The sequence below is a fragment of the Lacticaseibacillus camelliae DSM 22697 = JCM 13995 genome, assembly GCF_001311195.1.
Lineage (GTDB): Bacteria > Bacillota > Bacilli > Lactobacillales > Lactobacillaceae > Lacticaseibacillus > Lacticaseibacillus camelliae.
The window spans coordinates 1-57,671 of sequence record NZ_BBAJ01000005.1; the positions used below are offsets into that span (position 1 = coordinate 1).

Annotated in this window: 47 protein-coding genes, 17 pseudogenes and 1 riboswitch; of the genes and pseudogenes, 52 read left to right on the forward strand and 12 right to left on the reverse strand. The window is 57.4% G+C overall.

What is annotated here, in order from left to right:
• Positions 1 to 479, reverse strand: a 479-nt coding sequence (locus tag JCM13995_RS16585) for an FGGY family carbohydrate kinase (protein ID WP_263849534.1), incomplete at its 3' end; no start/stop codon positions are given.
• Positions 386 to 892, reverse strand: coding sequence for an FGGY family carbohydrate kinase (locus JCM13995_RS16590; RefSeq protein ID WP_263849530.1), 507 nt, complete (start codon positions 890 to 892; stop codon positions 386 to 388). The genes JCM13995_RS16590 and JCM13995_RS16585, both read right to left, overlap by 94 nt.
• Before the next feature lie 281 nt (positions 893 to 1,173).
• Here JCM13995_RS16590 and clpB point away from each other — a divergent pair.
• The 7 genes and pseudogenes from clpB to JCM13995_RS01545 all read left to right on the forward strand — a co-directional run bounded on the left by clpB (position 1,174) and on the right by JCM13995_RS01545 (position 7,449).
• Positions 1,174 to 3,783 (forward strand): annotated as a pseudogene (gene clpB / locus JCM13995_RS01520) (ATP-dependent chaperone ClpB).
• A 154-nt stretch (positions 3,784 to 3,937) separates the two neighbouring features.
• Entirely contained in the window at positions 3,938 to 4,126 is a 189-nt protein-coding gene (rpmF, locus tag JCM13995_RS01525; RefSeq protein ID WP_054661766.1) for a 50S ribosomal protein L32, read from the forward strand.
• A gap of 284 nt (positions 4,127 to 4,410) precedes the next feature.
• On the forward strand, positions 4,411 to 4,695 hold the full coding sequence (locus JCM13995_RS16595; protein WP_263849531.1) for a DUF1836 domain-containing protein: 285 nt from the start codon (positions 4,411 to 4,413) through the stop codon (positions 4,693 to 4,695).
• A complete protein-coding gene (locus tag JCM13995_RS01530; RefSeq protein WP_263849532.1) occupies positions 4,601 to 4,963 on the forward strand; it encodes a DUF1836 domain-containing protein in 363 nt (120 codons plus the stop codon). The genes JCM13995_RS16595 and JCM13995_RS01530 overlap by 95 nt, the downstream gene beginning before the upstream one ends.
• A gap of 3 nt (positions 4,964 to 4,966) precedes the next feature.
• The gene (locus JCM13995_RS01535; RefSeq protein WP_054661769.1) at positions 4,967 to 6,517 is read left to right on the forward strand and encodes a bifunctional metallophosphatase/5'-nucleotidase; all 1,551 of its coding nucleotides are present in this window, start codon (positions 4,967 to 4,969) and stop codon (positions 6,515 to 6,517) included.
• Between the two features lie 120 nt (positions 6,518 to 6,637).
• Positions 6,638 to 7,084 carry a hypothetical protein gene (locus JCM13995_RS01540; RefSeq protein WP_156314277.1) on the forward strand — a complete coding sequence of 149 codons (447 nt, stop codon included), beginning with the start codon at positions 6,638 to 6,640 and terminating at the stop codon, positions 7,082 to 7,084.
• Complete coding sequence (locus tag JCM13995_RS01545; RefSeq protein ID WP_054661775.1) at positions 7,024 to 7,449, forward strand: hypothetical protein; 426 nt, start codon at positions 7,024 to 7,026, stop codon at positions 7,447 to 7,449. Before JCM13995_RS01540 ends, JCM13995_RS01545 begins: the two co-directional genes overlap by 61 nt.
• A 97-nt stretch (positions 7,450 to 7,546) precedes the next feature.
• Here JCM13995_RS01545 and JCM13995_RS01550 read toward each other — a convergent pair whose 3' ends face one another.
• A complete protein-coding gene (locus tag JCM13995_RS01550; RefSeq protein ID WP_054661778.1) occupies positions 7,547 to 7,744 on the reverse strand; it encodes a YjzD family protein in 198 nt (65 codons plus the stop codon).
• 99 nt (positions 7,745 to 7,843) lie between these two features.
• Here JCM13995_RS01550 and dnaE point away from each other — a divergent pair.
• The 15 genes and pseudogenes from dnaE (at position 7,844) to JCM13995_RS01620 (ending at position 22,265) form a co-directional block, all read left to right on the forward strand.
• A pseudogene (dnaE, locus tag JCM13995_RS01555) lies at positions 7,844 to 11,137 on the forward strand (DNA polymerase III subunit alpha).
• A gap of 107 nt (positions 11,138 to 11,244) precedes the next feature.
• A complete protein-coding gene (pfkA, locus tag JCM13995_RS01560; protein WP_054661781.1) occupies positions 11,245 to 12,204 on the forward strand; it encodes a 6-phosphofructokinase in 960 nt (319 codons plus the stop codon).
• Between the two features lie 91 nt (positions 12,205 to 12,295).
• Positions 12,296 to 14,061, forward strand: a pseudogene (pyk, locus tag JCM13995_RS01565) (pyruvate kinase).
• 589 nt (positions 14,062 to 14,650) lie between these two features.
• On the forward strand, positions 14,651 to 14,845 hold the full coding sequence (locus tag JCM13995_RS01570) for a helix-turn-helix transcriptional regulator (RefSeq protein ID WP_054661874.1): 195 nt from the start codon (positions 14,651 to 14,653) through the stop codon (positions 14,843 to 14,845).
• 24 nt (positions 14,846 to 14,869) lie between these two features.
• Positions 14,870 to 15,085 (forward strand): hypothetical protein, encoded by a 216-nt coding sequence (locus JCM13995_RS01575; RefSeq protein WP_054661784.1) that lies wholly within the window; start codon positions 14,870 to 14,872, stop codon positions 15,083 to 15,085.
• 87 nt (positions 15,086 to 15,172) lie between these two features.
• A complete protein-coding gene (locus JCM13995_RS14230) occupies positions 15,173 to 15,313 on the forward strand; it encodes a hypothetical protein (RefSeq protein WP_156314278.1) in 141 nt (46 codons plus the stop codon).
• Positions 15,314 to 15,477: 164 nt separating this feature from the next.
• On the forward strand, positions 15,478 to 15,939 hold the full coding sequence (locus tag JCM13995_RS01580) for a DUF441 domain-containing protein (RefSeq protein WP_054661787.1): 462 nt from the start codon (positions 15,478 to 15,480) through the stop codon (positions 15,937 to 15,939).
• 12 nt (positions 15,940 to 15,951) lie between these two features.
• Positions 15,952 to 16,814: pseudogene (locus JCM13995_RS01585) on the forward strand (CvfB family protein).
• Entirely contained in the window at positions 16,798 to 17,703 is a 906-nt protein-coding gene (gene xerD / locus JCM13995_RS01590; RefSeq protein ID WP_054661790.1) for a site-specific tyrosine recombinase XerD, read from the forward strand. The pseudogene JCM13995_RS01585 and the gene xerD overlap by 17 nt, the downstream one beginning before the upstream one ends.
• A gap of 87 nt (positions 17,704 to 17,790) precedes the next feature.
• Entirely contained in the window at positions 17,791 to 18,183 is a 393-nt protein-coding gene (locus tag JCM13995_RS01595; RefSeq protein WP_054661793.1) for a hypothetical protein, read from the forward strand.
• Positions 18,158 to 18,886 (forward strand): segregation and condensation protein A, encoded by a 729-nt coding sequence (locus tag JCM13995_RS01600; RefSeq protein WP_054661796.1) that lies wholly within the window; start codon positions 18,158 to 18,160, stop codon positions 18,884 to 18,886. Before JCM13995_RS01595 ends, JCM13995_RS01600 begins: the two co-directional genes overlap by 26 nt.
• A complete protein-coding gene (scpB, locus tag JCM13995_RS01605; RefSeq protein ID WP_082397663.1) occupies positions 18,886 to 19,545 on the forward strand; it encodes an SMC-Scp complex subunit ScpB in 660 nt (219 codons plus the stop codon). Before JCM13995_RS01600 ends, scpB begins: the two co-directional genes overlap by 1 nt.
• A pseudogene (locus tag JCM13995_RS01610) lies at positions 19,535 to 20,279 on the forward strand (pseudouridine synthase). Before scpB ends, JCM13995_RS01610 begins: the two are co-directional and overlap by 11 nt.
• 52 nt (positions 20,280 to 20,331) lie before the next feature.
• A riboswitch (FMN riboswitch) is annotated at positions 20,332 to 20,455 on the forward strand.
• A gap of 113 nt (positions 20,456 to 20,568) precedes the next feature.
• Positions 20,569 to 21,162 (forward strand): ECF transporter S component, encoded by a 594-nt coding sequence (locus JCM13995_RS01615; RefSeq protein WP_054661799.1) that lies wholly within the window; start codon positions 20,569 to 20,571, stop codon positions 21,160 to 21,162.
• 356 nt (positions 21,163 to 21,518) lie between these two features.
• The gene (locus tag JCM13995_RS01620; RefSeq protein WP_225350641.1) at positions 21,519 to 22,265 is read left to right on the forward strand and encodes an alpha/beta fold hydrolase; all 747 of its coding nucleotides are present in this window, start codon (positions 21,519 to 21,521) and stop codon (positions 22,263 to 22,265) included.
• A 156-nt stretch (positions 22,266 to 22,421) separates the two neighbouring features.
• Here JCM13995_RS01620 and JCM13995_RS01625 read toward each other — a convergent pair whose 3' ends face one another.
• From JCM13995_RS01625 to JCM13995_RS01630, 3 genes are all read right to left on the reverse strand, one after another.
• Positions 22,422 to 23,273 (reverse strand): amidohydrolase family protein, encoded by an 852-nt coding sequence (locus JCM13995_RS01625; protein WP_225350630.1) that lies wholly within the window; start codon positions 23,271 to 23,273, stop codon positions 22,422 to 22,424.
• Entirely contained in the window at positions 23,246 to 23,425 is a 180-nt protein-coding gene (locus JCM13995_RS15390; protein WP_225350631.1) for a hypothetical protein, read from the reverse strand. The genes JCM13995_RS01625 and JCM13995_RS15390 overlap by 28 nt, the downstream gene beginning before the upstream one ends.
• 138 nt (positions 23,426 to 23,563) lie before the next feature.
• Positions 23,564 to 23,806, reverse strand: coding sequence for a ferredoxin (locus JCM13995_RS01630; protein ID WP_056989888.1), 243 nt, complete (start codon positions 23,804 to 23,806; stop codon positions 23,564 to 23,566).
• A 24-nt stretch (positions 23,807 to 23,830) separates the two neighbouring features.
• Between JCM13995_RS01630 and JCM13995_RS01635 the strand changes: the two genes are divergently transcribed.
• From JCM13995_RS01635 to JCM13995_RS17425, 10 genes and pseudogenes are all read left to right on the forward strand, one after another.
• Positions 23,831 to 24,148, forward strand: coding sequence for a YpbB family protein (locus JCM13995_RS01635; RefSeq protein ID WP_054661807.1), 318 nt, complete (start codon positions 23,831 to 23,833; stop codon positions 24,146 to 24,148).
• A complete protein-coding gene (locus JCM13995_RS14235; RefSeq protein WP_156314279.1) occupies positions 24,135 to 24,812 on the forward strand; it encodes a YpbB family protein in 678 nt (225 codons plus the stop codon). The genes JCM13995_RS01635 and JCM13995_RS14235 overlap by 14 nt, the downstream gene beginning before the upstream one ends.
• Complete coding sequence (locus tag JCM13995_RS15395) at positions 24,800 to 25,375, forward strand: DEAD/DEAH box helicase (protein ID WP_225350632.1); 576 nt, start codon at positions 24,800 to 24,802, stop codon at positions 25,373 to 25,375. The genes JCM13995_RS14235 and JCM13995_RS15395 overlap by 13 nt, the downstream gene beginning before the upstream one ends.
• Positions 25,302 to 26,216: a helicase-related protein gene (locus tag JCM13995_RS15400; RefSeq protein WP_225350633.1), complete on the forward strand. Its 915-nt coding sequence runs from the start codon at positions 25,302 to 25,304 to the stop codon at positions 26,214 to 26,216. The genes JCM13995_RS15395 and JCM13995_RS15400 overlap by 74 nt, the downstream gene beginning before the upstream one ends.
• 110 nt (positions 26,217 to 26,326) lie before the next feature.
• The gene (locus tag JCM13995_RS01655) at positions 26,327 to 26,872 is read left to right on the forward strand and encodes a LysM peptidoglycan-binding domain-containing protein (protein ID WP_054661816.1); all 546 of its coding nucleotides are present in this window, start codon (positions 26,327 to 26,329) and stop codon (positions 26,870 to 26,872) included.
• Between the two features lie 102 nt (positions 26,873 to 26,974).
• Positions 26,975 to 27,625: pseudogene (cmk, locus tag JCM13995_RS01660) on the forward strand ((d)CMP kinase); the annotation flags it as partial.
• A gap of 96 nt (positions 27,626 to 27,721) precedes the next feature.
• A pseudogene (gene rpsA, locus JCM13995_RS01665) lies at positions 27,722 to 28,827 on the forward strand (30S ribosomal protein S1); the annotation flags it as partial.
• Positions 28,828 to 29,357: 530 nt separating this feature from the next.
• Positions 29,358 to 30,667 (forward strand): annotated as a pseudogene (gene der, locus JCM13995_RS01670) (ribosome biogenesis GTPase Der).
• A gap of 229 nt (positions 30,668 to 30,896) precedes the next feature.
• Entirely contained in the window at positions 30,897 to 31,172 is a 276-nt protein-coding gene (gene hbs / locus JCM13995_RS01675) for a non-specific DNA-binding protein Hbs (protein WP_054661819.1), read from the forward strand.
• A gap of 78 nt (positions 31,173 to 31,250) precedes the next feature.
• Positions 31,251 to 32,525, forward strand: a pseudogene (locus tag JCM13995_RS17425) (tetratricopeptide repeat protein).
• Between the two features lie 119 nt (positions 32,526 to 32,644).
• Here the strand turns inward: JCM13995_RS17425 and JCM13995_RS01685 are convergent.
• On the reverse strand, positions 32,645 to 33,523 hold the full coding sequence (locus tag JCM13995_RS01685; RefSeq protein WP_054661822.1) for a YitT family protein: 879 nt from the start codon (positions 33,521 to 33,523) through the stop codon (positions 32,645 to 32,647).
• Between the two features lie 100 nt (positions 33,524 to 33,623).
• Here JCM13995_RS01685 and JCM13995_RS01690 point away from each other — a divergent pair.
• The 4 genes and pseudogenes from JCM13995_RS01690 to JCM13995_RS17330 all read left to right on the forward strand — a co-directional run bounded on the left by JCM13995_RS01690 (position 33,624) and on the right by JCM13995_RS17330 (position 38,309).
• Positions 33,624 to 34,801 (forward strand): annotated as a pseudogene (locus JCM13995_RS01690) (CCA tRNA nucleotidyltransferase).
• 131 nt (positions 34,802 to 34,932) lie between these two features.
• Positions 34,933 to 36,837 (forward strand): ABC-F family ATP-binding cassette domain-containing protein, encoded by a 1,905-nt coding sequence (locus JCM13995_RS01695; RefSeq protein ID WP_054661877.1) that lies wholly within the window; start codon positions 34,933 to 34,935, stop codon positions 36,835 to 36,837.
• An 11-nt stretch (positions 36,838 to 36,848) separates the two neighbouring features.
• Positions 36,849 to 37,804, forward strand: a pseudogene (locus tag JCM13995_RS01700) (thymidylate synthase).
• 18 nt (positions 37,805 to 37,822) lie between these two features.
• Positions 37,823 to 38,309: pseudogene (locus tag JCM13995_RS17330) on the forward strand (dihydrofolate reductase).
• A gap of 59 nt (positions 38,310 to 38,368) precedes the next feature.
• Here the strand turns inward: JCM13995_RS17330 and trhA are convergent.
• Positions 38,369 to 39,008, reverse strand: a pseudogene (gene trhA, locus JCM13995_RS01710) (PAQR family membrane homeostasis protein TrhA).
• A 159-nt stretch (positions 39,009 to 39,167) separates the two neighbouring features.
• Between trhA and JCM13995_RS01715 the strand changes: the two are divergent.
• The 10 genes and pseudogenes from JCM13995_RS01715 to JCM13995_RS01755 all read left to right on the forward strand — a co-directional run bounded on the left by JCM13995_RS01715 (position 39,168) and on the right by JCM13995_RS01755 (position 48,283).
• A pseudogene (locus JCM13995_RS01715) lies at positions 39,168 to 40,009 on the forward strand (DegV family protein).
• Positions 40,010 to 40,082: 73 nt separating this feature from the next.
• A pseudogene (locus tag JCM13995_RS01720) lies at positions 40,083 to 40,927 on the forward strand (SGNH/GDSL hydrolase family protein).
• An 85-nt stretch (positions 40,928 to 41,012) separates the two neighbouring features.
• Positions 41,013 to 41,561: a YpmS family protein gene (locus tag JCM13995_RS01725; protein WP_225350638.1), complete on the forward strand. Its 549-nt coding sequence runs from the start codon at positions 41,013 to 41,015 to the stop codon at positions 41,559 to 41,561.
• A 38-nt stretch (positions 41,562 to 41,599) separates the two neighbouring features.
• Entirely contained in the window at positions 41,600 to 42,118 is a 519-nt protein-coding gene (gene msrA / locus JCM13995_RS01730) for a peptide-methionine (S)-S-oxide reductase MsrA (protein WP_054661828.1), read from the forward strand.
• A pseudogene (locus JCM13995_RS01735) lies at positions 42,118 to 42,352 on the forward strand (YozE family protein). Before msrA ends, JCM13995_RS01735 begins: the two are co-directional and overlap by 1 nt.
• A gap of 3 nt (positions 42,353 to 42,355) precedes the next feature.
• Positions 42,356 to 42,559 (forward strand): hypothetical protein, encoded by a 204-nt coding sequence (locus JCM13995_RS17975; RefSeq protein WP_225350639.1) that lies wholly within the window; start codon positions 42,356 to 42,358, stop codon positions 42,557 to 42,559.
• Positions 42,556 to 43,872 (forward strand): S41 family peptidase, encoded by a 1,317-nt coding sequence (locus JCM13995_RS01740; protein ID WP_225350640.1) that lies wholly within the window; start codon positions 42,556 to 42,558, stop codon positions 43,870 to 43,872. Before JCM13995_RS17975 ends, JCM13995_RS01740 begins: the two co-directional genes overlap by 4 nt.
• A 233-nt stretch (positions 43,873 to 44,105) precedes the next feature.
• A pseudogene (locus JCM13995_RS01745) lies at positions 44,106 to 46,823 on the forward strand (glycoside hydrolase family 65 protein).
• A 10-nt stretch (positions 46,824 to 46,833) separates the two neighbouring features.
• On the forward strand, positions 46,834 to 47,523 hold the full coding sequence (gene pgmB, locus JCM13995_RS01750) for a beta-phosphoglucomutase (protein ID WP_054661831.1): 690 nt from the start codon (positions 46,834 to 46,836) through the stop codon (positions 47,521 to 47,523).
• Positions 47,516 to 48,283 (forward strand): Cof-type HAD-IIB family hydrolase, encoded by a 768-nt coding sequence (locus JCM13995_RS01755; RefSeq protein ID WP_054661833.1) that lies wholly within the window; start codon positions 47,516 to 47,518, stop codon positions 48,281 to 48,283. The genes pgmB and JCM13995_RS01755 overlap by 8 nt, the downstream gene beginning before the upstream one ends.
• An 81-nt stretch (positions 48,284 to 48,364) precedes the next feature.
• On the opposite strand, the gene JCM13995_RS01760 is transcribed toward JCM13995_RS01755, so the two are convergent.
• The gene (locus JCM13995_RS01760) at positions 48,365 to 49,342 is read right to left on the reverse strand and encodes an amidohydrolase family protein (RefSeq protein WP_054661836.1); all 978 of its coding nucleotides are present in this window, start codon (positions 49,340 to 49,342) and stop codon (positions 48,365 to 48,367) included.
• Positions 49,343 to 49,354: 12 nt separating this feature from the next.
• On the reverse strand, positions 49,355 to 49,978 hold the full coding sequence (locus JCM13995_RS01765; RefSeq protein ID WP_054661839.1) for a nuclear transport factor 2 family protein: 624 nt from the start codon (positions 49,976 to 49,978) through the stop codon (positions 49,355 to 49,357).
• Between the two features lie 193 nt (positions 49,979 to 50,171).
• Here JCM13995_RS01765 and JCM13995_RS01770 point away from each other — a divergent pair, with 193 nt between their 5' ends.
• The gene (locus JCM13995_RS01770; protein WP_054661845.1) at positions 50,172 to 50,597 is read left to right on the forward strand and encodes a MarR family transcriptional regulator; all 426 of its coding nucleotides are present in this window, start codon (positions 50,172 to 50,174) and stop codon (positions 50,595 to 50,597) included.
• A gap of 56 nt (positions 50,598 to 50,653) precedes the next feature.
• Positions 50,654 to 51,607: an alcohol dehydrogenase catalytic domain-containing protein gene (locus JCM13995_RS01775; RefSeq protein WP_054661848.1), complete on the forward strand. Its 954-nt coding sequence runs from the start codon at positions 50,654 to 50,656 to the stop codon at positions 51,605 to 51,607.
• 73 nt (positions 51,608 to 51,680) lie between these two features.
• Here JCM13995_RS01775 and JCM13995_RS01780 read toward each other — a convergent pair whose 3' ends face one another.
• Positions 51,681 to 52,013: a MerR family transcriptional regulator gene (locus JCM13995_RS01780; RefSeq protein ID WP_082397666.1), complete on the reverse strand. Its 333-nt coding sequence runs from the start codon at positions 52,011 to 52,013 to the stop codon at positions 51,681 to 51,683.
• Positions 52,014 to 52,288: 275 nt separating this feature from the next.
• Between JCM13995_RS01780 and JCM13995_RS01785 the strand changes: the two genes are divergently transcribed.
• Both JCM13995_RS01785 and JCM13995_RS01790 read left to right on the forward strand, forming a co-directional pair.
• A complete protein-coding gene (locus JCM13995_RS01785; protein ID WP_054661851.1) occupies positions 52,289 to 53,734 on the forward strand; it encodes an MDR family MFS transporter in 1,446 nt (481 codons plus the stop codon).
• Entirely contained in the window at positions 53,731 to 54,459 is a 729-nt protein-coding gene (locus JCM13995_RS01790) for a DUF4811 domain-containing protein (protein WP_054661854.1), read from the forward strand. The genes JCM13995_RS01785 and JCM13995_RS01790 overlap by 4 nt, the downstream gene beginning before the upstream one ends.
• A 320-nt stretch (positions 54,460 to 54,779) precedes the next feature.
• Here JCM13995_RS01790 and JCM13995_RS01795 read toward each other — a convergent pair whose 3' ends face one another.
• Positions 54,780 to 55,706, reverse strand: coding sequence for an ADP-ribosylglycohydrolase family protein (locus JCM13995_RS01795; protein WP_054661857.1), 927 nt, complete (start codon positions 55,704 to 55,706; stop codon positions 54,780 to 54,782).
• A 292-nt stretch (positions 55,707 to 55,998) separates the two neighbouring features.
• On the opposite strand from JCM13995_RS01795, the gene JCM13995_RS01800 reads away from it, so the two are divergent.
• Together JCM13995_RS01800 and JCM13995_RS01805 are read left to right on the forward strand one after the other, a co-directional pair.
• Positions 55,999 to 56,970 carry an alcohol dehydrogenase catalytic domain-containing protein gene (locus tag JCM13995_RS01800; RefSeq protein ID WP_054661860.1) on the forward strand — a complete coding sequence of 324 codons (972 nt, stop codon included), beginning with the start codon at positions 55,999 to 56,001 and terminating at the stop codon, positions 56,968 to 56,970.
• Positions 56,971 to 57,021: 51 nt separating this feature from the next.
• Positions 57,022 to 57,483, forward strand: a complete 462-nt coding sequence (locus JCM13995_RS01805; protein ID WP_054661863.1) for a hypothetical protein — start codon at positions 57,022 to 57,024, stop codon at positions 57,481 to 57,483.
• The last annotated feature ends 188 nt before the right edge of the window (positions 57,484 to 57,671 follow it).

Genomic DNA, 57,671 nt, shown 5'->3' on the forward strand with positions numbered 1-57,671 from the left:
CGCGTCGCGCAGCCACTGGATCGCGCTGCCGGCGACAAACACCGAGCTTCAAGCGCGTAGGTGACCGAACCGTTCAGCCCGTAGCCGATGGTCGTCAGCAGGTTATGGGCGGACATTTTCGGCGTCTTACCGGTGTTCATCACAATGAAGGAGCCGGTGCCGTAGGTGTTTTTGACCATGCCTGGGCGCAGCGCCAGCTGACCGAACAGCGCGGCCTGCTGGTCGCCGGCCATGCCGGCGATCGGGACCCGACTGCCGTAAAAGTGAAACGGCGCGGTTTCGCCGTAAACTTCGGAATTGCTGCGGACCTCGGGCAACAACGCTTTGGGGATGTGCAGCAGGTTCAGGATCTCGTCGTCCCACTGCAGTTGGTGGATGTTGAACATCATCGTGCGGCTGGCGTTGGTGTAGTCGGTGACGTGGATCGCGCCGCCGGACAGCTTCCAGGCCAGCCAGGTGTCGATGGTGCCAAACAGCAGCTCACCGCGCTCGGCGCGAGCTGGGCGCCAGGCACCGCGTCCAGCAGCCAGCGGACCTTGGTCGCGGAAAAGTAGGGGTCGATCAGCAGCCCGGTTTTCTCGTGAATGGTGTCCCCATAGCCCCCTTGCCGCAGTTTTTCTGCCAGCGCCGTGGTTTGCCGCGACTGCCAGACAATGGCGTTGTGGATCGGCAGCCCGGTTTGCTTGTCCCAGATCACGCTGGTTTCGCGCTGGTTGGTGATACCGATGCCGGCGATCTGCCGCGGCTGGATGCCGCTTTTGGAAAAGGCGTCGGCGATCGTGGTCAGCACTGCGTTCCAGATCTCGTTGGCGTTGTGCTCGACCAGCCGGGCTTGGGGAAGTACTGCGGAAACTCCTGTTGCGCATCGGCGATGATCTGCCTGCGTGATCAATGATGAGGCGCGGGTCGAGGTCGTGCCTTCGTCCAGCGCATGATGTACTGTTTGTCCATGTCTGCCATGCTCCTTGTCAGTCTGATAGAATAAGTGTAAGCGCTTCGGCCGGGATTGAAAAGGCCGGCCTCGGCCCTAAGCCCGATTTTGGGCTTGGAAGCGATTTATTTTTAATTTGACCTGTTTTGACCAATGGCAATTTGTTAAACTATAGGCGTAGTGATAATCATCACGAACACACGCCGTCTGGTTAAGCCGGACCGGCGAAGGAGGGGATTTTTTTGAATCCTGATAGTTTTACGCAAGCAGTCACGGAAGCCGTTGCCGCCGCGCAGCAAATCGCGCAGGTGCGGCACCATCAAGAAATCGATATTCCCGAGGTCATTAAAAGCATGGTCCAAAAGGGCGACCTCGGCGCCCAGCTGTTTCAAGATGCCGGCATTAATCTAAACGGCCTGAACGCCGCCATTGATCAGGCCATCGACCAGGAGTCTGTGGTCGAAGGGGCCAGCAGCTACGGCCAGAACATGAGTCAGAACCTGTACCAGCTGTTCCAGGACGCGGATAAGGTCAAGACTTCCTTAGGCGACGAGTTCATCGCCACCGAGGACGTCCTGCTGGCCCTGTTCGATCAGCCGTACAACGTCATCACCAAGTACCTGACGGACAACGGCCTGACGGAAAAGAAGTTCCGCAAGGTCGTCGACAAGGCCCGCGGCGGCAGAAGGTCACCTCGAAGACGGCCGAAAACACCTACAAGGCGCTGGAAAAGTACGGCACCGACCTGGTCAAAGAGGCGCGCTCCGGCAAGATGGACCCAATCATCGGCCGCGATGAAGAGATCCGCAACGTGATCCGCATCCTGTCGCGCAAGACTAAGAACAACCCGGTCCTGATCGGCGAACCCGGCGTCGGCAAAACGGCGATCGTCGAGGGCTTGGCCCAGCGCATCGTGCGCAACGACGTGCCAGATAACCTGAAGAACAAGACCATCATTTCGCTGGACATGGGCAGCCTGCTGGCCGGGGCCAAGTACCGCGGCGACTTTGAGGAACGCCTGAAGTCCGTTTTGAACGAGGTCAAGAAGAGCGAAGGCCAGATTCTGCTGTTCATCGACGAGATCCACACCATCGTCGGCGCCGGCAAGACGGAAGGTTCGATGGACGCCGGCAACCTGCTCAAGCCGATGCTGGCCCGCGGCGAGCTGCACCTGATCGGCGCGACCACGTTGGACGAGTACCGCGAGAACATTGAAAAGGACAAGGCCCTGGAGCGGCGGTTCCAGCGCGTGCTGATCCAAGAGCCCTCAGTTGAGGACACCATTTCCATTCTGCGCGGGCTGAAGGAGCGTTTCGAGATTTTCCACGGTGTGCGCATTCACGACTCCGCTTTGGTGGCCGCGGCGACGCTGTCGAACCGTTACATCACCGACCGCTACCTGCCTGACAAGGCCATCGACCTGATCGACGAGGCTAGTGCCGAGATCAACGTCGAAATGAATTCGCGGCCGACCTCGCTGGACGTGGCTGAACGCAAGCAAATGCAGCTGGAGATTGAGGAGCAGGCCCTGAAGAAGGAAACCGATCCCGCCAGCGAAAAGCGCCTGAAGCAGGCCGAACAGGAACTGGCCAACACCAAGGAGCAAACCGCCAAGCTTAAGGCGCAGTGGGACGCCGAGAAGAAGGACATCAACCAGCTGAACGAGAAGAAGGAAGCCATCGATAAGGCCAAGCACGAGCTGGAAGACGCGCAAAGCCGCTACGACTTGGAAACCGCCGCACGCTTGCAGCACGGCACCATCCCGCAGCTGGAGAAGGAACTGAAGGACCTTGAAGCCACTGACCGGCCGGATTCTTGGCTGGTTGAAGAATCCGTCACCGAAAAAGAAATCGCCGCGGTGATTTCGCGGCAAACCGGGATCCCCGTGGCCAAGCTGGTCGAAGGCGACCGGCAGAAGCTGTTGCACCTGCCTGAGAACCTGCACAAGCGGGTGATCGGCCAAGACGAGGCGGTCGACGCCGTGTCCGATGCCGTGCTGCGGTCACGCGCCGGCCTGCAGGACCGTCGCGGCCGCTGGGCAGCTTCCTGTTCCTGGGCCCCACCGGGGTCGGGAAGACCGAGTTGGCCAAGTCGCTGGCGGACAACCTGTTTGATTCTGAAAAGCATATGGTCCGCATCGACATGTCCGAGTACATGGACAAGATTTCCGTGTCGCGGCTGGTCGGCGCGGCGCCGGGCTACGTCGGCTACGAGGAAGGCGGCCAGCTGACCGAGGCGGTGCGGCGCAATCCGTACACCATCGTGCTGCTGGATGAAATCGAAAAGGCCCACCCAGACGTGTTCAACATTTTGCTGCAGGTGCTGGACGATGGGCGTCTGACTGACAGCCAGGGCCGCACCGTCGACTTCAAGAACACCATCATCATCATGACGTCCAACCTGGGCTCCGAAGCGCTGCTGGACGGCGTGGAGGATGACGGCAAGATCACGCAAGACGCGAAGGATCAGGTCATGGCGCAGGTCCGCAGCCACTTCAAGCCGGAGTTCTTGAACCGAATCGACGACATTATCATGTTCAACCGCTGCGGCTGGCAGACGTGGAAAAAATCGCGGTCAAAGATCTGAAGCAGCTCGGCGGTCGTCTGGCGGACCAGAACATTACGCTCGACGTAACGCCGGCCGCGCAGGAGTGGCTGGCCAACAAGGGTTACGAGCCGGCTTACGGCGCACGGCCGCTGCAGCGCCTGATCACCACGGCGGTCGAGACACCGCTGGCCAAGCAGCTGATCGCCGGTGACATCGTGCCGGAATCCACGGTGACGATCGGCGTGAAGGACGGGGCGCTCGACTTTACCAGCAAGGAAAACACGCCGGCCCCGGCGGAAGCGTAAATTTTACCTGTAAAGGTCTTGCCTTGACGCGTATATTTTAGTATGATTAGTCATGCTGTGATAGCAACAGGCTATCAATGCCGCTTGGCCTTGCAATTTTGGCCGGGTCCGGTATAGTAGTAAAGAAATCTAAAACAAAAGGGGTTTTCCGCTCATGGCAGTTCCAGCACGCAGGACTTCAAAAACCAAAAAGCGTATGCGCCGCGGTCACATTAAGTTGAATGTGCCGAACTTGCAGTTCGACGCAGCGACCGGCGAATACCGTGTCTCTCATCACGTTTCACCTAAGGGCTTCTACAAGGGCGCTCAGGTGCTCAAAAAGGATACCAACGCTAAGGCGTAATGGACCTTTTGCCGCAGACCAAATTGGTTTGCGGCTTTTTTTGTAAGGTGCATAGGCTTGGCGCATTTAGCCCGACAGCTAGCCCGACCACGTCATTGTCGGCGTACTAGGCCGACGAGGGCGTGGGCGTAGCTAGATGCTCGGGCGTTGCCAAGTCGTAGCCCGATTATAAGGTGCCAAGCCCGCCGGTTTATGTGGACTCTTTTCACGGCTCCATACCTTTATCTGGTTTCCAGTACCAGCTCTCGTGTTATACTGAAAATAGGAAATGAAGGAGGAACACAATGGCTGAAGATGAAGAGTATTTTGCGTACCTGAAGTCGCTGCAGCAGGTTCAGCTGCCGCGCTGGGCCGACCTGCCGCAGTTCGATCTGTACATGGACCAAGTCGTGCAGTACGTCAACGAGCTGCTGGCGCCGCTGGACCTGGGCGAGTTGACCGCGACCATGGTCAACAACTACGTCAAAAAAAGGCGTGATCACGCCGCCGACCAAGAAAAAGTACAGCCGGGGGCAGGTCGCCAACATTTTGATCATCGCCATCCTGAAGTCTGTCTTCTCGCTGGATGAAATTGCGGCGGGCATCGACTACCAGCTGCAAGGTCGCGAGAAGCAGCAGGCGTTTGACGCCTTTATCCTGAACTTTGCCGGCGCTTTGCAGCAGGCCAACACCAACTTTGCTGGCGGCGTCCTGATCAACAAGGTGACCAAGGAAGACACGATCAAGGTCCAAAGTGCCATGGTGTCTCTGGCCATCAATGCGGTGCTGCAAAAAATGCTGGTCTCTGCCATGGTGACCATGGTGATGCCCAAGCCGACCGGCAAGAAGGAGAAATAACCCGTGAAGTTAACCATTCTTTCCACCAGTGACACGCACGGTTACATTGTCCCGACCAATTACGTGCGCCGCGATCAGGACCTGCCGTTTTCACTGAGCAAGGCCAAGACAGTGATCGATCAGCTGCGAAAGGCCGCGACTGGGCCAGTGCTCACCATCGAAAACGGCGATTACCTGCAGGGTTCGCCGCTGGCTTATTACGCCGCCAGCATCAAGCAGGACCCGCAGCTGGAGACCGCGGCTTACAACCGGGTGGGCTACGATCTTGGCATCGTGGGCAACCACGAGTTCAATTATGGGCGCGAGTACCTGAGCCAGGCCATCGCCACGCTGAACTATCCGGTGCTGTGCGCCAATATTTTGGACCACGGCCAGCCCGCGTTCGGTCAGCCTTACCAGATTTTTGAAAAAAGTGGGGTGAAGGTCGCCGTGCTCGGCTTGACCACCAGCTACATTCCGCACTGGGAAGGGCAGCACCACATTCACGACTTGACGTTTGAAAGTCCTGTTGCGGTGGCGACTCACTGGCTGCCGCGGTTGCACGAGCTGGCGGACGTGGTCGTCATTGCTTACCACGGCGGCTTCGAGCGGGACCTTGAAACCGGTGAACCGACCGAGGCGCTGACCGGCGAAAATGTTGGCTACCAGCTGAGCCAGTTGCCAGGGGTCGACGCCTTGGTCACCGGCCACCAGCACCGCGAGCTTGCGGGCCTTGTCAACGGCGTGCCAACGACCCAGCCAGGTTACCGCGGTGCGAACGTCGGGGTCATCACCCTGAACTTGACGCCCACTGCGACGGGCTGGCAAGTGGCAGACGCCAGCGCCAGGTTGGTGCCGACCGGGGAGGCCAAAGCAGATGGTCACGTGCTGACCGCCGTTGCCGCGACGCAAAATGCGACTGAGGACTGGCTGGACTCGCCGCTCGGCCGCGTGCAAGGCGACATGACCATCCATGACCCACAGGCGGCACGCCTGGTTGAGACGCCGTACATCGAGTTCATTAACAAGGTGCAAATGGCGGCGACTGACACTGACATTGCCGGCACGGCCTTGTTCAACAATGAAGGCACCGGTTTTGGCGCGACCATCACCATGCGCGATGTGGTGACCAACTACATTTACCCCAACACGCTGGCGGTGCTGCGCCTGTCCGGGGCTGACATCAAGGCGGCGCTGGAGCAGTGTGCCGAGTTCTTCACGCTGCAAAACGGCCAGCTGGTGGTGACCGCACGCTTTGCCAAGCCGAAGCCGCAGTACTACAATTACGACATGTACCAAGGCTTGGACTACACGTTCGATATCACCAAACCGGTGGGCCAGCGCGTCATACAGCTGGCATACCACGGGCGCCCAGTGGCCGCCGACCAATTTTACGAGGTAACGACCAATTCCTACCGCGCGGCCGGTGGGGGCAACTTTGCCATGTTTGACCCGAGTAAGATCGTGCGCGAGAACCAGAAGGATATGACCGAGCTGATTGCCGACTACCTCCAGGCCCACCCGGTCGTCCAGGCGACTGCCGACCACAACTTCACGGTCCTGCCTAAAATGTGACACCTAGTCACATTTTCATTGCGTTTTTGGTGGGAACGCGGTAATGTGGGGCACAGACTGAAACAAGGGAAGGTTTATACATGAAAAAAAACAGGATTGCTCTTCGTTGGCCTCGCCGCGGTGCTCACACTCGCCGGTTGTGGCACGAAGCTGAGCACCAGCAAGACCACATACAGTAATTCGGGGATGGTGGCCATCATCAAGGGCGATGCCTCTGGCAAGTCGGTCAGCTACAAGGCCGACACTGAGTCCGGCAAGACCTCTGTCAATGACGGCAAGTTCACCTTCACCGTACCGATGAGCACCAGCAAGCAGAATGTGACAATCAAGGACGGCGATGCCAGCACCAAAGTCACCGTGAAGGCCGCCCAGTCGCTGGGCGCGTATAAGACGGTTGCGACTAAGTACAATCAGGCCATCATTGCCACGGCGCTGCCGGCAAACATTCAAAAGCAGCTCCAGGCGCTGCCACCAAGAAGCAGCCGACAAAGGAAGAAGTCGCCAAGATGCCGATCGCGCAGCAGCAGCAACTGGTTGCGGAGCAAAAGGCCCTGCAGTCAGCCATGAAGACGGCGACTGATAAGACGAAGGACCAGCAGCTGCCAACCAGTGTCTCCGGGCTGAAAGAAGTCTTGGATGTCGCCGGTGGGAAGCTGCGCGTGAATGTGCAGGACGGTCAGCTGATCTCAGCGACGCAGATCGCCCCGATCAAGGCCATGAAGGATAAGAAGAAGCAAGCGGCGTTTGGCCAGATGTTCGGACTGCTCGCCAACTCGGTCGGTGCCGATGCCAAAAAAGTCGGGGCCGATTTCCAAAAAGCGTTGAAGGATCAGGATGGTTCCAACACGACCATCAAGACCATCAAGAGTAACGGCGTGAAATTCAACGTCGGCGCCTCGGCGTCTGATATCTTTATCTACGTCACCAAGTGATCACAAGGTGACCAACCAGGGGTGCAGCGACATGCTGCACCCCTTTGCTATGGGCACGAAAAAAACCCCACCGCAAGCGGCAGGGCAGTTTCAAAAATTAGTTGGTTTTCTTTTCATCAGTCGTCGGATCGAATGCTTTCATGATCGGCGGAAGGACGAAGAGGATGATCGTAAAGATCACAGAGACGATAGCTGAAAGCTTGGGATCATAAGTGCCGCCGGTCAGCGCGCTGGCCAGAAAGCCAACGACTTGACCGAGGATGACGCCCCAGACTAGAGTTGCGATATAGCGCATGGTATCCCTCTTTTCTGAAACTCATCTTATCACGCCGGAGGCAAAATGCAACCGGGAACTGGCTAGCGGTTCGGGTATAATGAGAAGCGAGGTGAAACAATGTTTACCCATATTCAAGTCAAAAGCGCGTATTCACTGCTCCAAAGCCCGCTGACCTTGGACCAGATCATCGGTGCCGCTAAGGAACGCGGCTTTTCTGCCATCGGGCTTAGCGATGTCAACGTGGTCTACGGCATCGTGGACTTTTATTCGCAAGCGCTCAAGGCGGGGATCAAGCCGCTTTTGGGGATGACCGTGCAGCTGCCAGACTGCGAGTTTTTAGTCGTCGCCGAAACCACGGCCGGCTACCACCAGCTGCTGCGGCTGTCCAGCGCGATCATGATGCCGCAAACGCCGCCGACGCTTGCCGATTTGCCCAACCTGGCGGGTCTCGCGGTGATCGTGCCAGGGGCCTATTTGCTGAGCCCGGCGTTTAAAGACCGCAAGCAAAAGGCGGAAGACTACTTTCAGACGCTGAAGGCCAAGCAGCCGGCCAGCCTTTATCTGGGCGTGACCGTGCAAGAGCTGACGACCACGTTGCCGCAGTTCGCGGGCCAAAACGCGCTGCCGCTGCTAGCGCTCAGCCGCGTCAGCTACCTGAACCCCACCGATGCGTTCACCCAAAAGGTGATGGGGGCGATCAAGGACGGCGCCCAGCTGAATTTCCGCGACCCGACGCTGATGGACGCAGGGCCGGACTGGCTGACCAAGGCCGATGACGCGGCCGCGCCGTTCCAGCAGGCGAGCCAGCAGCAAGCGCTGGACAACCTTCAGGCCCTGGTCGACCGCTGCGATGTCACCATTGAGTTCAAACAGCCGCAGCTGCCGCATTTTCCAACGCCCAACGACGTCCCAGCCAAGGACTACCTCCACGAGCTGGCGACCAAGGGCCTGGCCAAGCGGTTCAACGGTCAGCCGGTGCCGGAGGCTTACCAGGACCGTCTGACCTACGAGCTGAAGGTCATCAATGAAATGGCTTTGCCGACTACTTCCTTGTGGTCTGGGACGTCATGAACCACGCCCATGAGGTGGGCATCATGATGGGCCCCGGGCGTGGTTCTGCCGCCGGGTCGCTGGTGGCCTACGCCTTGGCGATCACCGAAGTCGACCCCCTGAAGTACAACCTGCTCTTTGAACGGTTCCTGAATCCGGCGCGCCAGCAGATGCCGGATATTGACATCGACATTCCCGACGACCGGCGCCAGGAGCTGATCGCCTACGTCCACGAGTTTTACGGCCAGGCCCACATGGCCCAGATTATCACGTTTGGCACTTTTGGCGCCAAGCAGGCCCTGCGCGACGTGGCGCGGGTGTTTGGGCTGAGCCAGTTCGACAGTGACAAGTGGAGCAAGGCCATTCCGGCCATGTTTAAAATTGACCTGACGACGGCCTACAAGGATTCGCTGCCGCTGCGCAACCTGATTTCCGACTCGGACCAAAACCGCGCGCTGTACCAAACGGCGCTCGCGCTGGAAGGGCTGCCGCGGCATTACTCGACTCATGCCGCCGGGATCGTGCTGGCGCAGGAGCCGCTGACTGACACGGTCGCGGTGCAGGACGGCGGCGACGGCATCGCGCAAACCCAGGTCACCATGACCAACGTCGAACGGCTCGGCTTACTTAAAATCGACTTTCTGGGTCTGCGCAACCTCAGCATCCTGGCGCGCGCGACCCAGTCCATCACGTACCAGACGAAAAAGCCGTTTGATCCCAAGCAGATTCCGCTGGATGATGCCGAGACCCTCAAGCTGTTTGCGCGCGGTGACACCAATGGCGTGTTTCAGTTTGAATCAGCGGCATTCGCTCGGTGCTGCGGCGGCTGCAGCCCACGGCGTTCGAGGACGTCGTGGCGACCAACGCCTTGTACCGGCCGGGGCCAATGGAGCAGATCGACACCTTCATCAAGCGCAAGCACGGCGAGGAGCCAATCACGTATCCGGCGGCGGCGCTCAAGCCAATCCTGGAGCCGACGTACGGCGTGTTAGTCTACCAGGAGCAGGTCATGCAGGTCGCCAGCACAATGGGCGGCTTCAGCCTGGGCGAAGCGGATCTGTTGCGGCGCGCGATGAGTAAGAAAAAGGCCGCGGTGCTGGCGGCCGAGCAAACCAAGTTCATTGAAGGCGCCAAGGCCAAGGGCTTCGATCAGCAAACCGCCGAAACCGTGTACGACTACATCGATCATTTTGCCAACTACGGGTTCAACCGCAGCCATGCGGTCGCGTACTCGATGATCGCGTTTTGGCTGGCTTACATCAAGGTGCATTACCCGACCGCGTTTTTTTTGCGGCGCTGATGAACGGCAGCCTGAACAACGCCACCAAGTTGCGGCAGTATGTCCAGGAGCTGAAAAGTCGTAAAATCAAGGTGCTTGGGCCGGACATTAACCGGTCAAAGCTGGTGTTCCGGATCGAAGGGGCCGCGCTGAGGTTCGGCCTGCTGTCGATCAAAGGGATGCGCCGCGACTTTGCCGATGCGCTGCTGACGGCGCGGCAAAGCGGCCCCTTCAAGTCGGTGCAGGACGTCTTGCAGCGCATCGACGTCAAGTGGCTGAAACCTGAGAACTTCACCGCGATGATCCAAGCCGGCGCGTTCGACCAGTTCGACGATAACCGGGCGCAGGTCCAGGCCAACCTGGCCGAGCTGATCGAAACGGTCAAGCTGGCCGGCAATGACGTAACCTTGTTTGAGGCGTTTCAGCCGAAAACCATCACGGTGCCGCGCTTGAGCGCCACCGAGCAGCTCGACCAGGAGGCCGCGGTGCTCGGTGTCTACTTATCCGGGCACCCAGTGGACCGTTATGTTGAGGCGCTCAGTCCGTTTATGCCGCTGGTGTCCACGGTTGAGCTGGAAGGGCACACGCAGGTCACGGTGGTGCTGGTGATCCGTCGCATCAAGCGCATCCGGACCAAAAAGGGGCAGGAAATGGCGTTTTTGGACGGTCAGGACGGCGCCGGTCAGCTGAGTGTGACGGTGTTTCCAAGCCTGTATCCGGCGATTGCCGAGTACCAGGAGAATCAGGTGATTGTGGTGCAGGGCAAGGTCGAGGAGCGCGATGGGCTGCAGCTGATCGCCAACCGCATTGAGCTCGGGGATGAGGCGCTGGCGAACCTGCCGCAGGCCAAGCTGTTCATCCGCCTGGCGGACCCGGACAACAAGGCTGGGCAGAGACAGTTGATGCAAGCGCTGGCCCAGCATCACGGTGGCACCCCGGTCATCTTGGTGAACGGCAAGACCCGTGAAAGCATCATTTTGAATCGGCGCTACTGGGTCGATGACAGCGATGAAACCGTCACCATTATTGCCGGCTTAGTGGGCGGAAAAAAACGTTGTGCGCCAACGGCTGAACGGCGCTGATGAAAAATGAGAAAATTCTGCGGCTTCAGGCGACAACTTTTCTGAAAAGTGATATGCTTAACGAGTGTTAGGGGCGTGCCCCGAAAGAAAAATCATGAGGTGAAATGATGAAACGCATTGGGATTATGACCAGCGGTGGCGACGCCCCTGGCATGAATGCTGCTGTTCGTGCGGTTTCCCGCAAAGCCTTGACCGAAGGCCTTGAAGTCTTCGGCATTAATTATGGCTTCGCGGGCTTGGTTGCCGGCGATATTTTCCAAATTGACGCGGCTGCTGTCAACGATGTGATCAAGCGCGGCGGGACCATGCTTTACTCCGCTCGCTACCCTGAGTTTGAAAAGGAAGAAGTTCAACTCAAGGGCATCGCGCAACTGAATAAGTTTGGGATCGACGCGCTGGTCGTCATCGGCGGCGACGGGTCTTACCACGGCGCCTTGAAGCTGACGCAGCACGGTTACAACGCGATCGGCCTGCCAGGCACGATCGATAACGACATTCCGTACACCGACTTCACGATCGGCTTTGACACCGCGGTCAACACCGCGCTGGATGCCATCGACAAGCTGACTGACACGGCGGCTAGCCATGAGCGTACGTTCGTGGTTGAGGTCATGGGCCGCAACTGTGGTGACATTGCGATGTGGTCCGCCGTTGCCGGCGGCGCCGCAGACGTGATCATTCCGGAGCACGACTACGACATCGAAAAGGTCGCTGCCAAGCTTAAGTCTGCCCGTCAGCGCGGCCAGAAGCACGCAATCATTGTGCTGGCCGAAGGCGTGATGCACGCCGACGAATTTGCTGACAAGCTCAGCAAGTACGGCGACTTCCAGCTGCGCGCAACCACGCTGGGTCACGTTCAGCGCGGCGGCAACCCGACAGCGAAGGACCGCGTTTTGGCCTCGCAAATGGGCGCATACGCCGTTGAGCTGTTGATGCAGGGTAAAGGCGGTCTGGCTGTTGGAATTCAGAACAACAAGCTGGTCAGCCACGCCATGACCGATCTGTTCAACTCCAAGCACGAAAGTCACTTGGAGCTGCACCAGTTGGTCGAGGACCTTGCTTACTAAACGGCTGCTCATCTAGTCGGTATTCGAACATCAATTAGTTAATTTCGCCATCAAGGCGGGTTAAAAAAATTCAAAAGGAGCGATTTTATTTATGAAAAAAACCAAGGTCGTTAGCACGCTTGGCCCTGCCAGCAATACGACAGACATTATCGTTAAGTTGATTCAGTCAGGCGCTAATGTATTCCGGTTTAATTTCTCACATGGGGACCACGCAGAACACGCGGCTCGCATGCAGATGGTTCATGACGCTGAAAAGATTACCGGCAAGACGGTCGGAATCATGCTTGACACCAAGGGTGCCGAGATTCGGACTACCGTTGAGGACACTCCGGACGGCAAAATCTCGTTCCATACTGGCGACGTTGTTCGTATTTCCATGGACGCTTCACTCAAAGGGACCAAGGAAAAAGTTGCTGTAACGTATCCTGCCTTTATGACGATACGCACGTTGGCGGCCATGTTCTGTTTGATGATGGGCTGATCGACATGCTGATCACTGAAAAGGACGAAAAGAACCGTGAACTGGTCACCACCGTTCAAAACGATGGCGTCCTCGGCGGCCGTAAGGGTGTTAACGCCCCTGGCGTTGCCATCAACCTGCCTGGGATCACCGAAAAGGATGCCGATGACATTCGCTTCGGCTTGGATCAGGGCATCAACTTCATCTCCGCATCGTTTGTTCGCAAGCCTCAGGATGTCATGGACATTCGTGAACTGCTCGAAGAAAAGAACGCGCTGTACGTTCAGATCTTCCCGAAGATCGAATCCCAGGAAGGTATCGACAACTTCGATGACATTCTCAAGGTTTCCGACGGCTTGATGGTTGCCCGTGGCGATATGGGTGTCGAAATCCCATTCGAACACGTCCCGATCGTTCAGAAGGCTTTGATCCGCAAGTGCAACGATGTCGGCAAGCCAGTGATCACTGCCACCGATATGCTGGATTCCATGCAGGAGCACCCACGTCCGACTCGTGCCGAAGTGAGTGATGTTGCCAACGCCGTCTTTGATGGCACTGATGCAACCATGCTTTCCGGTGAATCCGCTAACGGTAAGTACCCTGTTGAGTCTGTTGCTGCGATGTCTCGGATCGATTCCTACATTGAAGATCAGCTCATCAAGGAAGGCGGCTACCCAGAGCGCAATTACGACAATGAGTCCGTTACTGAGTCTGTCGGCGTTGCGGTTGCCCGCACGGCCAAAAAACTTGGCGTTAAGACCATTGTTGCAACGACCGAATCTGGCTACACTGCCCGTATGATTTCCAAGTACCGCCCAGATGCCAACATCCTGGCGCTGACCTTTAACGAGCACACTCAGCGCGGCTTGACTGTTAACCGCGGGGTCTTCCCGTATATCGTTGACAAGCCTGCCAACACGGATGAGATGTTCGACCTCGCGACGAAGAAGGCGCAAGAGCTCGGCTTCGCTGAAGAAGGCGACTTGATCCTGATCACTGCCGGTGTTCCAGTTGGCGAATCCGGCACGACCAACGTCATGAAGGTCCAAATGATCGGCTCCAAGCTGGTCCAAGGTTCCGGTGTTGGTGACGCAGCTACTGTTGGTAAGGCTGTTCTGGCAACCTCTGCTGACGAAGCTGCAGCTAAGATGCAAAAGGGTGACATTCTGGTTACCAAGACCACTGACAAGGATTACCTGCCAGCCATCGAAAAGGCAGCCGCTCTGGTCGTTGAAGGCGGCGGCTTGACTTCCCATGCTGCCGTTGTCGGCATCGCTATGGGGATCCCAGTGGTTGTTGGCGCCGAGGGTGCCCTCAAGGCAATCACCGATGGTCAGATCATCACCGTTGATTCCCGTCGCGGCATTGTTTACAAGGGTGCTACCAACACGCTGTAAGCTTTCCGCTAATCGAGTTCAAGAAGGTCGTCTCAGAGATGAGGCGGCTTTTTTGCATGGTGCGAAGGACTGGCGGTTTTAGCGGGATGGGTAGCCTAGCCCAAGGCATTGCCGCCGATTTTAGCGGCGAGGCCTTGGGCGTAGCTAACCACTCCCGCGTTGCCAGTCCGTAGCCCGATTTAGTAAGGTGCGAAGGACTGGCGTACTTAGGCCGATGACTAGCCTAGCCCAGTGGATTGCTCGCAGCGCGAGCGAGCCGCTGGGCGTAGCTAGACACTCGGCCGTTGCCAGTCCGTAGCCCGATTAGGTAAGGTGCGAAGACTTGGCGTTCTTAGGGGGACAGCCAGCCGCTACGCATGTCAGACTGTACGCCATAAATGGCTACGGTCTGATCATAGCCAGAGGCATTGCCGCCGTTTTTTTTGGCGGCGAGGCCACTGGCGTAGCTGGATGCTCCCCCGTTACCAAGTCGTAGCCCGATTAAGACCACATGCGAATGGTCTTGGTTTTAAATTTTCCGGCGCACATGAAAGTAAGATATATTTGGCATTTGCTGGTCAGGTCGTATACTGTGATCGAGGAAAAATTGATGAGAAATGAACGCATGCGAGCCGCACGCACTGCTCGCAACCTGACGCAGGCCGAGCTGGCCGAGCGGATCGGGGTGACGCGGCAAACCATTGGCGCTATTGAAAAAGGGGATTACAATCCCACCATTCAGCTTTGTTTGCGAATCTGTAAGGAACTGGGCAAAACGCTGGACGACTTGTTTTGGGAAGACTGACAAATGAGTGGGGAGGACAATTGGATGTTTGATGAAAGGCAACGACTGCTCCGGTTGCGCGGTTTCGCAGGGGGCTTTTGGCTGCTGCTCGGACTGCTTGGCCTGAACTTTGCGGTTTCCGCGGTGGTCGGCCATCCCGTCGTGGCTGATCAGGGCACTTTGACCATGCTGGTCTTTTTTTCCGACCATGGTGGCGGTGATCATCTACGACATCTTCACTGGCGCGTATTTGAAGCCTAGTGATCACAATCGCATTTTGTTGGTGCTGGGCATTATCGGGATCATGGACCTTTGATCAAAGGTCAAGACTACTGGTGGAAGATGACAATGCATTACGGTGCGCCGTTGATCGTTCATTGGCAGGTGACCCGCGACGCCGCGGTCGAGCTTGTCCCTTGGTGCATGATTTTGCTGGGAATGGCATCGTTGATCGCGTGGTGGCGTGGTCGTCGCGAGCGGGTCAACTAAACGCGTGAAAGGCTGCTGAAGCGATTCAGCGGCTTTTTTTTGTCCCAATGATTGTTTTGACTGCGGCGTGCAACAATTATTTTCCAGTTATCGTTATGTAAACTAATGACAATATTGCCCGAAGCGTGTAAAGTGTTATCTAGACTGTACTGACGGAGGTAGACATGGAAAGCTGGTTATTCCTAGGCGCAGTGTTCGGAATCGCTGCGCTGTCGAAGAACAAGGCCCTGATGATCGGTGTCGGTTTCGTGATGGTGCTTAAGCTGGTGCCGCTGTTTCACCCACTGCTGAAGCTGATGCAGGCGCAGGGGATCAACTGGGGCGTCACCATTATTTCAGCGGCCATCATGGTGCCGATCGCCACTGGCGAGATCACGGTGTCGGACCTGCTGAACGTGATGAAAACGCCGGCCGGCTGGATCGCCATTGCAATGGGGGTGCTGGTCGCGGTGCTGTCATCCAAAGGGGTCGGCCTGCTTGCCGGCAATCCCGAAATGACCGTGGCCCTCGTGTTCGGCACGATCCTCGGCGTGGTCTTCCTGAAGGGCATCGCGGCCGGGCCGGTGATCGCCAGCGGCATGACTTACGTAATCCTCAGCGTGTTTAACCTGATGCCAACGCATTAAAGGAGAATAGAAATGAATTTTAACGGACAAATTATCGACGCCACGGTTTCGGACCAAAATGAGACCCAGGTGTTCGTCCAGTACCAAGGCGTGACCATGAGTGTCGACGCGACCGAGTTTGAAACGCAGCCGGCAGTGGGCGACGTCTTGCATGGTTTTGCTTACGAGAATAAAAGCGGTGCGGACCGCTTCACGACCAAGCTGCCGGCAGTTGGCTACGACCGGTACGCCTTTGGCACAGTGGTCGACGTGCGCAAGGACCTCGGGGTCTTTATCGACATCGGGCTGCCCGACAAGGACCTGGTCCTGTCGCTGGATGACCTGCCGGAGCTGACCAAGCTGTGGCCGGCCAAGGGCGACCGGCTCATGGTGTCCATGCACATCGACAAGCAGCACCGCCTGTGGGCCAAGCTCGCCGACATGAACATGTTCCAGGCCGTGGCCAACCAGGCCAAGCCGACCATGATGAACGAAAACGTCACGGCCACGGTGTACGCGCTGCGCCTGTCCGGCACCCATGTCATCACCGACGATTATTACCTGGCTTCATTCACCCCAGCGAGCGCGACCAGGAGCCGCGGCTGGGCGAAGTGGTGCACGGCCGCGTGATCGGCGTGCGCGATGACGGCACGCTGAACCTTTCGCTGCGCCCGCGCGCGTACGAGGAAATCGGCGACGATGCCGCGATGATCCTGGCCTTTATCGACCACGACCCGAGCAAGTCGATCCCGTACACGGATAAAAGTGATCCGGACGCCATCAAAATGACGTTCGGCATCAGCAAAGGGGCGTTCAAGCGCGCCTTGGGGCACCTGCTGAAGGCGCACCTGATTGTCGAAGAAAATGGAGTGACCCGTCGTGCCGACCAAAAGTGAACAAGCCCGCGCTGATCTCATCGGGGATTTTGTGCATTATTTGGACATCGAGCGCGGTTTAGCCAAAACGACGCAGGCCAGTTACCGCCAGGACCTGGTGGAGTTCACCGCGTGGGTCAATCAGCAGCATTTGGACAGTTTTCCGGAGGATCTGGCCTCGATTCAGGCCTTTTTGGCGACTCAGGCCCAGGTGAAGGCGGCGACTTCGCAGAGCCGGATGATTTCGGCGATGCGCAAGTTCTACCGGTACCTGCTGCGCGAAGAGCGCGTCAAGGCCGACCCGATGGCGCTGGTTGACTCGCCCAAGCCCGCCAAGCACCTGCCGGCGACCTTGAACGGCCCGGAGATCGACGCGCTGATGGCGGCGCCAGATGTGAACAAGCCGCTGGGCATGCGCGACCGGGCGATTTTTGAGCTGATGTACGCGACCGGCCTGCGGGTGTCCGAAGTGGTCAACCTGCGTCTCGATCAGCTGCACCTGAGCTTGAACCTGCTGGAAGTGACCGGCAAGGGCGACAAGCAGCGCATCGTGCCGGTGTCGCCGCAGGCCGTGGACTGGGTCAACCAGTACCTGCACGACAGCCGGCCGCGCCTGATCAAAAGCGGCAAGCCGAGCGTTGTGTTCGTCAATTTTCACGGCCACCAACTCACGCGGCAGGGCATCTGGAAGAACCTCAAGGCGTACATTGCCGACATCGGCATCCAAAAGGACGTCACGCCGCACACGCTGCGCCACAGCTTCGCCACGAACCTGCTTGAAAACGGCGCCGACCTGCGCGTGGTCCAGGAGCTGCTCGGCCACGCCGATATCTCCACGACCCAGATCTACACGCACCTGTCCAACAAGAAGATCATGACTGTGTACCACCAGACCCATCCGCGGGGCTGAGTACAAACCTCCAGTGGCTTGGGGTTTGTTCGCTCTCTTAAGATATGGTAAAGTATCTTGGAGTGTAGTTAATCTGTGGAGGCTATCATGCTAACCAAGTATAAGAATGATTATGCCAAGATCGCGATGGGCTTCTTATCGTTCATTCCCGACTTGAAGGACATTGATCATCTCAAAACTGAACTGACGCTGTATACGGCTGACAATTCGCATGTGCTGTACCTGTACCGCGAGGCCCCGGGGGCAGACTTTGAGGGGGTCGTCGGCGCGGAACTCGGCAAGGACTATGTCATGGTGCGGCACCTGTCGCTGTCGCCGGCGGTGCGAAGCGAAACGACGCAGTTTGCCGTTTTGCGGGATTTGTGTGCCGAATATCCGGATAAGAAACTGATGGGCACCATGGACAACGCCAGTCTGATCGCCGCGTACCAGAAGTATAGAAAAGAGGATCACGATGGCGCTGACGTTAGTGCTGAATGACTTTTCCGGGCCGCTGGACCTGCTTTGGCACCTGATTCGGACCAATGAAGTCGATATTTACGACATTCCGATCGCAGAGATCACTAGCCAATACCTGGCTTACCTGCACGACATGCAGACGGCCCGGCTGGATGTGGCTGGTGATTATTTTGTTATGGCCGCCAGTCTGATGGCGATGAAAAGTAAAATGCTGTTGCCGCAGCCTGAGCCGGACCAGGAAGCGGATGAAGACGACTACGAAGACCCGCGGGCAGGGCTGGTTGCCCAGCTGCTGACTTACCAGGTTTACCAAGAGGCGGCCGAGCAGCTGCGGGACCGCGAAAAGGCGCGCTCGCAGTCCTACGCCAAGCCGGAATCGCTGCCTGGTGCAGACGTCCGGGTGCCGATGCGGCCGGGCTCCGTCAAGCTGAACGACATCAGCCGGGCGATGGCGGCCGTGGTGGCGCGCCAGCTCGCGACTAAGACCACCATTGCGCACATCGAGGCCGAACCGATTTCGGTGGAAAAACGCATCAGTGAGGTGCTGCGCCAGATCGACGAAGTGGGCACCTGCCGGTTCGACGCGCTGGTCGCCGTGAACACGGTGGATGGCGTGGTGACCACGTTTTTGGCAATTTTGACGCTGATGAAGGCCGACCAGATCATCTGCGAGCAGGCCGGGCCGTTTGCGCCGATCACCGTCATGAAAAAGGAGGCCGCCTGATGCAACCCGTGATCGAAGCAATCCTATACACCGCCGGGGAAGCGGGGGTTGCGCTGAGCGATTTTGCCCAGCTTCTCAACATTTCGCCCGCCGCCATGCGTCAGCAGCTGGCCACGTTTGGGCAGGGGCTGGCAGACGATGCCAGCCGCGGCCTGATGCTGCAAAGCGCCGACGACCGGTACTACCTGCTGACCAAACCCGAGTACGCAAGCGCGCTGAAGCAGTACTTTGCGGGTCCGCCGCACACTGGGCTGTCCAACGCCGCGCTGGAGGTGCTGGCGATTATCGCCTACCAGCAGCCCATCACGCGCCTGGAAATTGACGATGTGCGCGGCGTGCAAAGTTCCGGCGCCTTGACGACGTTGGCATCGCGGCAGCTGATCAAGGAAGCCGGGCGCAAGGATGCGCCAGGGCGGCCGATTTTGTACGCCACCACGCCGTTTTTCCTGGACTACTTCGGTCTGCATACCCTTGACGACCTGCCGCCGCTGGATGAGACCAAGGCCGACCCGACTGAGGTCGACCTGTTCACCGATTTTCGTAACACCCTGCCGGACAGTGCGGCAGATGACGCCGAACCGGCGGCATCAGAGTCAGAAGATGCACCAACTGAGGCCACTGACGCGAAGTCAGAGGAAGGATCCAACCATGCCAAGTAAATTAACCGAAGAGCGCCTGCAAAAGGCCATCGCCAACGCCGGGGTCGCGTCACGCCGCCACGCCGAGGAGCTGATTGCCGCGGGCCACGTCACCGTCAACGGTAACGTGATCACCGAAATGGGCGTCAAGGTCACCAGTGAGGATGCCATCGAAGTCGACGGCGTGCCGTTGAACCAGGAAGAAAAAAAGCAGTACTTTGTGTTTTACAAGCCGCGGGATGTGATCTCCGCCGTGACCGACAACAAGGGCCGCCGCACCGTCACCGACTTTTTTTGAGGACGTCAAGGAGCGCATTTACCCGGTCGGCCGCCTCGACTGGGACGCCTCTGGGCTTCTGATCATGACCAACGACGGGGATTTTGCGAACATGCTCATGCACCCGAGTTACAAGGTCGAGAAAAAGTATGTGGTCAAGGTGCAGGGCATTCCGACCCGCGACAAACTGATGCCGCTGAAGGACGGGCTGGTCGTGGACCGCAAGAAGCTGGCGCCGGCGAAGTTCAAGCAGATCAGCTCGGACAAGCTGAAAAATACGGCTATCATCCAACTGACCATTCACCAAGGCATCAATCACCAGGTCAAAAAGATGTTCAAGGCGATCGGTTATCCGGTCATGAAGCTGGCGCGTGAGCAGTACGGGCCGCTCACGCTGGAGGGCCTGCAGCCAGGTGAGTACCGGCCGCTCAAGCGCGAGGAAATTCGGGCACTTGAAGCGCTGGCGCAAAAAGGTTGACAAGCGCTTACATATGTGGTTATAATTTGTAAGTACTAAAAATTAAATACTGGTTCGTCTTCAGGGGCAGGGTGAAATTCCCGACCGGCGGTGATAGTCCGTGAACCGTGCATGTGCACGGCCGACTTGGTGGAAATCCGAGACCGATAGTATAGTCTAGATAAACGAAGATGGGGCTTATTTTGAATCGACATTCAAGCTAAGGCCTGTTTACCCCCTGGGTAAATGGGTCTTTTTTTTCGCGCCTTGGCGTAGGCCTCTCTGAAGCAACCACATGGAGGGATATTTCATGTCTGGTTCTAGAGTTCACCGTTTAGTCGGGATCGCGTTGCTTTCGGCGGTCGGGTTTGTCTTAATGATGTACCTGGCGTTTCCGATTCTCCCGATGTTTCCGTTTCTCAAGTTGGATCTGTCCGACTTGCTGGTACTGCTTGGGGGCCTGCTGTACGGCCCGACCGGCGGCATCATGGTCGCGTTTGTGCGCTCGCTGCTGCACTTTGTTCTCACGGGCGGCGGCATTGTCAATTTGATCGGTGACCTGGCGGCGTTCATCGCCTCGGTCGGCTTCATGCTGCCGGTCGTCATGACCATGAAGCCAAAAAGCAGCGTGGGCCGCGAAGTGTCCGGCCTGGCACTGGGCACGCTGAGTCTGACCGTGATCATGAGCCTGCTCAACTGGCTGATCATCATGCCGATGTACCTGGCCGTGATGAGCTTCCCGCTGGGGATGTCCGTGACCCGCTACGTGCTGATCGGCGTGGTGCCGTTCAACCTGATCAAAGGGGTCGTCGTGTCTGCGGTGTTCTTCGTCATCGCCAAGGCCATGATGCCGTGGCTGGAAAAGCAGCGCGCGCAGCAGCAAGGCGCGACTCACTTGCAGTAGGAATTCATGAAGTCGCAAGTCGTTGTTGAGGCGCAGTGACTGGTGAAAGGCAGTTGAAGGGCAAGCCGTTGGACTTTTCCAAGGGCTTGCCCTTTATGCTGTTTTGAATGGATTCAAAAGCTTCATGATTCGCGCGATGCCATTCACGCGGCGGGTGCTCATGTTATTCTTATCATGCAGTATCCATTTGCCGCTGGGGACGACTTTTGGCCTAGCCAGGGATCATCTGACCGGCGACCGCTTGGTGGTGGGTCAAGCCGTGACCACCTGGCGGGCAAGAGAGGAAGCAGAATGCATGTTTTTTTAAAGAACGGTTATTTTACCAAGTTTATGGCCAGGGTCAGCCAATCTATTTTCTGCATGGCATGTCCCTGTCGCAAGTCAGCATGAGCGCGCTTTACGAGCAGTTTCCGGAGACCAAGCAGTTTCGCCGCTACTACGTGGATTTGCCCGGCATGGGGCAGTCTCAAAATGTGACCGGCCTCACCAGCAGTGATCAGGTGGCGGACCTGCTGGCGGCGTTTATCACGGCGACTGCCGGCAACGCCGCAGTCATTTTGGTCGGCCATTCCTATGGCGGCTACCTGTGTGACGAGCTGGCCACCCGGCTGCAACATGTTGGCGGGGTCTTCACGACCTGTCCCGTGGTCATTGCCGACAGTGCTGACCGCCATGTTGCCACGCATCGCAATCAAGTCGTTCAGCCGGTACCAGATGACGGTTCGGCGGCCATGCAGGGCTACCGCTTCATCAACGTGGTGATCAGCCCGCAAACTTGGCAGGCTTATCAGACCCAATCGCTGCCTGGTCAGCGGCAATACAATCGGCAGTTCTGGGATCAAATCAAGCAGTCCGGCAAGTATTCACTTGAGGATGAAGCCCAGCTGTTCGCCAACCTGGCCAAGTTGAACATACCCATTTACACCATACTGGGTCGGCAAGATAACATTGTTGGGTACCAAGACCATCTGCAAAGATTAGGCCATACCCCTAATCAGCACGTGGTCATTGACGATCACGCAGGCCACGCGCTGGGCATCGATGATCCGGGGCTGGTCGCGCGGAATTGGCAGTCTTTTCTTGGTGAATGCAGGCATGCTTGACTGGTCAGCCATCCCGTTGGTTTCAGCAAAGCTGATCGATTGAACCGTGAGTGAACGTGAAGTTGTTTGATAAAGACAAAATGAGCCTCCAGGATCGGCATTTGCGACCCTGGAGGCTCATCTTTTTAACTAGCGGTATTTTTCCCTGACTTGCACCTACTTCAGGTTGAAGACGCGCTCGGCGTTGCCGTGTGCAATGGCCTCGCGCTGGCTTGCGGTCAGCTTGGCGTCATTCAGGAAGGTGGCCGCATTTGCCGGCTGCTTGTACGGGTAGTCGATCGAGTAGAGGATGTGCTCGGCGCCCACTTCTTCCAGCAGGAAATTCAGTTGCGGCTGGCTCAGGATGCCGCTGGGGGTCACATAAACGTTGTCGCGGTAGTAAGCGGAGAAGTGCCGCTTGAGCCCGTCATACTTGTCCAGCTCGTCGTCCAGGCGTTCCAGGAACATCGGGACCAGTTCGCCCCAGTGGCCGGACACCAGCTTGAGGTTGGGCAGTTTGTCAAAAATGCCGGACAGGATCATGCGCATCACCTGAATGCCGACGTCCATGTGCCAGCCGTAACCGGCGCTGCCAAAAATCCCGGACACGACTTCAGTCCAGTGGTCGCTTTCAAAGTAGTGCTGGGTGATGACCGGCGGGACAAACGACGGGTGGAAGTAAACCGGCACGTTCAGCTCGGCCGCCGCTTGGAAAATCGGGAAGAAGAACGGGTCATCAAAGAACTTGCCGGCGTAATTGCCTTTGAGCAGGACGCCTTTCAGGCCGAGCTGCTCCACCGCGCGGTGCAGCTCTTTGGCCGCAGCGTTCGGATCGCCGACCGGCAAAACAGCCAGCCCGGCGTAGCGGTCAGGCGCGACTTGGATGGCTTTGGCCAGCTCGTCGTTGGCTAACTGGCTCAGCGGCACCGCGTCCTTGGGGTCCAGGTTCTGCGGCTGGGCGTTGCCGTAGGATAGGACCTGCATATCGATCCCATAGCGGTTCATGAATTCCAGCCGGTCCTTGGCCACGTCCTGCATGATGGTGGCCGTTGGAGGGTGGTTTGCATGTAGTGGGCCATTTCCGGGCTGACGTTTGGCCGGCTTTGCTGACCGGCAGCGGCGGCCATGGCCTGGGTGACCTTGGCGGATTCAAAATGTTCCTCAACAGTGATGACTTTCATGAATGATCGACTCCTTTACTTGTTCACCGTTAGTATACGGGGGAGACAGGGAACGGCGGAACCACGTTATGAAACAAAAAGCCTAAAAGGTGTCACTGGGAACAAACAAAAACAGCCAGCCTGCGCTGACTGCGAAATCTATTTCTGCTGATCGTTGAAGGGCTGCTCGCTGTGCTGGATCGCGCCGGTCGGGCAGCGGCGAAAGGCAATTTTCAAATCGATCAGGTCGGCTGGATCAACCGGCTTGGTGCCGGTGTTGCCGTCTGGGTGGTAGCTGGCGATGCCTTCGCTGTCGTAATCGAACAGTTTAGGGGCGAGCATTTGGCATAACCCGCAGGCGATGCAGGCAGCGCGGTCGACATGCGCGTATACTGGTTTCATAAGACTTCACTTCCGAGGGAAAAGATGCTGACAGATTTTGTGGTGCAATTATTTGATGAGCAGCCGCGGCGCGAAACCGCGGCGTACATGCTGCTGAACGGCAAGAAGACGCTGTCGGTCTTGTTTGCTGCACTTCAGCACGGTCAGTTGCAGTGGCTTCAGCTTTACCCTACGCTGGGCCGCGCCGATTTTCAAGCGGCGGTCAAGCAGCTGGTGAACGCCCATGCCTTGACCCACACCGAGACTGGGCTGGTGCTGACAGATCCGGCGGCCAAAATGCAGGCGGCGGCCCGCGTGCCACTGCCGACGCATTACCAGCTGGATGGGCGTGCGCGAATTTGAGCAGCGGCTCCTATTGGCGGTGCAGGCGGTGTCCGAGGCGGCGTATCACAATAATCAGTACGAGCCGGCGGTGCGCGACTGGGGCGCGCAGCAGTTTGTGCGGCGATGGTATGCCCAAAATCGCCAAGGCAAGTTTGCCTCTGAACTCACCGCCGCCTTCGCGCTGCTGCCAAGTGCGGCGGCCAACCGGATGGCCGCGCGGCTCATCGGGCATGAGTTTGTCGGCGGCGCGCAGGCGGAAGATTTAGCAGGGGCGTTTTTGCATCTGGACGATTTGGCGCGGCTCGTCAGCCTGATTGCTGAGCATCTGGACTGGCCGGCGCTGCAGAGCCTGTGGGGCGGTCGGGTGGCGCTGCTTTCCGCCAGCAATTACCGCGCCTGTCAGCTGATCGATGCCGGCCGCACGCGCGCGCAGGTGGGGGCCCAGCTGCACCTCAAGCCCAGCACGGTTAACGAACATTTGCTGGCAGCGACGATCTTTGGGTGGCAGCCGCCGGTCGAGAGGTTGTACTCGCCGGCGCTGCGCCAAGCGTTTACCCAGGTGGATCCGCATGAGCTGGACTACCAGAAGCTGCTGGCGGCAATTCCCGCGGCCGAGTTTTTTTCATGTGCGCCTGTTTCAAATCTTGAATCTGCAAGGAAGGTGGCCGCGTGGCTGACTTAACGTCTTACCTAAAAAAGGAGTTTGGCTTCGCCGGCTTTCGGCCCGGCCAGGAAGAAATCATCCAGTCGGTCCTGAACGGCGAGGACGTGCTCGGTGTGCTGCCGACTGGGAGCGGGAAAACCTTGTGCTACCAGCTGCCCGGGCGGCTGCTGGACGGGCTGGTCGTGGTGGTCGAGCCGCTGCTGGCGCTGATGGAAGACCAGGTGGCCCGCCTTCAGGCCAGTGGGGAAAAGCGCGTGGTATCGCTGTCCAGCCGGCTGACCCCGGCGGATTTTAAAACCGTGCTCAGCCAGCTGGCCGGCGAGAAGTTTGTGTTTCTGGCGCCTGAGACCCTGGGTCGGCCGGATGTGCTGGCGCAGCTGCGGCGATTGGCGGTCAGCTTGTTTGTCGTCGACGAGGCGCACTGCATCTCGCAGTGGGGACCGGATTTTCGGCCGGCCTATTTGCAGCTGGGGCAGTTCCGCGAGGCGCTGCAGCCGCAAGCGAACGTTGGCGCTGACCGCCACCGCGCCGCTGAAAGTGCAGCAGGACATCATTCACGGGTTGAACTTAACGCGGCCTAAGCGCCTGATCACCAGTGTGGATCGGCCCAACCTGTTCATGGGCTTTGAAACGGTTGAAAATGCGAAGCAAAAGCAGGCCCGCGCGCTGGCCGTGGTGCAGCAGGTGCAGGGCCCCAAGATCCTGTACTTTGACCGCAAGAAAGAGGCGGAGCGCTACGCCGAGCTGCTGCAGGGCCAGGGCATTGCCGCGGCGTTTTACCACGCCGGGCTGGACACTCTTGAACGCGACCGCATCCAGCGCCAGTTCATGGCTAACCAGGTCGCAGTGATTTGCGCGACCAGTGCGTTTGGCATGGGTATCGATAAACCGGACGTGCGCCTGGTGCTGTACCTGCACCTGCCGGATTCGCTGGAGGCTTATTCGCAGGGCATCGGCCGGGCCGGCCGCGACGGGCAAAAGTCCGCGACGCTGGTGCTGCTCGAGCCCAATGACCTGAACCGCGCCGGGCAGTTTGCGGCCAGCGTGCCGGATCAGCGGCTGATCGAAACGATTTTTAAGCATCCGAGCGCCTACACTGACTTTGATGACCCGCAGGTCGATCTGATCGAGGCGTACATTCAGGCGGGGTTCACGCAGCCGCAGGTCGAAGCGCAGCTGGCCGCGCGCCGCGGTGAGAAACAGAAGAGTTTTCAGGCGATCGCCGCCTTGGCCACCACCAGTGACTGTAAGCGCACCACGCTGCTGCGTCATTTTGACTCCAGCGGGGCCGCGCACACGGCGTTTTGCTGTGGGGCCTTGACGCCAGCAGTGATTGCGCAGCTGGCGACCGGGGCGCCTGCCGAACCCATCAAATCCCAGGATTGGCAACAGATTTTCGCGCGTATCTTTAACAGGAATTAAAAATCGACGTGATTAAATATGATACAATGGGCCTAGTATGCAAGGAGGACCGTTTCAATGAATAAGAAAACCGATCACAAACAGCCTGATGACGCGGACAAGAGCCAACCGTGAACAAGCAATTTGAGGATGATCGCGACGACGAGGGCAACCTGTCCCGCGTCGCAACGCGCAAGAAATCTCATGGTACGCGGGTGCTTCAGTACGTTTTATGGGTCCTGATCGCCTTGTTCATTATCGTGCCGGTGGCGTATAACGCGATTGCCAGCAATTCTAGTAATAATAACGGCAATGATAAAATTACGGTTGCCAGCAGCAAAAAGTCGAGCTCTTCCACAAGCAGCAAGAAGCGTAAGAAGCACAGCTCATCCAGCAGCAAGTCGAGCAGCAGCACTTCAAGCAGCTCACAGGCCGCTAGTTCAAGCAGCCAAGCCGCAAGTTCCAGCACGCCGGCAAGCAGTTCGTCGAGTGTGGCCAGCTCTAGCAGCAGCAGTGCGGCCTTATCTTCCTCGAGCAGCGCGGCCGGCTACTACACCGTCAAGCAAGGTGACAACGCTTACCGCATCGCCGTTAACCACGGCATTTCACTGAGTCAGTTCTACCAGTGGAACGGTCAAGGTACTTTGACGCCTGGCAAATCAGTGCGAATCAAATAAGAATTCCGTGAGTCGAGGCGAATCCTCGGCTCTTTTTTGGTTATAATGGTTGGCAGTACGTGGCACCGCCAAGCGCGGGGCCAGCGAGGAGGAGTCAGCAGTATGCAGATCGCCATTGACGGCCCAGCCGGGTCAGGCAAAAGTACCATCGCAAAATTAGTCGCCACCAAGTTAGGATTTATCTACTGTGACACGGGGGCAATGTACCGGACGGCCACCGTCATGGCCAAGCAAAAAGGTATCGGTTACGGGGACGAGGCCGGCATCATGGCCGCGCTGCGCGATCTGGACATCACGTTCAAACCAAGTGCGGAGGGACAGTTGGTGTTCATGGACGGCGAGGACGTGACGCTGGCCATTCGCCAAGAGGAAACCACTAACAACGTGAGTCAGGTGTCTGCGCTGCCTAAGGTGCGCCAGGAAATGGTGCGCCGCCAGCGCGAAATCGCGGCGAACAATGACATTGTGATGGACGGCCGCGACATTGGGACGACCGTGCTGCCAGGCGCCGAGGTCAAGATTTTCATGGTGGCTTCGGTTGCCACAAGAGCGCAGCGCCGCCACAAGGAAAACGTCGAAAAGGGCATCATGACGCCGGTGGCCACGCTGGAAGAGGAAATCGCCGAGCGCGATCGCAAGGACTCCACGCGGGCCGTATCGCCGCTGCGTAAAGCGGCCGATGCGGTTGAGATCGACTCCAGCAACATGACCATTGACCAAGAAGTGCAGACCATTATTGAACTTGTCAACAAAAAAACGGTTGAAAACGCAAAACAAATAGTTGGTATTTTGGCCCGCATCGGGTACAATAGACTAAGTATGACAGTCGTATAGGAGGAATTTTCTGGCATGAGTGAAAAGAATGAGTCAAGCGAAAACACCGAAACAATGGCGGACGCGCTGAAGAGCGTTGAAACTGTTCACATCGGCGACACCGTAAAAGGTGAAGTACTAGCAGTCGAAGACAAGCAACTGGTTGTAGGGATCGAGGGCACCGGCGTTGAGGGTGTCGTTCCTCTTAAAGAGTTATCCACTCAGCCAATCGATGACATCAACTCGGTTGCTAAAGTCGGCGACAAGCTCGACCTGGTTGTCATCTCGACGATCGGCAAGGACAAGGAAAACGGTCAGTACCTGCTTTCCAAGCGTCGCCTCGAAGCACAAAAGGTTTGGAAAGACATCCAAGCTAAGGCTGATGCCGGTGAAACCATCACCGCACCGGTTACTTCCGTCGTTAAAGGCGGCCTGGTTGTTAACGCCGGCGTGCGTGGGTTCGTCCCAGCAAGCATGGTTTCCGACCACTTCGTTGAAGACCTGTCCCAGTACAAGGGTCAGGAACTGGAATTCAAGATCATTGAGATCGAGCCAAGCGAAAACCGCTTGATCCTGTCTCACCGTGCGATCGTTGAAGCCGGCAAGGCCGAAGCCCGCAAGGAGATCTTTGCGAAGATCCAGCCTGGCGACACAGTTGAAGGCAAGGTTGCTCGGCTCACCAACTTTGGTGCGTTCGTTGACCTTGGCGGCGTTGATGGTCTGGTTCACGTGTCCGAAATCAGTTTCGATCACGTTGACAAGCCAAGCGACGTGCTGAAGGTTGGTCAGGACATCAAGGTCAAGGTTTTGGCCGTTGATCCTGATCGCAACCGCATCAGCCTTTCCATCAACAACGTTGCCGCAGCCTTGGGATGACATCGAAGAAAAGGCACCAGCTGGCTCTGTTCTGACTGGGATCGTTAAGCGCCTGACCAGCTTCGGTGCGTTTGTTGAAGTCTTCCCTGGCGTTGAGGGTCTGGTTCACATTTCCCAGATCTCTCACGAACACATCGCAACACCTCAGGATGTTCTGAGCGAAGGCGAAGAAATCAAGGTCAAGGTTCTGTCCGTTGACCCGGATCAGCACCGTCTGGCTCTGTCCATCAAGGCGCTGACCGAAGCGCCTGAAGGCAGCCACGAAGACCGTCCGCGCAGCAATGGTAACGGCGGCAACAACAACCGCGGTGGCAACAGCCGTGGTGGTGACCGTGGCGGTCGTCGCGGTGGCCGTAGTGAGCACACTCAGATTCCGGCTGAATACCAGCAGGATGATTCAGGCTTCTCAATGAGCGATTTGCTCGGCGATGCGCTGAAGAAACTGAGCACAGCGAACGACGACAAGGGCGACAACGACAACAAGTAAGCAATTGCTTTTCTGGCCGAGGCAGAGATGCCTCGGTTTTTATATGTATGGTGCGAAGAGTTCGCGAACTTAGCCTGATGATTAGCCTAGCTCAAGGTATTGCCGCCGCTTTTTGGCGGCGAGGCCTTGGGCGTAGCTAATCACTCGGGCGTTGATCAGCCTGTACGAGCAAAGCGAGTTACAGGGTGACATGCGTTAGCTGCGAACTCGTAGCCCGATTTATGTCAGGTGCGCACTTGGTCGCACCTGAAAACGCGAGGGTCCCATTACCTGAAGGGGTCCGGTTTTATAGAAAGGGAAGATAATTCTATGGTACTCCCCACATTAGCAATCGTCGGCCGGCCCAATGTCGGCAAATCCACGATCTTTAACCGCATGATCGGCGAGCGCGTCTCAATCGTCGAAGATACCCCAGGTGTCACGCGTGACCGCATTTACGGCAAGGCCGAGTGGCTTGGCAAGCAGTTCGCGCTGATCGACACCGGCGGGATCGATATTGGCGATGAGCCGTTTTTGCAACAGATCTCAGACCAGGCCGAAATCGCCATCGATGAGGCCGACGTGATCCTGTTTTTGACCAGCGTCGAGGCCGGCGTTACCGATGCCGATGAACGCGTGGCGCAGATTTTGTACAAGGCGGACAAGCCGGTCGTACTTGCCGTTAACAAGGTCGATAACCCGGAGCGGCGCAACGACATCTATGATTTTTACAGCTTGGGCTTCGGTGAACCCTATCCGCTCTCTGGGAGTCACGGCATCGGCCTGGGCGACGTGTTGGACGCGGTGTTCGCCGCGTTTCCCGATGAGGCACGGACGCGGAGGACGACTCGATCAAGTTTTCCTTCATCGGCCGGCCGAACGTCGGCAAATCCTCGCTGGTCAATGCGATCCTCGGCGAAGAGCGCGTTATTGTCAGTCCCATCGAGGGCACGACGCGTGACGCCATCGACACGAAGTTCGTGCACGGCGATCAGGAATTTACGATGATCGACACCGCCGGGATCCGCAAGCGCGGCAAGGTTTACGAAAGCACCGAAAAGTACGCCGTCATGCGGGCGCTGCGAGCCATTGATCGCTCCGATGTCGTCCTGGTCGTGCTGGACGCCGAAACGGGGATCCGCGAGCAGGATAAAAAAGTGGCCGGGTACGCCCACGAGGCGGGCCGCGGGATCATCATCGTGGTCAACAAGTGGGACACGCTCAAAGAAAAGGATAACCACACGATACAGGAGTTCGAGCAGCACGTCCGGGACGAATTTCAGTACCTGGACTACGCCCCAATTGTTTTCGTGTCTGCAAAGACCCATCAGCGCCTGACGAACCTGCCAGGCATGATCGAGAAGGTTTCAGAAAATCAGAATCGCCGCATTCAGAGTGCTGTACTCAACGACGTGTTACTGGATGCGCTGGCGGTCACCCCGACGCCGACAATCAACGGCAAGCGGCTGCGCATCTATTTCATGACGCAGGTGGCCGTCAAACCGCCGACATTCGTGGTTTTCGTCAATGATCCGGATCTGCTGCACTTCTCCTATGAGCGCTTTCTCATTAATCAGTTGCGCAAGACGTTCGATTTTGACGGCACGCCGATTCATTTGATCGCCAGAAAGCGGAAATGACGGGGTTTGACAAAGCCCGGTACAATAAGGTTCCTTTTCAGAGCCAAGTTTTCATCGCCGCGCTGATTTTTTTGCCGATAATGCCAAAAAACCTTGCTACGACGGGCTTTGTGTGTTATCTTGAAAATTGAAATAGTGATACCGGTTTATCATTGTTTCCTCATTCTTGGAAACCAAGATTGGGTATGTTTGGGTGGGTAACCCAAATCTATACGGAGGTGAATAGATCATGGCAAATAAAGCAGAATTGATCGAAAGTGTTGCAACTTCAACCGGCTTGACAAAGAAGGATGCAACGGCAGCTGTAGATGCAGTATTTAGCTCAATCCAGGCTTCCCTGGCTAAAGGCGAGAAGGTTCAACTGATCGGCTTTGGTAACTTCGAAGTACGCGAACGCGCAGCTCGTAAGGGCCGCAACCCGCAAACTGGCGCAGAGATCAAGATCCCTGCATCAAAAGTACCTGCATTCAAGCCTGGTAAGGCACTCAAGGACGCTGTTAAGTAGTCTCCTTGGAGCAATGATAGGTTTAGCAAAACGGGTTCGAACTTTATTGTTCGAGCCCGTTTTTTTCAGGAGGGAAACATGAGCTATTCTGAGCAGATGCTCGCGGCCCTGGAAAAAGGGCACATGGAAGAGTCCCGCAACCTTTTCCAATCCGTATTGAAGCACGATGATGATGAAACCAAATACAATCTGGCCGGCGAGTTGTACGCGCTCGGCTTCACCGGGCAGGCCAAAAGGCTGTACCAGGAGCTGATGGGCAAGTACCCGGACGAAGACGAGCTCAAAACCGACCTGGCGGACATTGCAGTGGGCGATGGCGACACCGATGAGGCGCTCAACTTGCTGGCGAAGGTCACGCCGGACTCCGACGCTATCCGCAGGCGCTGATGGCCGAGGCCGATGTGTACCAGACGCAGGGTCTTTACGAAGTCGCTGAGCAAAAGTTGCTGGAAGCCCAAAAGCTGGTGCCGGATGAACCGGTGGTCACCTTTGCGCTCGGGGAGTTGTACTTCGCCTGGGGCCGCGATGACCAGGCCGCCCTTGCGTATTCTCAGCTGATCAACGCCGGGGTGGACTCATTGGCCCATGTCAACATCAAAGCCCGTTACGCGGCCACCCTGGCGCATATGGGCCAGTATGAAGACGCCGTGGCGGTTTACGAAGACGTCGGCGTGGCGGCCTTGGATCCGGATAGTCTGCTGCAGCTGGGCAGTTTGTACAGTCAGCTGGATCAGCCCAAGGACGCGATTGAAACGCTGACAGGCCTGATCGAAGGCGACCCATCCTTTGCCAACGCCTATCTGCACTAGCCATGGCTCAGCAGAAAAATGGTGATGAGGCGCTGCGCTGACGACGGTGCAAAAAGGGATCGAGCAGGACGCCACGAACCCGACGCTTTTTGCCCTCGGTGCCAGCCTTGCCATCAAGGAAGAGAACCTGGACTTGGCCGAGAATTACCTGAAAAAGGCCCGCGCCATCGATCCGGAGAACCAGGCCGTTGCGCTGTCCTGGAGCAACCTGCTGCTGGCTCAGCATAAGGACGAGGACAACGTGGCCTTTTTGGAGGCGCTGGACAAGTCAGATGAGGTCGATCCGCAGATTTACTGGAACCTCGCAAAAAGCTACGACCGGCTGGATGATGTTGATAAGGCGCGTGAAAACTACCTGCTGGCTTTCAATGCGCTGCAGGATTCGGCGGACTTTTTGCACGATGTCATCGATTTCTTCCAGTCGACTGGGGCGACTGCCGAGCTGAAGGCGGCACTCACGCGGTACTTGAAGCTGGTGCCGGATGATGTCGACATGCAGGACCGGCTGGACGAGCTAAACGATGAGGCCGATGACCAACAGTAATCAGCGCCGCCTGTTGCCTGCGGATTGCTTGTCTAGCAGTTGATTAATGGCGACGTTCGCTTGAGGCCAAAAAAATTGGACCGGAGACCACTTGGTCTTCGGTCCTATTTTTGTCCTAATCACCCCAGAAACAGCCGCTTGGGTTTGCGCTTGTAGGTGAAGCCTTCGCCCAGCGCCTCGTGCACGTCCAAAATGGTGATGAAGGCGTGCGGGTCAATGTCGTCGATGATGCGCTTGACCGCGGCAATTTCGGTGGTGGCGACCACAGCGTAGACGACGCGCTTTTGGTCGCGCGCAAAGCCGCCTTCCGCCTTCAGGTAGGTCGCGCCACGCTCGAGCTGGTTCATGATGGCGTTGGCGATTGCCTCAGATGAGTCGGAGACGATGAGCACGCCCTTGGCCGCGTACGCGCCTTCCAGCACGAAGTCGACGATGCGCGAAAAGACGTAGCTGGCCAGCAGGGTGTACATCATCCGTTCGAGGTTCAGGTAGGACAGGCTGGCCAGCAAGACAACCACGTCAAACCCCAGCAGCGAGCGGCCCATTGGGATCCCGGTCTGTTTTTCCAAAATGCGCGCGATGACGTCCGAGCCGCCGGTGGTGCCGCCGCGCCGGTAAATCAGGCCGCTGCCGATCCCGCCGAAGAGCCCGGCCATCACGCCGGCGATGAACAGGTCGTGGTGAATGTCCAAACTGACGGGCACGCGCTGCCAGACCCACAGGAACACTGACAACATCACCGTGCCGTAGACCGTGTAGGCGAGGGCCCGCTTGCCCAGGAACTTGTAGCCCACAATAATCAGCGGGATGTTTAGGACCAGGGTCGAGTAGGCGGGGTCGATGTGCCACCAGTAGCGGATCAAGAGCGTGATGCCGGTGATGCCGCCTTCCGCCAGGTGGTTGGCGATGTTGACGGTGACTAGGCCGAACCCGTACAGGGCACAGCCCACCGTGATCAGGGCCAGATCCATCACCATTCGCTGCGTTTTTTTTGTCATGCCATCACGCCTCCTGAGCTGCTTGCCCCTTAATCTTACCAGACCTTCGCTGTGGTGCGGTGAGTTTGCTATGATAGAAGGGAGAAAAAGGAGCAAAGTAATGAAAATTGATTTGAGCCATCCGGATTTCCAAGCGGCGATCCCGATCATGAAAAAAATTGAGGCGGCCGGCTACGAGGCCTATTTCGTCGGCGGCAGCGTGCGCGACGCCTTGCTGGGCCTGCCGATCCACGACGTTGACATCGCCAGCTCGGCGTACCCGGAGGAGATCAAGCAGATTTTTCCGCGAACGGTCGACACCGGCATCCAGCACGGCACCGTGATGGTGCTGCATCACGCGTCGGCTATGAGGTGACCACGTTCCGGACGGAATCCGGCTACCAGGACTTCCGCCGGCCCGACCATGTCACCTTCGTGCGCTCGCTCAAAGAGGACCTCAAGCGCCGCGATTTTACGGTCAACGCGCTGGCCGTGCGCCACGACGGCACCGTGATCGACATGTTTGACGGCCTGAGCGACCTCGACCACAAGGTGCTGCGCGCGGTCGGCGATCCGCACGCCCGCTTTCACGAGGATGCGCTGCGGATGATGCGCGCGGTGCGCTTCCAAAGTCAGCTCGGGTTTGCCATCGAACCGGCCACCGAAAGCGCGATTGCGACCAATGCAAAGCTGCTGGCCAAAATTTCCGTGGAACGCACGGCGACCGAGTTTACCAAGCTGCTGATGGGGCAAGACCGGCAGGCGGGGCTGACGACCTTCATCGACACCGGGCTGTACGCTTACGCGCCGCAGCTGAAGGGGCAGGTGGCGGCGCTGCGCCAGCTGGCAGGATTGTCCGCCCCACAGTTTAAGGACGCCGCCATCGGCTGGACGCTGCTGGTGCACCTGACTGGCCTGAATGCGGAAAAGCTGCTGCGGGCCTGGAAACAGGCCAATGATTTGATCCGCCTGACCACCAGCGCCGCGCAACTGCTGAAGCAGTTGCCGGGGGCCGATGCCTGGGCGTTGTATCAGGCCGGCAAAGCCGCTGCAGCCGTTGCCTTTACGGCCGAGCAGGCACTGAATTCTGACTTTGACCTGGCGCAGGCAGAGGCGGCGTACGCGGCGCTGCCGATCCACGCCAAAGCGGAGCTGGCGATCGACGGTAAAACGCTGATGGCCAGCGGGTTTAAGCCGGGGCCGCAGCTGGGCCAGACGCTGAACCTTTTGGAGCGTGCCGTGGTGTTTGGTCAGCTGCCAAACGACCAGGCCGCCTTGCTGGCAGCGGCGCAGAAATAAATAAACTAACATCATTTCTTTGGCGATCGGGTCGCAGCCCGGTCGTTTTTTGGTACTCCAGCGGCAATCAAGTCAATTTTTTCTGTGCAGGTTCCATGTTATGATGGTGAACAGAAGAAGCGAGGATGACTATGCAAACATTGACTGCGGAAGGCGTGCGCAAGGCGTACGGCGATAAGCAACTGTTCACAGATTTAGATTTTCTGATCAACGAAGGCGACCGCGTTGGGCTGATCGGCGTCAACGGTACCGGCAAAACGACCCTGCTCAACGGCATCGCCGGCACCGATCCGTTTGACGCCGGTGACATCACCACCCCGAAAAATTATCGGATCAGCTATCTGGCGCAAAAGCCGGCGCTGGATGCGGACAAGCAGATCATGGACGCGATCTACGGCGGCACCTCACCGGTATTTGCGGCGATCCGCACTTACGAAAAGGCGCTGGCCGAATACACCAAGGCGCCCATGGATGCCGCCACGCAGGAGGCCTACACCAAAGCCGACGCCAAAATGACGCAGCTGGACGCCTGGGACGCAGAGACCAACATCAAAACGATCCTGACCCAGCTGCACATTTCTGACCTCAACCAAACGATCGGCAGTTTGTCCGGGGGCCAGCAGAAGCGGGTCGGACTGGCGCAGGTGCTGATCGAAGCGCCTGACCTGCTGATGCTGGACGAGCCGACCAACCACCTGGACTTTGACTCCATCGACTGGCTTGAATCGTACCTGGCGAAGTACAAAGGGGCGCTTTTGGTCGTCACCCATGATCGCTACTTTCTAGATCACGTCACCAACGTCATCTGGGAACTCGACCGCGGCCAGCTGCACCGGTACACCGGCAACTACGAGGCCTATGTCGAACAAAAGGCCGCGGCCGATGAGCGCGATGCGGCCAGCTCGCACAAGCAGCAGCAGCTTTACAAGCAGGAGCTGGACTGGATGCACGCCGGCGCTCAGGCCCGCACCACCAAGCAGCAGGCCCGCATCAACCGCTTTGTTGATCTGAAGGAAAATATGAACAGCCAGCCGGCCCAGAACGGCACCGTCGAAATGAAGGTAGCGTCCACGCGTCTGGGCAAAAAGGTGATTGAATTTGCCCACGCCAACCTGACGCTTGGCAGCCACCGCATCCTGAGTGATTTCTCGTGGCTGGTCCAGCCGGGCCAGCGCATCGGCATTTCGGGGCTCAACGGCGCCGGCAAGTCGACGCTGCTCAACGTGATCGCCGGCAAGGTCAAGCTGGACAGTGGTACTTGTGTGCTGGGCGAAACCGTGAAGCTGGGCTATTACACCCAGCTGGCCGTTGATCTGGACCCGACCAAGCGCGTGATCGCCTACCTGCAAGAGGCAGGCGAGGAGCTGGTGACCAATGCCGGTGAGCGCATTTCGGTCACCCAGCTGCTCGAGCAGTTCCTGTTTCCTCGCAGCATGCACGGCGAGCTGATCTCGCGCCTGTCCGGTGGCGAAAAGCGCCGGCTGTACCTGCTGCGGATCCTGATGAGCCAGCCCAACGTGCTGCTGCTCGATGAGCCGACCAACGACCTGGACGTGGCGACTTTGACCGTGCTGGAGGATTACCTGCGCCAGTTTCCGGGCACGATAATCACCGTCTCGCATGACCGGTACTTCCTGGATAAGGTCGCCGATAACTTGCTGTTCTTCGAGGGCAATGGCCGCATCGACCGCCATGTCGGGCTGTTCACCGACTACCTGAAGAAAATGCGGGCAGACGAAGAGCAAAACACGGCGCCTAAATCTAAACCGGTGGCCACTGCGGCGCCGGCCCAGCCTGAAGCCAAGGCCGAAAAGACCAAGCTGACCTACGCGGAACAAATCGAGCACGACGACCTGCAGAAGAAAATGGATGCCTTGGACGATGAGATCACCGCACTGAAAAAGGAAATGAGCACCATCAGCGGCGAGGATTACGTCAAGCTGGGCGACCTTCAAAAGCAGATCGATGATAAAAACGCGGCGCTCGACAAGATGTTTGACCGCTTTGCCGCCCTTGACGAGTACGTTTCGGATTAGGAGGAACACGCATGCCAGTCACAGAACAGCCGTACTTGGACCTGCTGAAGCAAATTATGGAAACCGGCGATTTTAAAGGCGACCGCACGGGCACTGGGACCTACTCGATTTTTGGCGCCCAGCTGCGGTTCGACCTGAGCAAAGGGTTTCCCTTACTCACCACGAAAAAAAAGTCCCGTTTGGTCTGATCAAAAGCGAGATGCTGTGGTTCTTGCACGGCGACACCAACATTCGCTTCCTGCTGCAGCACCATAACCACATCTGGGACGAGTGGGCGTTCGAGCGCTGGGTCGAGTCGCCAGAGTACACCGGCCCTGATATGACCGACTTCGGCCGGCGCCGGCTCAAGGACGCTGATTTTGCCAAGGTCTATCAGGCGCAAATGCAGGCGTTCGATGATAGAATTCTAGCTGACGAAACTTTCGCCAAAAAGTATGGCACCTTGGGCAACGTGTACGGCAAGCAGTGGCGCGCCTGGGCAACCAGTCGCGGCGACACCATCGACCAACTGGGCAACGTCATCGCGGCCATCAAAAAAACGCCGAACTCCCGGCGCCTGATTGTCTCGGCGTGGAACCCGGAGGACGTGCCGACCATGGCGCTGCCGCCGTGCCACACGCTGTACCAGTTCTACGTCAATGAAGGCAAGCTCTCGCTGCAGCTGTACCAGCGCAGCGCGGACATGTTCCTCGGCGTGCCGTTTAACATCGCCAGCTACGCGCTGTTGACCCATTTGGTGGCCCAGGAAACCGGGCTGCAGGTCGGCGAGTTTATCCACACGTTCGGGGATGCGCACATTTACACGAATCACGTCGATCAGGTCGCCGAGCAGCTCAGCCGCACGCCGCGCAATAGCCCGCAGCTGGTGCTGACACCGGGCAAAACCATCGACACGCTGACCATGGCAGACATCAAGGTGAAGGATTACGACCCGTATCCCGCCATTAAGGCGCCGGTCGCGGTCTGAGCACCACAGGAGGATCCGATGATCGCATTTGTTTGGGCCCAGGACCAAGCCGGCACGATCGGCAAAAACGGCAAGCTGCCGTGGCACCTGCCCGATGACCTGCATCAGTTCAAGCAGCTGACCCTGGGCCAGCTGACTGTGATGGGCCGGACCACTTATGAAGCCTGCCGAAGCGGCCGCTGCCGGGGCGCACGAATATTGTGCTGACCCACCAGGAAGACTACCAGGCGCCAGGGGCGGTGGTCGTGCACGACCGCGCAGAGTTGCTCGCCTATGCTTCGACTCACCCGCAGCAGCGCCTGATGATCGTCGGCGGGGCCCAGGTGTTCATGGCCTTTGCGACATCGTCGACCGGTTGTACGTGACCAAGCTGGCCGGCACTTTTCAGGGCGACGTCAAAATGCCGCCCCTGGATTGGGCCGCGTTTAAGCAGATCGCGAGTCGCGAGGTCATCGATTCCGACCCACGCAAGACGCATGTGTTTGAAACCTGGGCGCGCAAATAAACAAAAAGTGCCGGCGCAGAGGAATTTTTCTCCGCGCCGGCACTTTTTAATTTGGCCTGTTAGACAAATAAGTAAATCGAGGCGTACATGCAGGCTGAGCCAATCATCACAAACAGGTGCCAGATGACGTGAATGTACGGGATCTTTTTCTGCGAGTAAAGCAAGGCGCCAAAGGTGTAGGCGACGCCGCCGGCCACCAGCAGCCAGAAGCCGATGCGGCCTAAGTGGGCCCACAGCGGCTGCATGCCGATCAGGCACATCCAGCCGAGGATCACGTAAATGGCGGTTTCCGCGCCGCGAAAACGCCCGAGGAAGAAGAGCTTGTAGGCGATTCCGGCGGCGCACAGCAGCCAGATCGCGGCCAACAGTCCCCAGCCGAGTGGCCCACCGATCGCTACGAGACAGTAGCAGGTAAGAGCCGGCAATCAGGATGAAGACGCTGGAATGGTCAATCACTTGCAGGACATGGCGCGCCTTAGTGAAGTAAAACCCGTGAAACAGCGTCGAGCCCAGGTAGAGGATGATCAGCGAAATGCCGAAACCCAGGAAGGTGACCAGGCGGAGTGTGGTCGTGGCCTTGAACGCTAGAGCGACCGTTCCGACAACGGATAGCCCCAGCGCGAAGGCGTGCGTCACGGCGCTCAGCATCTGGTCGTTAAAGTTATAGTATGCGGATTTAAATGGTTTGCTCAATTGCATCGGCTACCTCCCTGACTCTTTAGGTTTATGATACCATGTATAAAGCGTCAAATCAATTTCATCTAGTATTAAAAACCAAGTTCCCTGTTACTGACAAATTGGGGTGGGCTTTGGTATACTGGACGCAGTGCAAAACTACCTACAGAAAGCGTGGCTCAAATGGCAAACATCAAACTGGTGACGGATTCCTCAATTCAGCTGACCCCGGAAGAGATCGCGAAGTACGACATTCACGTTATCCCGCTGACGATCATGATTGATTCCACCGTGTACGTGGACGGTGAGACGATCACGCGCGCCGAGTTTATGGATAAAATGGCGGCAGCTCGGCGCTGCCGAAAACGTCGCAGCCGGCGATTGGCACTTTTCTGGATACGTTCAACGAACTGACCGCTGACGGCAGCGAGGTGCTTGCCGTGCACATGCTAGAGGCCATTTCTGGCACGGTCAATTCCGCGCGCCAGGCCGCCGAGCTCTGCAAGGGCAAAGTGACCGTGGTGGACTCCCAATTCACCGACCGCGCGCTGTCCTTTCAGGTGATTGAGGCCGCCAAGGCGATTCAAGCCGGCAAATCGATGGCCGAGGTGGTCAAGCGCATGGCCGTTATCCGCGACCACACCAAGCTGGTCATGGGCGTCTCCACGCTGGACAACTTGGTCAAGGGCGGGCGCATCAGCCGGGTGTCGGGGATGCTGTCCTCGCTGCTCAACATCAAGGTGATCCTCGAAGTCACCGGCGGCGAGCTCAAGGCGCTGCAAAAGGGCCGCGGCATGAAGACTTTAGTCAACTTTGCCGACAAGACGGTTGAGCAAATGGCCAAGCTGGGCAACGTCAAGAGCGTTGGCGTGTCCTACGCCGGCGGCAAGAAGCTGGCCGAGGACATCGGTGCCAAGGTCAAGGCGGCACTGCCGAACGCGGAGCTGCTGGTGCGGCCAACGGACCCTGTGATTGCGACGCACACCGGCGATGGCGCCTTTGCAATCACGTACTACGTCGACTAAAATAGAGCCATTCGGGCCGGGATTCCCGGTCCTTTTTTTTAATTGAAGGAGGCCGCCATGAAAAAAACACAGATTGCAGCACGGGTTGCTGGGCCTCTTGACGATTCTTGCGACGGCCGTGGTCACGTTCTTGATCTGGCAGGTGGCGGGGCCCAAGGCTCAGCCGATTCATCTAAGGGGGCAGGTGCAGCAGGTCAAGACCCTGCGCCTGGCCGCGGTCGGCGATTCGCTGACCCACGCGTCGGTGACGAAACCAACAACGGCGGCTACGTCGGCCTAATCAAAGGGGACTTGGAAAGCTCCGGTGTCTACCAGGTCGACACGTCGAACTACGGCGTGACCGGCGACACCAGCACGCAGATCCTGAAGCGGGTCAATGCGCAAAAAAAGCTGCGCACCGATGTCGAGCACGCGGACATCCTGACGGTGACGGTGGGCGGCAACGACTTGATGCACGTGCTGCAAAAGAACCTGCTGTCCATTTCGACCAAGGACGTGACCAGCGGTGCCACTACTTATCGGCGCCACCTGACCAGCCTGCTTAAGGCGCTGCGCCAGCTCAACCCGAAGGCGCCGGTGTACGTGTTCGGCGTCTACAATCCGTTCTATGTTTATTTTCCCAATCTGACCGCGATGACCACCAGCGTGAAGACTTGGAATAATACAACACAGGCGGCGCTGGGTGACTTCGACCACATGTATTACGTCGATATCGATTCGGTGCTGACCAAGGGCGCGAACACGCAGGCCAACAGCAAGGCGGACAAGAAAAAGCTGGAGTCGGCGATGTCCGGCAGCAGCAAGAACCCGCTGATTTTCGAGTCGGATCACTTCCACCCGAACAACGCCGGGTACGCGCTGATGACGTCGCAGTTATGGAAAAAGATGCAGGCAACTGAAAGTACGTGGGAGAAATAAGTATGCGAGAAGCCAAGGCCCGCTCGCGGGCAACTAAATCTGAATTAAACAAGCCGCGCGGCCGCTTCAATCTCTGGAAGTGGGTGTGCCTGATCCTGATTGGCTGATGCTCGGCACCGGCGTCTGGCTGGCGCATGCCGTCTTGACGCCGGTCGACCAAAGCTATTCGACGCAGGACACGACGACCGGCGATCCAGCCATGACGGTGTCCTTGACCAAGCGTCAGGCCAACGAGATCATTTCGTATTACCTGAACGATTTTCAAAAAGACAGCAACGTGAAGTACTCGCTGACGCTGGCTGACCAGGCGGTGCTTGACGGCTCGTTCAAGTTCTTCGGCCAAAAAGTAGGGTTCAGCCTGTTGTTTGACCCGCTGGTCCTGAAAAACGGCAACGTCGAGCTCAAGGCCCGGCAGCTGAATGTTGGCAGCTTACCCGTGCCGATCTCGTACGTGATGAGTTACGCCGCCGGCAACTTCAAGCTGCCTAAATGGGTCAGGATGAATAGCAAGCAGAAGACGGTTGTGCTAGACTTGAACAAATTCAAGATGGCCAACGGCATGCAGCTGAAGGCCGATAAAATCGACCTGCCGAATTCGCAGATCGACTTCTCGGTTTACCTGCCGAAAAAGTAACCGGCAGGGCCGTGCGTGAAATAAGGGGGAAAATTGTAATGGCTGAAACAGCAATTTTTGCAGGTGGGTGTTTTTGGTGCATGGTCAAGCCGTTCGAGGAGCAGCCAGGCATTTTGAACGTCGTGTCTGGTTACACCGGCGGCCACGTCGCCAACCCGACCTACGCCGAAGTGAAGGCCCACAAGACTGGGCACACCGAAGCAGTGCGGATCACGTTTGACCCAAGCATCGTTTCCTACGAGGACCTGTTGAACACATACTGGCAGCAGACCGATCCAACCGACGCCATGGGCCAGTTCCAAGACCGCGGCGACAACTACCGGCCGGTGATTTACGTGGCGAATGCCAAGCAGCGTGCGGCCGCCGAGGCGTCGAAGAAGGCGCTTGAAGCCAGCGGCCGGTTCGACAAGCCCATTGTCACCTCGATTGAGGACGCCAAGCCGTTCTACGAAGCTGAGCCGGAGCATCAGCAGTTTTATGCCCACAACCCGCGGCGCTTTGCCGAGGAACACAAGCAGCGTCAGGAATTCATCGACAAAAACTGGAGGGACGCCTAATGCGCCAAAGCTTTTATCAGTACCTGATGACCCTACGCAACCCCAATGATCACGGTGAAATTGCGAATTTCGCCCAGAATGCGTTTTTTTGACCAGGCGTTTCCGAAGCAGGAAACTGATTTTGAAAAGCTTTCGAATTACCTTGAGCTAAACGCCGGCTATCTGCCGAGCATGAGTGTTTTCGACCAGGCGTACAACATGTACCTGAGTCACGAGCACATCGGAAGGAATTAAAGCATGGATAACGACCCAGAAAACAAGCAGTCGACCCCGGAGCCAAAGCCAGACCCAAAGCCAGACCCAACGCCGGAGCCGACGCCGACTCAGGAATCAGCCAACAAGCGCGCGCCTTACCGGTTCTCGAAGTGGGCGACCGCGGTGATTGCCGTCGTCGCCCTGCTGGTTGGCGGCGGCTTGGCTACGCACTGCACCCGGAGTTGAACCCTGGCGATAAGCTGGCGGTGCCGCCGGCCTTTTACAAGGTCATCTCGACCTATAACTCCATCAAATCCAGCTACTACAAGCCGGTGTCTTCGACCAAACTGGCCAATGGAGCGATCAACGGGATGATGGAGAGCCTGGGCGACAAGTTCTCGACTTACCTGCAGGACAACGACAAGAAGGACCTGGACGACACCATGTCCGCCAGCTTCGGTGGGATCGGCGCGACGGTTGAGCAAAACGGCACCAAGCTCACCGTTCAAAGCGTTCAACCCGCCAGTCCGGCGAAAAAGGCGGGGATCCGCGCCGGCGACCAGCTGATGGCGGTCAACGGCAAGTCCGTTGAAAAGCAGTCCGTCAGCGAAGCAGTCACCAAGATCCGCGGTAAGATCGGCACCACGGTCAAAGTCACGATTCGCCGCGACAACGCTGATCAAACCGTCACGATGAAGCGGGCGCAGATCACTCAGGCGACCGTGACATCCGCGCTGAACAAGACCGATAAATCAGTCGGTGTGATCACCGTGGCCAGTTTCTCTGACCCGACTGCGACCCAGTTCGAGAACGCCGTCAAGAAGTTGCGCAAGCAAGGCGCCAAGAAGTTCATCGTCGACTTGCGGGGCAACGGCGGCGGCGAGCTGAACACGGCGCTGCGGATGGCGTCGATGGGGCTGAAGAACGGTCAAACTATCGTCAAGGTCCAGGACCGCGCCGGCAAGACGCAGGTCTACAAGGCTGGCAAGGGTTACGACGAAGGCTTTAAGATCAACGCCCCAATCGCCATTTTGATCGATGGTAATTCGGCGTCGGCTTCTGAGATCCTGGCCGCAGCCTGGCACCAAGGCGCAGGCGTGCCGCTGATCGGCAGCCAGAGCTACGGCAAGGGCACGGTGCAAAATGTCGCGCAGCTCGGGGACAACGCCGAGGTCAAGCTGACGGTCGCCAAGTGGCTGACGCCGAACGGCACCTGGATCAACCATAAGGGCCTGACACCGACCATCAAGGCTGATTACCCGGCCTGGGCCAAAATTGCCGGCTTTGCGACCGTCAACATGAAGCTTGGCGATGAAAGCAACGATGTGAAGTCGCTGCAGACGTCGCTGGCGGCGCTGGGCTATGACGTGGGCGCGGTCAACGGCTACTTTGGCCCGACCGTGCAAGCGGCGGTCCGGAAATTCCAGCAAGACAATCATCTGCCTGTCACCGGCGAAACCAATGACGCGACGCTGACCAAGATGATCACGCTGCTTTCGGCCAAGTTGCAAACTGATGACGCGGCGATGGATGCCGCCGTCAAACAGTTAGACAAGTAAATTGATGCGTTCCGTTTCGAAAATTGAAACGGAACGTTTTTTTTGTTGCCTGAACTAATCCCCGAGATAAGGGGGAAATGCTGATTGGCAAGGGTCCGCACCGGCTTTTGGCGGTGCGTTTTGCTACGATAAAAGTAGTCTTTAGACATGACAATAGTTTGACTAAGTTTGACGTTTAGGCTGATATTAGTTAACATAATCATGTACCCTTCTTTTCTGAAAGGATTGATTAAATGAGAACAGTCTCGTTAAAGATCTTAGACGACGCGATCGAAATGGATGTGCCCCAGGCGAAGGCAGAACTGCAGCCGCGGCACATGGTGATTCGGTATGACCCGGATCAGTCGATTGGCGAAAATCTTGAAAACATTCGTGTGAAACTAGTCGGCGTCGATTTTGACGCCATCATCATTGAGAACCCCTTGACCTATCCGTTCTCCGACACGGTCGTGGGGCTGCATCACCAGCGCATTGATATCGGGCTGGCGCTGACCAACATGTTTAACGTGCCCGTGCTGGCACGGCCAACGGTGACCAAGGGCGGCTTGGACCAGGCGTTTAACACCAAACAGCGTTACAACAGCTGGCACCTGGACTACTACGGCGAGTACCAGGGCAAGCGCAACTTCGGCCAGGAGGCCATGCTGACCATTGGCAATGGTTACTACGGCCTGCGCGGGGCCTATGTCGAAAGCCATCCCGACGATGACAACTATCCCGGCCTGTACGTGGCCGGCGTCTACAACCAAAACACGACGCCCGTCAACGGCCGCAACGTGGTCAACGAGGACCTGGTCAACCTGCCGAACGCGCAGGCGCTGACCATCGGCATCGACCACGCCAACCCGTTCAAGATCCGCCACAGCAATATCAATGACATTTACCGCAGCCTGGATTTGAAAACCGGCCAGCTCACCACGACGCTGATGGTCGCGTTTGGCACCGGCCACCAAATGATGGTGCGGGCGACCAAGGTGGCGGACATGAAGCACTGGCACCGGCTGGCGATCCGGTACGAGTTCACACCGCTGAATTTTGCCGGCAGTGTGCAGGTATACGGCACCATCGATGGCGACGTCGTGAATGACAACGTCGCGCGCTATGACCAGTTCGATCAGCACCACATCAACGTGACCGGCATGGCTAGTGCTGCCAACAAGGCGCTGCTGACAGGGGCCACCAAGAACTCCGACATCGACTTTGCCATTGGCAGCAAAATGAGCAGTCCGAACGTGGACCTGACCCGGCGCGTGGCCACGACGACGGGCTCAAAAGCGCTCCGGCAAACCGTTGACCTGACCGTCGAGCCGGGCAAGGTTTACACAATCGATAAGACAGTGGCCATTTACACCAGTCGGGAAAACGGTGATGAGCCGCTGGACACCGCCGTCTGGGACGAGCTGGACGAGGAGACATTTGAGGACACGGCCAAGAGTACGAAAGACTTTTACGCCGACGTGTGGCGCGATACCGACATCGCGATTCAAGGCGACACAATCAGCCAAAAGCTGACCCGGGTCAATATTTTTCACCTGTTCGTGTCCGGGTCCGCGCTGGCCAGCGACCAGCTGGACGCGTCCGTGGGCGCCCGTGGGCTGCATGGCGAGGCGTATCGCGGCCACGTGTTCTGGGACGAAATGTTTGTCATGCCGTTTTACGCGTCGCACTCACCGAAAATTGCCAAGGCGATGCTGGGTTACCGCTATCAGCGGCTGCCGGCAGCCCGCGAGTACGCGAAGAGCATCGGCAAAAAAGGCGCCATGTACCCGTGGCAGTCGGGGATGAGAGGCGACGAGCAATCGCAGTTCGTCCACCTGAATCCGTTGACTAACCAGTGGGATCCAGACAACTCCCGGCGCCAGCGTCACGTTTCCTTGGCGGTGGCGTACAATGTCTGGCTGTACTGGCACGTCACCGGTGATGACCAGTTCATGAAAGACCAGGGTCTGGAAATGCTGCTGTCGATTGCGAAGTTCTGTCTCAGCATGGCGACCCTCGACCCGAAGACCGGACGGTATCACATTAGCGGCGTCATGGGTCCGGATGAGTACCACGAAAGCTATCCGAACAGCGACGAAGACGGCCTGACCGATAATGCCTACACCAACATCATGACGGCCTGGCTGTTCCAGCTGATCGGGCAACTGCGCCCGCAGTTTACCAAGGACGCGTACGACGCGGCCGCCAAGCGGGCCGATTTTTCCGCCAAGGATTTTGATCAGCTCGATGTCGTGCGGCGTAAGCTGACGCTCGATATCAACGACAACGGCATCATCGGCCAGTTCGCCGGCTACTTCAGACTGCCAACGCTGGACTTTGACGCCTACCACAAGAAGTACGGCGACATTTCGCGGATCGATCGCATCCTGAAGGCGGAGGGCAAAACGCCGGACGCCTATCAGGTGGCGAAGCAGGCTGACACCATGATGGCGTACTTCCTGCTTGATCCGGCCACCATCGAAGGCTGATCGCGACATGGGCTACAAGCTGCCGGCGGATCATTTTGCGCAGAACTTGGAATTCTACCTCGAGCGGACGACGCACGGCTCCACGCTGTCGCGGATCGTCTACGCGGTCTTGACGCGGATGGACAACCGGCGCGACCAGTCCTGGAAGCTGTTCCATCAGGCCTTGTTCTCGGATTACTACGACATTCAAGGTGGCACTACCGCGGAAGGCATTCACCTGGGCGTCATGGGTGCCACGCTGCATGTGGAGGAAACTCTGTACGGCGGCGCGGATTTGCTGGGCGACGAGCTCCGGTTCGACCCGGAGCTGCCAAGCCAGTGGCAACAGCTGCACTACCAGCTGCACTTCCAAGGGGCTGAAGTTTCAGTCACCGCCGATCATCACGCGCTGACACTGAAGCAGACAAGCCGATTAAGGTGAAAGTCGCAGGCAAGCCGGTGGCACTGACTGCTGGCAAACCGGTTACCGTCGATTATCGTTAGGAGGCATTTCATGACAACATTTGAGCAAATTAAAGGCGCCGTGTTCGATTTGGACGGCGTGATCACCGATACGGCAAGGTTCCATTCACAGGCCTGGAAGCAAATCGCCGATAAGGTCGGCGCCGGCTGGGACGATGACCTGGCGGACAGCCTGAAAGGCATTGACCGGATGGCCTCACTTGACCTGATCTTGAAGCACGGCGGTAAGCAGAACGACTTCAGCGATGCCGAAAAAGAAGCGCTGGCCACCGAAAAGAATACCCGCTACTTGAAGTTGGTCGATACTCTAACGCCAGCCGATATTCTGCCTGGCATTCAGGCGTTTCTGGATGCGCTGCAGGCCGGCGGCTACAAGCTGGCGCTGGCGTCCGCGTCCAAAAACGCGCCGCGGGTGCTGAAGAACCTGGGGCTCACTGAGTACTTCCCGCACATTGTCGATCCCGCGACCCTGACCCACGGCAAACCAGACCCGGAGATTTTCGTCAAGGCGGCGGCAAGTATCGACTTGGCCCCTGAGGCCTGCATCGGGATTGAAGACGCCGCGGCCGGAGTGCAAGGTATTAACGCCGCCGGCGAAGTCTCGGTCGGCATTGGCGATGCTGAAGTCCTGCACGAAGCCGACATTATTTTCCCATCGACTGCCGAGTTGACGCTGCCGAACATCAAGGCCGCGATGGAAAAGGGCGATGTGAATGCCTAAAGCAGTCGTCTTTTTCGATTTGGATGGCACGTTGCTACGCGATGACAAGTCGCTGGCCAAAAGCACGCTGACGGCCATCGATCAGCTGCGGCAAAATGACGTGCTGCCGGTGATCGCAACCGGGCGCAACATTTTCGAGATTCAGTACGTGCTGGATCAAACCGGTATCGATTCAATCGTTTCGGCCAACGGCAGCTATGTCCAGTACCAGGGCCGCAAGCTGGACGCGGCGGTGATCCCGCAACCGTTGATCGAAGCGTTCAACGCCTTTGCCGCAAAGCAAGGCGATCCGGTGGCCTGGTTCAATAACCAGACGTTCGCGTTGAGCCGCGAAACCGAGGCTACCCGGGAAAATTTTGCCTTGCTGAAGCTGGACGCCAAGGTGATCCCGGACTGGTACCAAACGCACGAGGTCAATTTTCTGTTTGTGTTCAACACAGGCAAGGAAGACTTGTACAATCGGCAGTTTGCCGGCCAGCTGGACCTGGTCCGCAATAACCCGCGCGGTCTGGACACAATGATGGCCGGAGTGTCCAAGCGGACGGGCATTCTGACGCTGCTGAATGAAGCAGGGCTGTCTGGCACGCCGACGTACGGCTTTGGCGATGAGCTCAACGACGAACAAATGCTGAAGCTGGTCGACCATCCCGTGGTGATGGGCAATGGCAATCCGAAAATGAAGGCGCTGGCGGACTACGTGACCAGCGATAACATGCACGACGGGATCGTTCAAGGACTGCAACATTTCACTTTGATTTAAACTAATCCGTGATTAACCAAAAAAAAGCGGACACTTTCACCTGCAACAACCGGTGAAAGTGTCCGCTTTAGTGTGGCGGCGCTAATTGAGCCTGAGAAGTTGCTCGGCGTTACGGTGGCCGATTTGTTCTTTGGCAGCATCATCCAGGATCGACTCATTCAAAAAGCCAGCGACTTGGTCCTTGGCTAAGACGTAAGGAAAGTCCTCCGACCAGATGATGTGACTTGGGCCGACTTCGGCCAACGTGAGGGCAAACTGCGGCTTCGTGAACATCCCCGATGGGGTGACATAGACGTTTGACTTGTAGTAGTCGGAGAATTTGCGGTCGAGATTTACCTTGGCAACCCCGGTCATGAGGTCGAGCCGTTCCAAGAAGTTCGGGACCATTTCGCCCCAGTGACCGGAAATCAGGTGCAGGTTCGGGTACTGGTCGAACAGCCCGCTGCAAATCAGCCGGACCATTTGCACGCCGGCCTCTTCGTGCCAGCCCCAGCCCGCCATACTCAGAATATTGGCAACGCGGTCATCGTAGGATGGGCTCTGGAACCGTTCGCGGTCGGCTTTCGTCGGCATCCCTGGGTGTAGGTAAAGTGGCACGTTCAGCTTTTCCGCCTCGGCAAAAATGGGGCGGTACTGCGGCTCGTCAAGGTAGTGTCCGAACGGCAGGCCGGCGATCATCGCGCCTTGAAACCCCAGCTGGTTCACGGTGCGCGCAAGTTCTTCCGCTGCGGCCTCGGGATCTGTCATCGGCAGGACGGCAAATCCGCCGAAACGGCCCGGGTACTTGCTGATCTTTGCAGCCAGCGTGTCGTTGGTGTGCTGGCAGGCGGCGACGGCTTGCGCCTTGTCCGGGATCATGGCGCCGCTGGGGCCGGAGTTGGAAAGGACCTGCATGCTGATGCCGTACTTATCCATATAGGCAATTTTCTTGTCAAAGTCCATGGACAACTCGTCAATTTGCGTGGGGTTATTGCCCTTGGTTGCTTTTTGCTGGGCGGCGGTCATGGTTTCCTTGTGCGGCAGCTGATAATGTTCTTCAATTGTAATGATTTTTGTCATGTTGACTCGCTCCTACTTGTCGCTATTCAGCCAATCATTGGTCGTGTCCATAAACTTCTCCACCGACTTCGGCTGATCCAGGCCCGGCAGATCATCGCTGGCCTTGACGCCGAGGTCCTTGAGCACGATCGCCAGGTTCTTGTAACTGTCCCGTGCACCAACAACAGGCTTGATGTCCTTCGGGGTGACGGGCAGCAGAGTGTCGCGCTCGTAAATCGGGGTCATTGAGTAAATCTTCCACTCGCCGCTGACCTTTTTCAGCGAGTAAACCAGCCGAACGTAAATCAGGTTGTCCATGGTCTGACCTTGCACTGGGGTACGGCCGGTCATGGTGGTCACCACGACCGCGACGGCTTTTTCGCCGTGCAGCCACACGAGGGTGTCGTGCATCTTGTGGGCCGGCAGGGAATCGGTTTGCGCATCAGGGGCCGGCTTCGAAGCGGCTAAAAAGCCATTGATGTCGCCCTTGTACCAGGAGATCTCAATGGTCGCGTCGTCGGTGTAGCAAGTGGCCATCCCATCCCACAGGCCGTAGTCCCGGGCATAGCGCTCGTAGTGGACCAGCTCTGTGATCTGCTCTTTGGCCAACATTTCGTCGACTGTCTTCGTGGTCGGCCGTTGTTCTTCAAATGTCATGAATCAAAACTCCCTTTCAGTGCGGTTCAACATTTTTCTGCATTAATAGTTTACAACTATGAAGTATAGTTGCATATTTAACACATGTCAACTATCATTGAATTAACGATTAAAGGCAGGAGGTGCCATATGGCCGAAAACAAAACAGACACGCGCACGTTCACGCAACTTTTTTTCCGCACTGGCGCAGGAGATGGTGCAAAATCGCAGCCAAAACGGCCTGGGACTGACCCGGCTGCAGGGGCTGGCCTTGCGCAGTGTGAATCAGCGGCCAGGCATCACCATGACCGAGCTTGCTCAGCAGATCGGCATTACGAATCCGCAGCTGACGCGCATCGTGACCACGCTTGAGGACCGCGGGCTGGTCAAGCGCGAGCACAATCCGGAGAATCGCCGAGTGGTCAATGTCCAAAGCACTGAGCAGGGCGTGGCACTGATTGCGCAAAACGTTGAGGCCGTCGCGGCACGCTACGACCAGGCGCTGCAAACGCTGACGCCAGCCGAGCAAACCACCCTGGTCCGAGATTTGCAAACCAGTATGCGCCTGATGACAAAGGCTGGCATCCTCAAGGGACTCAAACAGCCCGTCGCGGCGGACCAAAGCCCGGCGCCAAAATAGTCGACGATGCACTCGTCTGGTAAACGGAAATCAGACAGAAAACGGAGGCAGTCAACATGAAAGCAATCGTGATCGAACAAGCAGGTGGCCCGGAAGCGTTAAAACTCATGGAGGTGCCGACCCCTCAGGTCAAACCAGGCTGGAGTTTGGTGAAGGTGAAGGGCTTTGGCATCAACCGGTCGGAGATTTTTACCCGCAACGGTGAGTCGCCGACGGTCAAGTTTCCGCGCATCCTGGGCATCGAGTGTGTCGGTGAAATTGCGGCGACGACCGATGACGCGCACCTGCCCCGCGGCCAAAAAGTCGCGTGCCTGATGGGCGGCATGGGCCGGGCGTTCGACGGCGGGTATGCCGAGTACGTGCTGATGCCAAACCAGAGCATTTTACCGGTTACAACCAGTTTGAGCTGGGCAGAGTTTGCGGCCATTCCCGAAACTTACTTCACCGCATATGGCGCGCTGCATAACGCGCACAGCGACCGCGCCAAGCGCCTGTTGGTTCGTGGGGCGACCAGCGGGGTCGGCAGTGCCGCCATTAAGCTGGCCAAGGCCATGGACGCAACCATTAAAATCGCCGGCTCCACGCGCCACCAAGAGAAGTTTGCTGAGCTAAAAGCGATCGGCTGCGATGAACCGGTGCTGGATCAAGCCGGCAAAGTACAAACCAATGACAAGTTTGATGCCATCATTGAACTGGTGGGGACGGCGACGCTGACTGACTCGCTGGCGCACCTGAATCCACGCGGGTACTGCTGCCTGGTCGGGGGCCTAGCGAATCAGTGGACGGTGCCTGATTTTGACCCGTTTGTCATTCCGACCGGCGCCTCACTGACGTCGTTTGGGTCCGGCGCCGAAATCACGCCTGAGCGGTTCTCGAACATGATGCGGCTGATCGAAAACCATCACATCGATGTGAAACCGCGCAAGACGTTTGACTTGGCCCACACCGGGGAGGCCCAGGCTGCTTTAGACGAACCGGACAGCTTCGGCAAGGTGGTTGTTCTGCTTTAACTGAATCTTCCGGATACGAAAGCACCGCCATCTGCAACATGCAGGTGACGGTGTTTTTGTGGCCAGACGGAACTTACTGAGCCTGGTGAGGGACGCGATTCAGCCTGACTTGATCCCCAACCTCGGCGATGACGTCAAAGCCTGGGTCGTTGTCTAGCTCACCAAAGTTCAATTTCAGGGTGTGGCCGGTTTGCTCGACGGTGTGGACGCGTTCTTTGACCAGCATGCGCAGGGCCTCGGCGAAGGTGAAGTGGTTGGCTGCTTCCTGTTCCGCCTTGGCGAGGGTGTAGCCTTGGTCGATCATCGATTTCACAAAACTGATCGTGACAATGTCGCGGTAACTGTATCGCTTGTTTTGGCCTTCGCCGTGCCGGATGGGGTGCACGATGCCTTTTTTTTCTCCCAATACCGGATCTGCGTGGCCGTCGCGCCGGTGACCCGACTGGTTTCACCGATGCCCATTGACACGTCAAGGTCTTGGACCCGACGTTTGAATTCGAATTCATCCAAGGTTTTTCCTCCTATACCATTGACATGCAAACACAACTGACGTAATATTTTCAACTGTGATTATAACACAATGTTATATTCGAGCAACGAAAAATTAGATAGGGAGCCTAAAACATCAGATGGATAGTCTAAAAAAATGCTAAAGATGTGAATGGTAAGCCGATCCACGCAATGATGATGATCATCACCCTGCTAGTAGGGACCTTCACCACCGTCTTGAATCAGACCATTCTCTCAACCGCGTATCCGACCTTAATGAATACGTTCAATATTTCCACTTCGACAGTCCAGTGGCTGACGACAGGCTTCATGCTGGTCAACGGGATCATGATCCCGGTCACCGCGTTCCTGGTGAACAAGGTGCCGACCAAAATCCTGTACCTGTTTGCGATGAGCACGTTCCTGATCGGGACCATTGTCGCGTACGTCGCCGGCAACTTCGGCGTGTTGCTGACCGGTCGCTTGATTCAGGCCGTCGGGGTCGGCGTCACGATGCCGCTCCTGCAGAACATCATGCTGACGATTTTCCCGCCTGACAAACGTGGGGCAGCCATGGGGGTTGCCGGGATCGCCATCGGGGTCGCACCTGCCATTGGGCCGACACTTTCCGGCTGGGTCATTGACCAGTTCGGCTGGCGAATGCTGTTCGGCATGATCATCCCCGTCGCGGCTCTGGTTTTGATCAGCTCGTTCTTCTTCATGGCGAACGTCCTGCCTGACCGCAACCCGAAGCTCGACGTGCTGTCTCTGATCGAATCGACGATCGGCTTCGGCGCCTTGCTGTACGGCTTCTCCGAAGTCGGCGACAAGGGCTGGGGCTCGCCGATCGTGTACGGCTCCATTATTCTTGGGGTCCTGGTGATTGCGCTGTTCACGCACCGTCAGCTCAACTTGGACCAGCCGTTCTTGGAACTGCGCGTCTTCAAGACCAAGATTTTCACCTTATCCTCAATCTTGGGTTCCATTGCCAACATGGCGATGGTCGGGGCCGAAATGGTCATTCCGATGTACCTGCAGATCATTCACGGCAAAACGGCGCTGGAATCTGGACTCACGCTTTTGCCTGGGGCCATCATGATGGCGCTGATGAGTCCAGTCACTGGGAACATTTTTGACCGGATCGGGGCCAAGCGCCTCGCGCAACTTGGCCTGTTCCTGCTGGCCATTGCGACCGTGCCGTACGCGTTTGTCACGGCCAACACCCCATCGATTTACATCACCATGCTCTACATGGTCCGGATGTTCGGGATTTCGATGACGATGATGCCGCTGACCACCAACGGCATGAACGCGTTGCCGCAGAACATGATCGCCCATGGTACCGCCGTCAACAACACCGTGCGGCAGATCGCCAGCTCCATTGCAACGGCGATCATGATCTCTGTGCTGAGTGACGTCACCAATGCGTCCAAGCCGGCTAAGGCGCTTTTGACCTCGGATCCGCTGGCGTACAAGCACGCGTTCTTCAACGCGACCCTGAACGGCTACCACGCGGCGTTCTGGTTCGCAATCGGCTTTTCCACGCTCGGCTGGCTGCTGGCGTTCTTCCTGAACCAGAAGACGGGTTCCGTTGAGGTCGACCTCAAGGCAGACGCTAAAAAGGAGGCGGCAAAATGATTCTTTGGATACTGATCATTAGCACCGCCTTGCTGTTCCTCAGCTTCATGCTGATGAAAAACTCTTGGTTGCGCACGCTGCTCAGCGCTATTTTCTTGATCATCTTGCTGAGTGCCATCGCGCTGATCCAGAACAACGACGCGAACCACGTCGGCATGAAAAAGGTCACAACCGAATCCACGCAGGTGATTTACAGCGCGTCGCCGAGCCCACAGCTGAAACTGCTGCTGCACCAGGACATCGGCACCGCCGGCAAGCACAACGTGGTCATTTACAAGACCAGCGAAAAGGGCAAGGCAACGCACACAAAGGCTGACTACGACATTCACAACAAGGTCGTCAGCACCTCCGATAACGTCGCGCAGATGAAAGTCCGCCGCACCGAGTGGGTCTACAAGTCAGACTTTTATTCCACGCTGTTCGCCAACCAGAACAACCACTTGCTGGTCAGCCAGACCAACACGTTCTCGCTGCCTAAGGGTTGGTACAACCTGACCACCAAGCAGGCCAAGGAACTCGGTAAGCAGGCGAAAGCCATGCAGAACCCGAGTGCTGCGCAAAAGGCCGCGATGGGCCAAGCCATTCAGGCGCAAGTCGCCGCAGCGATGCAAAAGAATCCATCGATGAGTAAGGCGGATCAGCAGCAGCTGGTAAAACAGATCACTGCTAAGTACCAGCAGCAGGCGATGGCCAAGCTGATCAATCAGATTCAAGCTAAATACTAAGTTTGAAGAAGTCGTGTCTGAGAAGACACGGCTTTTTTTGTTCCCTGATCGGGTGATGATGTCTGCCTATTTTACGCATAGCGGCAGCGCCAGCGAGATTCGCATCAGTCTGCGGCCGAATCCTCGGGATTTTGCTACTACGACGGCCTTGGGCGCTGAGGCCATCGACTACGCGCCAGGGTGGGAGACAAAGAAGTAATAAAACGTGTTTTGGAAGTCGCGTCTGAAAAGATACGACTTTTTGCTGCCATTGAAAAAAAGCACTGCCTTAAAAAGACAGTGCTTAAGGGCACCCACAAGCAAATTGTCGCGTACCGAGACTATTGTTCACCAAACTTTTGGGCGAAGTCGGTGATGATACGGCGGCTCTGCTTGGTCTGAATCAACGCCTTGCGCCACTGCGCCGGGGCTTGCTCGTCCAAGTGGCCGGCCGCATACAGACAGGCGGCGATTTGGGCAATCGTATCGGTGTCCTCGCCGAGGTTGGCTGCGGTCAGAATCAGGTCCTGCACAGACGCCGCATTCGCCGCACACCAAACGGCTGCTTCCAGCGAGTCAATCACGTAGCCGCTTGAGCGAATTTGGTCGCGCGGCGTGGCGAAAAAGTCTGGGTTCAAGACCCGGTCAAAATACGCGAACTCCTCGGCACGGAAGTCACCTTGATGCACCAACTGGCTGGCCTGCTTGAGTGCTTCGGCGAGCGCCTGGCCAGCCAGCAGCTGCCGCAGCGTCTCAACGTACAGGCAGCTGGCGATGATCGACCGCTCGTGGCCGTGCGTCACTGTGGTAAAGTCCGTGATGCGTTGCCGGCGATCCCGCCAGTTTTGCCCATCCAGGGCGAAGGCGAGGGGCGCAATGCGCATCAACGCGCCATTGCCGTTCGCGTTAGCCAACCGGCTGCCCGCCTCAGTTGCGGGCACGTGCCCCGTGTTAAAGCGGCTGATGGCCTCACTGGTGCCGATGCCAATATCGAAGCGAATGCCGTGCGGCGTGTAGTCGCCGTCCAGGTAAGCAGTGAACTTTTGCATCAGCTGGGTCGGGCCGCCGCCTTCAGTCAGCGTCTCCGCCAGGCACAAGGTCAGTGAGCTGTCATCTGACCATGAGCCGACCGGCTGATCATACGTGCCGTGGCCGGTCATGTCAGAGACGTGGTAGCTGTCGCGCGGCCGGAACTCGACCGGTACGCCGAGCGCATCGGCAATCATGCTGACTTCGAACAAGTTTGTGATTTGGTTTTGACTGGCCATGGCTGCCTCCATGATTGACGTTAAACACTATTGTTGAATTCAGTTTAGCACAGTGCTTAACCGCAGATGAACTGGTTGCTGCCTGTGGGAGTCTGAACAGTCCAAATTGAGCGTTTATTCGATGGCCCAACGCAAACTGTCACTTACGTTTCATTCTTCCTATCAGTACAATTAAGGCAAGAACATTGGCTAAGCTGAAGAAGTATTTGCTGGCTGCTTAACTCAAGACCGGTAGCCTAGTCTGTTGGCTAAGCGGGCGACTCGGTAGCGTATTTCGAAAGGATGACAATCAGTGAGAGCAGAAACCGAAAAGATGCAGGCTGCCTATTTTACGCAAGTGGGCAATACTGATGAGATTGAAGTGGGTCAGCTACCGGTGCCGTCGATCGGGCCGGCTGATGTCCTAGTTCGGATCCGCGAGGCGGCGGTCAACCGGGTCGACGCGTATGTGCGTTCCGGGGCGTTTAAAACACCGCTTCAACCGCAACAAATCATCGGCCGCGATGCGTGGGGTACGGTGGCGGCCGTGGGTGCAGAAGTCACGGCTTTCCATGTTGGCGACCGCGTCTGGACCAACAGCATGGGATACGGCGGCCGGCAAGGTATCACCGCACAGTTTGCCACCATTCCTGAGGCCCGGTTGTTTGCGATGCCTGATGGCGACCCGAGCAACTGGCTCGCGCTGGTTCATCCCGGCGCAACGGCGGCCATCATCGTCACGCAGCTCTTGAAGCTTCAGCCTGGCCAAACATTGCTTGCCGAAGGTGGCGCGGGGCACGTTGGCCGGATGCTGATCCAGTGTGCGAAAATTTGCGGACTGCACGTGATCGCCACGGCGAATCCGCGAGATTTTGTTGCTGTGACTGCCTTGGGAGCTGAGGCCATCGATTACGCGCCAGGCTGGGAGAAAAAGTTGGATCGACCAGTGGATGCCATCATTGATAGTTCAGGTCGTGTCCCGTTGCAACTCAACCTTGATCAACTTGCAGTAGGCGGCCAGATCATTTTGATTGCCGCCACCAAAGAACCCAAAGTTAGCTTTGACCTGCCCAGATTCTACATGAACGAGCAGCGATTGCGCGGGTTTGTCATCAGCCGGGCGAGTTTGGCGAGTCTGACGCAGGCAAATCAATGGCTGCTTCAGCACGCGGCCACTTTTGCGCCACTGACAGTCGAGCAGTTGTCTTTAAATGATGCCGCAAAGGCCCATGCAATGGTCATGGATCCACAGGTGAAAACGCGGCTGCTGATTACCTTGCCATAGGTGTTGGTAATCCGATATGATGGCCCCAAAGGCAAGCAGGAGGAGAATGTCATGAAAATCGAACTGGTGCCAATCACGATCGACATGTATGAAGGCGACGTCGAAGTCTACGATAATTCAATCACTTTGGATCCGTATGTGCTGGTGCACGTCATTGCCCAGGCGCCACACTGGTCAGAGACGGTCGATGGGGATCTTCAGCTGCGTCGCCAGAAGGTGCGTGAAATCAAAAAGGCCATTGCACCGGTGATCAAGCAGAATCAACAATGGCTCGATTTGGATACTCAGCAGCCAGCTGATGCTATTCTTAAACAGGTCCCGGACATGATCAATAAGCTCATGGCCGTTTTAAACACGGTGATGATTCCAGGCGAGTTGGAAATCGACTCGATGGAGCTGATAGGGTCCTGGCCGGCATACGAAGCTGAGCCAACCGAGCTGCTCGATCAGTATCATCAGCAACACGCGCTTCATCTAGCAGAACGTCTCAGAGACCAAAACCTCGACCAATAACTGACGAGCCGAGTGGTGTGACCACGACCCATGCCCGTCGGATGTCAAAAACGCCCGACCGCTTTTCTTGAAATTACCAAGAAAAGGGGCCGGGCGCTTCGTCTGCATCCGAAACCACGCAAAGGGCACCATCTCTTGCGAAATGGTGTCCCGCGCCACCGGATTTGACCCCGGTGGCTTTTTATTGC

Coding starts and splice junctions, on each gene's coding strand:
- JCM13995_RS01595 (WP_054661793.1), top strand. CDS start 17,791: ATGCTAACCAAGTATAAGAATGATTATGCCAAGATCGCGATGGGCTTC.
- JCM13995_RS01570 (WP_054661874.1), top strand. CDS start 14,651: ATGAGAAATGAACGCATGCGAGCCGCACGCACTGCTCGCAACCTGACG.
- rpmF (WP_054661766.1), top strand. CDS start 3,938: ATGGCAGTTCCAGCACGCAGGACTTCAAAAACCAAAAAGCGTATGCGC.
- JCM13995_RS01685 (WP_054661822.1), bottom strand. CDS start 33,523: ATGACAAAAAAAACGCAGCGAATGGTGATGGATCTGGCCCTGATCACG.
- JCM13995_RS01545 (WP_054661775.1), top strand. CDS start 7,024: ATGCCGATCGCGCAGCAGCAGCAACTGGTTGCGGAGCAAAAGGCCCTG.
- JCM13995_RS01550 (WP_054661778.1), bottom strand. CDS start 7,744: ATGCGCTATATCGCAACTCTAGTCTGGGGCGTCATCCTCGGTCAAGTC.
- JCM13995_RS01580 (WP_054661787.1), top strand. CDS start 15,478: ATGGAAAGCTGGTTATTCCTAGGCGCAGTGTTCGGAATCGCTGCGCTG.
- JCM13995_RS01600 (WP_054661796.1), top strand. CDS start 18,158: ATGGCGCTGACGTTAGTGCTGAATGACTTTTCCGGGCCGCTGGACCTG.
- JCM13995_RS01790 (WP_054661854.1), top strand. CDS start 53,731: ATGATTCTTTGGATACTGATCATTAGCACCGCCTTGCTGTTCCTCAGC.
- JCM13995_RS01795 (WP_054661857.1), bottom strand. CDS start 55,706: ATGGCCAGTCAAAACCAAATCACAAACTTGTTCGAAGTCAGCATGATT.
- JCM13995_RS01755 (WP_054661833.1), top strand. CDS start 47,516: ATGCCTAAAGCAGTCGTCTTTTTCGATTTGGATGGCACGTTGCTACGC.
- JCM13995_RS15390 (WP_225350631.1), bottom strand. CDS start 23,425: ATGAAAGTCATCACTGTTGAGGAACATTTTGAATCCGCCAAGGTCACC.
- msrA (WP_054661828.1), top strand. CDS start 41,600: ATGGCTGAAACAGCAATTTTTGCAGGTGGGTGTTTTTGGTGCATGGTC.
- scpB (WP_082397663.1), top strand. CDS start 18,886: ATGCAACCCGTGATCGAAGCAATCCTATACACCGCCGGGGAAGCGGGG.
- JCM13995_RS01770 (WP_054661845.1), top strand. CDS start 50,172: ATGGTGCAAAATCGCAGCCAAAACGGCCTGGGACTGACCCGGCTGCAG.
- JCM13995_RS01775 (WP_054661848.1), top strand. CDS start 50,654: ATGAAAGCAATCGTGATCGAACAAGCAGGTGGCCCGGAAGCGTTAAAA.
- hbs (WP_054661819.1), top strand. CDS start 30,897: ATGGCAAATAAAGCAGAATTGATCGAAAGTGTTGCAACTTCAACCGGC.
- JCM13995_RS14230 (WP_156314278.1), top strand. CDS start 15,173: ATGCATTACGGTGCGCCGTTGATCGTTCATTGGCAGGTGACCCGCGAC.
- pgmB (WP_054661831.1), top strand. CDS start 46,834: ATGACAACATTTGAGCAAATTAAAGGCGCCGTGTTCGATTTGGACGGC.
- JCM13995_RS01575 (WP_054661784.1), top strand. CDS start 14,870: ATGTTTGATGAAAGGCAACGACTGCTCCGGTTGCGCGGTTTCGCAGGG.
- JCM13995_RS17975 (WP_225350639.1), top strand. CDS start 42,356: ATGGATAACGACCCAGAAAACAAGCAGTCGACCCCGGAGCCAAAGCCA.
- pfkA (WP_054661781.1), top strand. CDS start 11,245: ATGAAACGCATTGGGATTATGACCAGCGGTGGCGACGCCCCTGGCATG.
- JCM13995_RS01765 (WP_054661839.1), bottom strand. CDS start 49,978: ATGACATTTGAAGAACAACGGCCGACCACGAAGACAGTCGACGAAATG.
- JCM13995_RS01695 (WP_054661877.1), top strand. CDS start 34,933: ATGCAAACATTGACTGCGGAAGGCGTGCGCAAGGCGTACGGCGATAAG.
- JCM13995_RS01760 (WP_054661836.1), bottom strand. CDS start 49,342: ATGACAAAAATCATTACAATTGAAGAACATTATCAGCTGCCGCACAAG.
- JCM13995_RS01785 (WP_054661851.1), top strand. CDS start 52,289: ATGATGATGATCATCACCCTGCTAGTAGGGACCTTCACCACCGTCTTG.
- JCM13995_RS01630 (WP_056989888.1), bottom strand. CDS start 23,806: ATGAAACCAGTATACGCGCATGTCGACCGCGCTGCCTGCATCGCCTGC.
- JCM13995_RS01615 (WP_054661799.1), top strand. CDS start 20,569: ATGTCTGGTTCTAGAGTTCACCGTTTAGTCGGGATCGCGTTGCTTTCG.
- JCM13995_RS16595 (WP_263849531.1), top strand. CDS start 4,411: ATGGCTGAAGATGAAGAGTATTTTGCGTACCTGAAGTCGCTGCAGCAG.
- JCM13995_RS01635 (WP_054661807.1), top strand. CDS start 23,831: ATGCTGACAGATTTTGTGGTGCAATTATTTGATGAGCAGCCGCGGCGC.
- JCM13995_RS01805 (WP_054661863.1), top strand. CDS start 57,022: ATGAAAATCGAACTGGTGCCAATCACGATCGACATGTATGAAGGCGAC.